60 protein-coding genes (2 of these 60 only partly in view) are annotated in these 55257 nt (G+C 68.9%); 38 read left to right on the top strand and 22 right to left on the bottom strand.

Annotated elements, in window-relative coordinates:
* Nucleotides 1-48, top strand: partial view of an amino acid adenylation domain-containing protein gene (locus BM150_RS19895; RefSeq protein WP_092928831.1) — the 3' end only. 1932 nt of this gene lie to the left of the window's left edge; 48 of the gene's 1980 nt are visible here — the last part of the coding sequence; the start codon falls outside the window, past its left edge; the stop codon is at nt 46-48.
* 110 nt (nt 49-158) lie between these two features.
* Here the strand turns inward: BM150_RS19895 and BM150_RS19890 are convergent, their stop codons facing one another.
* Nucleotides 159-1364, bottom strand: a complete 1206-nt coding sequence (locus BM150_RS19890) for a cytochrome P450 (RefSeq protein ID WP_092928829.1) — start codon at nt 1362-1364, stop codon at nt 159-161.
* Nucleotides 1365-1483: 119 nt separating this feature from the next.
* Here BM150_RS19890 and BM150_RS19885 point away from each other — a divergent pair, with 119 nt between their 5' ends.
* From BM150_RS19885 to BM150_RS19860, 6 genes are all read left to right on the top strand, one after another.
* Nucleotides 1484-2350 carry a thioesterase II family protein gene (locus tag BM150_RS19885; RefSeq protein ID WP_139219592.1) on the top strand — a complete coding sequence of 289 codons (867 nt, stop codon included), beginning with the start codon at nt 1484-1486 and terminating at the stop codon, nt 2348-2350.
* Nucleotides 2347-3099: an SDR family NAD(P)-dependent oxidoreductase gene (locus BM150_RS19880; protein ID WP_092928825.1), complete on the top strand. Its 753-nt coding sequence runs from the start codon at nt 2347-2349 to the stop codon at nt 3097-3099. Before BM150_RS19885 ends, BM150_RS19880 begins: the two co-directional genes overlap by 4 nt.
* Nucleotides 3100-3135: 36 nt before the next feature.
* Nucleotides 3136-4374: a pyridoxal phosphate-dependent aminotransferase gene (locus BM150_RS19875; RefSeq protein WP_092928823.1), complete on the top strand. Its 1239-nt coding sequence runs from the start codon at nt 3136-3138 to the stop codon at nt 4372-4374.
* The gene (locus tag BM150_RS19870; protein ID WP_217641772.1) at nt 4374-5120 is read left to right on the top strand and encodes a tryptophan 2,3-dioxygenase family protein; all 747 of its coding nucleotides are present in this window, start codon (nt 4374-4376) and stop codon (nt 5118-5120) included. The genes BM150_RS19875 and BM150_RS19870 overlap by 1 nt, the downstream gene beginning before the upstream one ends.
* A 161-nt stretch (nt 5121-5281) precedes the next feature.
* Entirely contained in the window at nt 5282-6112 is an 831-nt protein-coding gene (locus BM150_RS19865; protein WP_139219591.1) for a helix-turn-helix domain-containing protein, read from the top strand.
* Between the two features lie 54 nt (nt 6113-6166).
* Nucleotides 6167-6784, top strand: a complete 618-nt coding sequence (locus BM150_RS19860) for a class I SAM-dependent methyltransferase (protein ID WP_092928820.1) — start codon at nt 6167-6169, stop codon at nt 6782-6784.
* An 81-nt stretch (nt 6785-6865) separates the two neighbouring features.
* On the opposite strand, the gene BM150_RS19855 is transcribed toward BM150_RS19860, so the two are convergent.
* Nucleotides 6866-7210 carry an MmcQ/YjbR family DNA-binding protein gene (locus BM150_RS19855; protein ID WP_092928818.1) on the bottom strand — a complete coding sequence of 115 codons (345 nt, stop codon included), beginning with the start codon at nt 7208-7210 and terminating at the stop codon, nt 6866-6868.
* A gap of 60 nt (nt 7211-7270) precedes the next feature.
* Nucleotides 7271-8500, bottom strand: coding sequence for an MFS transporter (locus BM150_RS19850; protein ID WP_092928816.1), 1230 nt, complete (start codon nt 8498-8500; stop codon nt 7271-7273).
* 84 nt (nt 8501-8584) lie between these two features.
* Between BM150_RS19850 and BM150_RS19845 the strand changes: the two genes are divergently transcribed.
* The 4 genes from BM150_RS19845 (at nt 8585) to BM150_RS19830 (ending at nt 12390) form a co-directional block, all read left to right on the top strand.
* A complete protein-coding gene (locus tag BM150_RS19845; RefSeq protein WP_092928815.1) occupies nt 8585-9211 on the top strand; it encodes a TetR/AcrR family transcriptional regulator in 627 nt (208 codons plus the stop codon).
* A gap of 120 nt (nt 9212-9331) precedes the next feature.
* Nucleotides 9332-10054, top strand: a complete 723-nt coding sequence (locus BM150_RS19840) for a type III secretion system chaperone family protein (protein WP_245755626.1) — start codon at nt 9332-9334, stop codon at nt 10052-10054.
* A gap of 366 nt (nt 10055-10420) precedes the next feature.
* Entirely contained in the window at nt 10421-11194 is a 774-nt protein-coding gene (locus BM150_RS19835; RefSeq protein ID WP_092928811.1) for an SDR family NAD(P)-dependent oxidoreductase, read from the top strand.
* A gap of 314 nt (nt 11195-11508) precedes the next feature.
* Complete coding sequence (locus tag BM150_RS19830) at nt 11509-12390, top strand: SAM-dependent methyltransferase (protein ID WP_092928894.1); 882 nt, start codon at nt 11509-11511, stop codon at nt 12388-12390.
* A gap of 306 nt (nt 12391-12696) precedes the next feature.
* Here the strand turns inward: BM150_RS19830 and BM150_RS19825 are convergent, their stop codons facing one another.
* Nucleotides 12697-13194 (bottom strand): GNAT family N-acetyltransferase, encoded by a 498-nt coding sequence (locus tag BM150_RS19825; protein WP_245755625.1) that lies wholly within the window; start codon nt 13192-13194, stop codon nt 12697-12699.
* A gap of 155 nt (nt 13195-13349) precedes the next feature.
* On the opposite strand from BM150_RS19825, the gene pyrE reads away from it, so the two are divergent.
* The 3 genes from pyrE (at nt 13350) to BM150_RS19810 (ending at nt 15876) form a co-directional block, all read left to right on the top strand.
* Nucleotides 13350-13928, top strand: coding sequence for an orotate phosphoribosyltransferase (pyrE, locus tag BM150_RS19820; protein WP_092928890.1), 579 nt, complete (start codon nt 13350-13352; stop codon nt 13926-13928).
* Nucleotides 13929-14135: 207 nt separating this feature from the next.
* Nucleotides 14136-14735, top strand: a complete 600-nt coding sequence (locus BM150_RS19815; RefSeq protein ID WP_342752602.1) for a TrmH family RNA methyltransferase — start codon at nt 14136-14138, stop codon at nt 14733-14735.
* Nucleotides 14736-14934: 199 nt separating this feature from the next.
* Entirely contained in the window at nt 14935-15876 is a 942-nt protein-coding gene (locus BM150_RS19810; RefSeq protein ID WP_092928886.1) for a DUF368 domain-containing protein, read from the top strand.
* A gap of 199 nt (nt 15877-16075) precedes the next feature.
* Here the strand turns inward: BM150_RS19810 and BM150_RS19805 are convergent, their stop codons facing one another.
* From BM150_RS19805 to BM150_RS19795, 3 genes are all read right to left on the bottom strand, one after another.
* Nucleotides 16076-16303: a hypothetical protein gene (locus tag BM150_RS19805; RefSeq protein WP_092928809.1), complete on the bottom strand. Its 228-nt coding sequence runs from the start codon at nt 16301-16303 to the stop codon at nt 16076-16078.
* Between the two features lie 46 nt (nt 16304-16349).
* Nucleotides 16350-17528 carry an N-acetylglucosamine-6-phosphate deacetylase gene (gene nagA / locus BM150_RS19800; RefSeq protein WP_092928807.1) on the bottom strand — a complete coding sequence of 393 codons (1179 nt, stop codon included), beginning with the start codon at nt 17526-17528 and terminating at the stop codon, nt 16350-16352.
* Between the two features lie 455 nt (nt 17529-17983).
* Nucleotides 17984-18568 (bottom strand): SigE family RNA polymerase sigma factor, encoded by a 585-nt coding sequence (locus BM150_RS19795; RefSeq protein ID WP_092928806.1) that lies wholly within the window; start codon nt 18566-18568, stop codon nt 17984-17986.
* Nucleotides 18569-18664: 96 nt separating this feature from the next.
* Here BM150_RS19795 and BM150_RS19790 point away from each other — a divergent pair, with 96 nt between their 5' ends.
* The 3 genes from BM150_RS19790 (at nt 18665) to BM150_RS19780 (ending at nt 20833) form a co-directional block, all read left to right on the top strand.
* Nucleotides 18665-18946 (top strand): YciI family protein, encoded by a 282-nt coding sequence (locus tag BM150_RS19790; protein ID WP_092928805.1) that lies wholly within the window; start codon nt 18665-18667, stop codon nt 18944-18946.
* A gap of 113 nt (nt 18947-19059) precedes the next feature.
* Nucleotides 19060-19470 carry a DUF3151 family protein gene (locus tag BM150_RS19785; RefSeq protein WP_092928884.1) on the top strand — a complete coding sequence of 137 codons (411 nt, stop codon included), beginning with the start codon at nt 19060-19062 and terminating at the stop codon, nt 19468-19470.
* Nucleotides 19471-19693: 223 nt separating this feature from the next.
* Nucleotides 19694-20833 (top strand): FUSC family protein, encoded by a 1140-nt coding sequence (locus BM150_RS19780; protein WP_092928882.1) that lies wholly within the window; start codon nt 19694-19696, stop codon nt 20831-20833.
* 110 nt (nt 20834-20943) lie between these two features.
* Here BM150_RS19780 and BM150_RS19775 read toward each other — a convergent pair whose 3' ends face one another.
* Both BM150_RS19775 and BM150_RS19770 read right to left on the bottom strand, forming a co-directional pair.
* Nucleotides 20944-21600, bottom strand: a complete 657-nt coding sequence (locus BM150_RS19775; RefSeq protein WP_092928804.1) for an HNH endonuclease family protein — start codon at nt 21598-21600, stop codon at nt 20944-20946.
* Nucleotides 21601-21758: 158 nt separating this feature from the next.
* Nucleotides 21759-22463: a hypothetical protein gene (locus tag BM150_RS19770; RefSeq protein WP_175496927.1), complete on the bottom strand. Its 705-nt coding sequence runs from the start codon at nt 22461-22463 to the stop codon at nt 21759-21761.
* Between the two features lie 145 nt (nt 22464-22608).
* Here BM150_RS19770 and BM150_RS19765 point away from each other — a divergent pair, with 145 nt between their 5' ends.
* Nucleotides 22609-23895: an adenylosuccinate synthase gene (locus BM150_RS19765; RefSeq protein ID WP_092928803.1), complete on the top strand. Its 1287-nt coding sequence runs from the start codon at nt 22609-22611 to the stop codon at nt 23893-23895.
* A gap of 322 nt (nt 23896-24217) precedes the next feature.
* Here the strand turns inward: BM150_RS19765 and BM150_RS19760 are convergent, their stop codons facing one another.
* Nucleotides 24218-25306: a glycerophosphodiester phosphodiesterase gene (locus BM150_RS19760; RefSeq protein ID WP_092928878.1), complete on the bottom strand. Its 1089-nt coding sequence runs from the start codon at nt 25304-25306 to the stop codon at nt 24218-24220.
* A gap of 221 nt (nt 25307-25527) precedes the next feature.
* Between BM150_RS19760 and purD the strand changes: the two genes are divergently transcribed.
* On the top strand, nt 25528-26811 hold the full coding sequence (gene purD / locus BM150_RS19755) for a phosphoribosylamine--glycine ligase (protein ID WP_092928876.1): 1284 nt from the start codon (nt 25528-25530) through the stop codon (nt 26809-26811).
* 297 nt (nt 26812-27108) lie between these two features.
* Here the strand turns inward: purD and BM150_RS19750 are convergent, their stop codons facing one another.
* Complete coding sequence (locus BM150_RS19750) at nt 27109-27495, bottom strand: VOC family protein (RefSeq protein WP_092928802.1); 387 nt, start codon at nt 27493-27495, stop codon at nt 27109-27111.
* Entirely contained in the window at nt 27492-27785 is a 294-nt protein-coding gene (locus BM150_RS19745; RefSeq protein ID WP_092928801.1) for an ArsR/SmtB family transcription factor, read from the bottom strand. The genes BM150_RS19750 and BM150_RS19745 overlap by 4 nt, the downstream gene beginning before the upstream one ends.
* 232 nt (nt 27786-28017) lie before the next feature.
* On the opposite strand from BM150_RS19745, the gene BM150_RS19740 reads away from it, so the two are divergent.
* On the top strand, nt 28018-28221 hold the full coding sequence (locus tag BM150_RS19740; protein WP_092626714.1) for a hypothetical protein: 204 nt from the start codon (nt 28018-28020) through the stop codon (nt 28219-28221).
* Nucleotides 28222-28273: 52 nt separating this feature from the next.
* Here the strand turns inward: BM150_RS19740 and BM150_RS19735 are convergent, their stop codons facing one another.
* Nucleotides 28274-28918, bottom strand: coding sequence for an HAD-IA family hydrolase (locus BM150_RS19735; protein ID WP_092928800.1), 645 nt, complete (start codon nt 28916-28918; stop codon nt 28274-28276).
* Between the two features lie 25 nt (nt 28919-28943).
* Nucleotides 28944-29963 (bottom strand): threonine aldolase family protein, encoded by a 1020-nt coding sequence (locus tag BM150_RS19730; protein ID WP_092928799.1) that lies wholly within the window; start codon nt 29961-29963, stop codon nt 28944-28946.
* Between the two features lie 168 nt (nt 29964-30131).
* On the opposite strand from BM150_RS19730, the gene BM150_RS19725 reads away from it, so the two are divergent.
* The 5 genes from BM150_RS19725 to purB all read left to right on the top strand — a co-directional run bounded on the left by BM150_RS19725 (nt 30132) and on the right by purB (nt 34165).
* Nucleotides 30132-30650 carry a SigE family RNA polymerase sigma factor gene (locus BM150_RS19725; RefSeq protein ID WP_092928798.1) on the top strand — a complete coding sequence of 173 codons (519 nt, stop codon included), beginning with the start codon at nt 30132-30134 and terminating at the stop codon, nt 30648-30650.
* 13 nt (nt 30651-30663) lie between these two features.
* Nucleotides 30664-31344, top strand: coding sequence for a hypothetical protein (locus BM150_RS19720; protein WP_092928797.1), 681 nt, complete (start codon nt 30664-30666; stop codon nt 31342-31344).
* A 148-nt stretch (nt 31345-31492) separates the two neighbouring features.
* Entirely contained in the window at nt 31493-31816 is a 324-nt protein-coding gene (locus BM150_RS19715; protein ID WP_092928796.1) for a DMT family transporter, read from the top strand.
* A gap of 149 nt (nt 31817-31965) precedes the next feature.
* Nucleotides 31966-32553 (top strand): TetR/AcrR family transcriptional regulator, encoded by a 588-nt coding sequence (locus BM150_RS19710; protein ID WP_092928795.1) that lies wholly within the window; start codon nt 31966-31968, stop codon nt 32551-32553.
* Between the two features lie 178 nt (nt 32554-32731).
* Nucleotides 32732-34165 carry an adenylosuccinate lyase gene (gene purB, locus BM150_RS19705; RefSeq protein ID WP_092928794.1) on the top strand — a complete coding sequence of 478 codons (1434 nt, stop codon included), beginning with the start codon at nt 32732-32734 and terminating at the stop codon, nt 34163-34165.
* A 155-nt stretch (nt 34166-34320) separates the two neighbouring features.
* On the opposite strand, the gene BM150_RS19700 is transcribed toward purB, so the two are convergent.
* Nucleotides 34321-35004: a TenA family protein gene (locus BM150_RS19700; protein WP_217641770.1), complete on the bottom strand. Its 684-nt coding sequence runs from the start codon at nt 35002-35004 to the stop codon at nt 34321-34323.
* Nucleotides 35005-35146: 142 nt separating this feature from the next.
* Between BM150_RS19700 and BM150_RS19695 the strand changes: the two genes are divergently transcribed.
* Nucleotides 35147-36031, top strand: coding sequence for a phosphoribosylaminoimidazolesuccinocarboxamide synthase (locus tag BM150_RS19695; RefSeq protein WP_092928793.1), 885 nt, complete (start codon nt 35147-35149; stop codon nt 36029-36031).
* A 475-nt stretch (nt 36032-36506) separates the two neighbouring features.
* Entirely contained in the window at nt 36507-37250 is a 744-nt protein-coding gene (locus BM150_RS19690; RefSeq protein ID WP_092928792.1) for a polysaccharide deacetylase family protein, read from the top strand.
* Nucleotides 37251-37275: 25 nt separating this feature from the next.
* Here BM150_RS19690 and BM150_RS19685 read toward each other — a convergent pair whose 3' ends face one another.
* Together BM150_RS19685 and BM150_RS19680 are read right to left on the bottom strand one after the other, a co-directional pair.
* A complete protein-coding gene (locus BM150_RS19685) occupies nt 37276-37911 on the bottom strand; it encodes an MBL fold metallo-hydrolase (RefSeq protein ID WP_092928791.1) in 636 nt (211 codons plus the stop codon).
* Between the two features lie 94 nt (nt 37912-38005).
* Entirely contained in the window at nt 38006-38680 is a 675-nt protein-coding gene (locus BM150_RS19680; protein WP_165400729.1) for a TetR/AcrR family transcriptional regulator, read from the bottom strand.
* A gap of 95 nt (nt 38681-38775) precedes the next feature.
* Between BM150_RS19680 and BM150_RS19675 the strand changes: the two genes are divergently transcribed.
* From BM150_RS19675 to BM150_RS19650, 6 genes are all read left to right on the top strand, one after another.
* Nucleotides 38776-39366: an SCP2 sterol-binding domain-containing protein gene (locus tag BM150_RS19675; RefSeq protein WP_092928872.1), complete on the top strand. Its 591-nt coding sequence runs from the start codon at nt 38776-38778 to the stop codon at nt 39364-39366.
* Nucleotides 39367-39557: 191 nt separating this feature from the next.
* Nucleotides 39558-40766 carry an acyl-CoA dehydrogenase family protein gene (locus BM150_RS19670; protein WP_092928789.1) on the top strand — a complete coding sequence of 403 codons (1209 nt, stop codon included), beginning with the start codon at nt 39558-39560 and terminating at the stop codon, nt 40764-40766.
* Between the two features lie 313 nt (nt 40767-41079).
* The gene (locus BM150_RS19665; RefSeq protein ID WP_092928788.1) at nt 41080-41334 is read left to right on the top strand and encodes a hypothetical protein; all 255 of its coding nucleotides are present in this window, start codon (nt 41080-41082) and stop codon (nt 41332-41334) included.
* A gap of 220 nt (nt 41335-41554) precedes the next feature.
* Nucleotides 41555-41842 (top strand): Imm1 family immunity protein, encoded by a 288-nt coding sequence (locus BM150_RS19660; RefSeq protein ID WP_175496926.1) that lies wholly within the window; start codon nt 41555-41557, stop codon nt 41840-41842.
* Nucleotides 41843-42274: 432 nt separating this feature from the next.
* The gene (locus tag BM150_RS24240) at nt 42275-42790 is read left to right on the top strand and encodes a hypothetical protein (RefSeq protein ID WP_175496925.1); all 516 of its coding nucleotides are present in this window, start codon (nt 42275-42277) and stop codon (nt 42788-42790) included.
* Between the two features lie 106 nt (nt 42791-42896).
* On the top strand, nt 42897-43358 hold the full coding sequence (locus BM150_RS19650) for a pyridoxamine 5'-phosphate oxidase family protein (RefSeq protein WP_092928786.1): 462 nt from the start codon (nt 42897-42899) through the stop codon (nt 43356-43358).
* A gap of 391 nt (nt 43359-43749) precedes the next feature.
* Here the strand turns inward: BM150_RS19650 and BM150_RS19645 are convergent, their stop codons facing one another.
* From BM150_RS19645 to pdhA, 3 genes are read right to left on the bottom strand one after another with little or no spacing between them, the layout of a single operon-like run.
* Complete coding sequence (locus BM150_RS19645) at nt 43750-45273, bottom strand: dihydrolipoamide acetyltransferase family protein (RefSeq protein WP_092928785.1); 1524 nt, start codon at nt 45271-45273, stop codon at nt 43750-43752.
* 10 nt (nt 45274-45283) lie between these two features.
* Nucleotides 45284-46303 (bottom strand): alpha-ketoacid dehydrogenase subunit beta, encoded by a 1020-nt coding sequence (locus tag BM150_RS19640; RefSeq protein ID WP_092928784.1) that lies wholly within the window; start codon nt 46301-46303, stop codon nt 45284-45286.
* Nucleotides 46303-47559 (bottom strand): pyruvate dehydrogenase (acetyl-transferring) E1 component subunit alpha, encoded by a 1257-nt coding sequence (gene pdhA / locus BM150_RS19635; protein ID WP_175496924.1) that lies wholly within the window; start codon nt 47557-47559, stop codon nt 46303-46305. The genes BM150_RS19640 and pdhA overlap by 1 nt, the downstream gene beginning before the upstream one ends.
* Before the next feature lie 522 nt (nt 47560-48081).
* Between pdhA and BM150_RS19630 the strand changes: the two genes are divergently transcribed.
* From BM150_RS19630 to BM150_RS19610, 5 genes are all read left to right on the top strand, one after another.
* On the top strand, nt 48082-48783 hold the full coding sequence (locus BM150_RS19630; RefSeq protein WP_175496923.1) for a GOLPH3/VPS74 family protein: 702 nt from the start codon (nt 48082-48084) through the stop codon (nt 48781-48783).
* Between the two features lie 58 nt (nt 48784-48841).
* Nucleotides 48842-50266 (top strand): M20/M25/M40 family metallo-hydrolase, encoded by a 1425-nt coding sequence (locus BM150_RS19625; protein WP_092928781.1) that lies wholly within the window; start codon nt 48842-48844, stop codon nt 50264-50266.
* A 369-nt stretch (nt 50267-50635) separates the two neighbouring features.
* Nucleotides 50636-51442, top strand: coding sequence for a transporter substrate-binding domain-containing protein (locus tag BM150_RS19620; RefSeq protein WP_092928780.1), 807 nt, complete (start codon nt 50636-50638; stop codon nt 51440-51442).
* Between the two features lie 139 nt (nt 51443-51581).
* Entirely contained in the window at nt 51582-52367 is a 786-nt protein-coding gene (locus BM150_RS19615; protein WP_092928779.1) for an ABC transporter permease subunit, read from the top strand.
* A gap of 21 nt (nt 52368-52388) precedes the next feature.
* Nucleotides 52389-53174 carry an amino acid ABC transporter ATP-binding protein gene (locus tag BM150_RS19610; protein ID WP_092928778.1) on the top strand — a complete coding sequence of 262 codons (786 nt, stop codon included), beginning with the start codon at nt 52389-52391 and terminating at the stop codon, nt 53172-53174.
* 42 nt (nt 53175-53216) lie between these two features.
* Here the strand turns inward: BM150_RS19610 and BM150_RS19605 are convergent, their stop codons facing one another.
* Nucleotides 53217-53501: a hypothetical protein gene (locus tag BM150_RS19605; protein WP_092928777.1), complete on the bottom strand. Its 285-nt coding sequence runs from the start codon at nt 53499-53501 to the stop codon at nt 53217-53219.
* Nucleotides 53502-53893: 392 nt separating this feature from the next.
* Nucleotides 53894-55257, bottom strand: partial view of a phosphoenolpyruvate carboxykinase (GTP) gene (locus tag BM150_RS19600; RefSeq protein WP_092928776.1) — the 3' portion only. It continues 466 nt past the right edge of the window; the window shows 1364 of its 1830 coding nt (coding positions 467-1830); its start codon lies off the right edge, out of view — the gene reads right to left on this strand; the stop codon is at nt 53894-53896.

Raw genomic sequence — 55257 nt, 5'->3', positions numbered from 1 at the left:
GAAAGCCGGACGATGGCCGACCTGTGGAAGAGGCTGCCGGAGTCGTAGGCCGCCACGGCGCGTTCGCGCCATCGGCTCCGCGATTCTCGGGGGTGAATCCTGCCGTGCTGAATCCGTCCCCGGTCCAGCCCGTTCCCCGGTCCAGCCCGTTCCCCGGTTCAGCGCAGTACGAGCCGCAGCTCGGTGTATCCGAAGAGGAATGTGCTGTAGACCCTGGGCGGGGCCGCCAGCACCTCGATCGTGCTCACCCGGCGGATGATCGAATTCAGCACGGCGGTCAGTTCGAGCCTGCCGAGGAAGGCGCCCAGGCAGAAGTGCGGACCGTGCCCGAGGGACACGTGCGGGTTGTGGACGCGGCCGACGTCGAAGGAGCGGGGCTCGTCGAATACGGCCGGATCGTTGTTGGCCGAGATGTTCCACATGCTCACGATGTCGCCCGCGCGGATGCGTTGTCCGCCGACTAGCAGCTCGCGGGTGGCGGTCCGAGCGAAGTGCATGGCGGGCGTGACCCAGCGCAGCACTTCTTCGACCGCCGTTCCGACCGCGGCGGAGCCTGCCGTGAGTCGGTTCCACTGGTCTTCGTGACGTCCCAGGGCGTCGAGTGCTCCGATGGTCGACATTCGGGTGGACTCGTCCCCGCCGAGGATCAGGCTGTAGCAGTTGAGGGCGATGTCGTCGTCGGACAGCGGCTCGTCCTCCACTCGCACGTTCGCGAGCATGCTGATCACGTCCTCGCCGGGGCGTCGTCTGCGCTCCCGCGCCGTTTCGACGAAGTAGTCGAGGATCTCGTTGCGCGCTTCGAGGGGATCCATCGGATCGGCGTCGTCCGCGTCGGAGGACAGCGCGCGCTTGTTCCAGGCGAGCAGGTCCGGCCGGTCCGACGCGGGCAGCTCCAGCAGATCGCAGATCGTGTTGATCGGCAGCGCCTCGGCGACCTCGGCCGCGAAGTCCACCGGCCCCGTCCCCACGACGGCGGCCACCAAGTTGTCGGCGCGGGTCGTCACCTGTCGCTCGACCCGTCGGATCAGCCGGGGCGAGAACGCCTGCTGCAGCACGCGGCGCAGCGCACGGTGGCGTGGCCGGTCCATGACGGCCAGCATCCGGCCCCCCGCGGAGTCCCCGCCTCGCAGCAGCACGTCGAGCACGGTGCCGCGAGCCGAGCTGAGGCCCGCGGAATCCTTGTAGCAGGCCACGACATCGGCGTGCCTGGCCACCGACCAGAATCCGATGCCGTGCGGTGATTCGTGCCAGGCGACCGGCGCCTCCGCACGCATCCGCTCCCAGTAGGCGTAGGGGTCGTTGTCCACCAGGGACGCGGGGTCGGTCAGGTCCAGTGGCGACACCGATCGAGCTGTCAGCGTCATGTTCTCGGTCCTCGTCGAAGCTCTCGGGGCGCGTGAGAGGTCCCGCGCGGGTCTGACGGATGAGCTTGGCAGGACGGACGCGTCCGAGTAAGCGGGATGAATGAAACCAGAAGGATTCGGTGAGTCCGCCCCCCGCCGCGTGCCATCGTCTGGGCGCCATCGACGAACAGGAGGGCGGCATGGAACCGCGCGAGTGGGTGAGATCCCTGGAGCCTCGCGGTGTCTCCGCTCGGTCGGATCGAGCCCGGACCCTCGTGATCTGCTTCCCGCACTCCGGCGGCTGGGCCGAGAGCTTCTCGACGTGGCGCGAGCACATCCGCCGCCTCGACGGCGACGTGGATCCGCCCGGTGTCGAACTCCTGGCCGTCCAGTACCCGGGGCACGGCGACCGGATCGCGGAGGAGCCGGAAACGGATGTCCGGGTCATGGCCGAGGCGATCAGCGCGGAGCTCGCCGCCCTGGACCCGGTGCGGTCGCTGCTCTTCGGTCACAGCTTCGGCGCGATGGTGGCTTACGAGACGGCGCGACTGCTCGAACGAGCCGGAACGGCCCCGGCCGCGCTGGGGGTCAGCGGTGCGCGCGCGCCTTCCGCGGCGCCGGCGGTCTCGCACGATGTCGCCGCGCTGCCGGACGAGCGACTCTGGCGACGCGTGGTGGAGCTCGGCGGCGTCGACCCGTCGTTGGCCGAGGACCCCGAGCTGCGCGAGCTGCTGTTGTCCGCTCTCCGCGCGGACATCACCGCGCACGGGCGATACGTGTCCGCGCCCCCCGTGGGCCGGCTGGGAGTCGACATCCGTTGCTATCTCGGCTCCGAGGATCCGCTCGTACCCGGTGATGTGGGGCCGGAATGGGCGGCATGGACCACGGGGAGCCTCGCCACGAGGGTTCGCCGCGGCGGACACTTTCACCTCTTCGAGAACCCTCGCGATCTGTTGGCCGATCTGCTGCGGGAGCGGGTCGGAGCCGGTTCGGGGGCCGCGGCATGAACGCGAACGCCCCTTGGGCCGGCCAGCGCGTCGTCGTCACCGGCGGTGGTTCGGGCATCGGGGAGGCGACCGTGCTCAAAGCGGTCGAACTCGGGGCCGAAGTGCTGGCGGTGGGCCGCGACACCGACCGTCTGGAGCGGGTGGCCGAACGCGCGGCACCCCGCGTACGCACCCACTCCTGCGATGTCGCCGAGCGGGGCGCGGCAGCGACGATCGCGTCCGTCGCGCGTGAACGACTCGGCGGGATCGACGCCGTGGTCAACAACGCCGGGCACGCGCGATTCGCACCGCTGGAGCACGCCGGGCCGGACGAGTTCGAGCGGATGCTCGCGACCAATGTGGTCGCGGCGGCCGAGCTGATCAGGGCGGCTCTGCCCGAGCTGCGGGCCAATCGCGGCAGCGTCGTCAACGTTTCCTCGGTCGGCGGTGTGCTGGCCATGCCCGGGCGCGCTTACTACGGCGCGAGCAAGGCGGCCCTGAACTCGCTGACCCGCTCGTTGGCCACCGAACTGTCCCCCGAGGTTCGGGTCAACGCGGTGCTTCCCGGTCCCGTGGACACCAAGCTCTGGGAGGAAGCCGCTCCGGACGACGTCGGGGCGCTCCGCGAGCGGATCATCGCGGGTACTCCGATGGGACGTTTCGGTGAACCCGGCGAGGTGGCCACCTGGGTCTGTCACCTGCTCGACCCCTCGGGCGCCGCCTGGGTCACCGGATCCGTGATCGCCGTGGACGGTGGCAGAACGGCCTGAACCGACATCCCATCGAGCCCAGTAGGAGGCAAGAACATGCCCCAGGACACGCCGATCTTCCCGGTAGCGTCCGCGATCCCCGCCTCATGGTTGTACGAGTCCTTCCGGCAGGCCAACGAGCAGGAGCGGCGAGTTCCGTCGCTGATCAAGCTGAACGTCGGTGAGCCCGCGTTCGGCCCGCCGGAATCGGTCGGGCGGAGCTTGGCCGACGCGGCGCTCGACGGTCGGACCCGCTACATCGACGTGCAGGGGCTTCACGAGCTGCGCGAGAGCATCAGCGACAAGCTCGACACGGCCAACGACATCGACGCCCCGGTCGATCACCTCTTCGTGACACCGGGCTCGTGCGAGGGGCTGGCAGCCCTGATGCGGACTCTCGCGGAGCCGGGCGGCGAGATCCTGATCCCGGAGATCCACTGGCCGGTACACTTGCAGCAGGCGCTGCTGGCCGGTCTGCGCCCGGTCTTCTACGGGCTGGACGACTCGTTGGCACCGGACCCCGAGTCGATCCGCGACGTTTCCACCGCGAACACGCGAATCCTGCTGTTGAACTCGCCCGCCAATCCGACCGGTGCGCTGCTCGGGCGTGACGTGCTGGAACGGCTCTACGAGCTGGCCGCCGAGCGTGGATGGCAGATCGTCAGCGACGAAGCGTACGAGGACTTCGCGTTCGAGTCGGAACATCTGTCGACGGCCTCCCTCGAACGCGACGTGGAGCCCTCCCGGCGGCTGGTCAACAGCGTGTTCACCTTCTCCAAAGGGCTGGCGATGACCGGTTACCGCCTCGGTTACGTGGCCGTGGGCCGCCCTGAGGTGTGCTCCGCGATGCGGATGGTTCAGGAGTCGAGCATCATCGCTCCTTCCGCCCCGATCCAGTACGCCGGGCTGGAAGCGATGCGGGCGCGGGAATCGCTCGCCGAGAACCACAAGTACGTGCGAGCCAATCGGGACAGCGTGTTGCCCACCCTGGTGGAAGCCGGGCTGTTGCCCGCCCTGCCGGGGGGCGGTTGGTACGCGATGGTCGACGTGTCGGCCAGCGGCCTCTCCGGAGAGGAATTCACCGCCGAGCTCCTGCGGGACGAGCACGTCGCGGTCGTACCCGGCAGCGGGTTCTCCGCCCAACCGGAGTTCGGCGCGGACGGGACACTGCGCCCCGTGCTGCCGGGAGGCATCGCCAGCCGGTTGGTGCGGATCGCGTTCTGCGTCGATCACGGGCAGTTGGCGGCCGGTGTCGAACGCATCGTGTCGTTGGTCGAGCAGCGGAGGAAGGGCTGATGGACACCGAAGTCTCTTATCACGGTTATCTCCGTCTCGGAGAGCTGCTTTCGTTGCAGCATCCGCTCTCCGAGACGCACGACACCGAGCACACCGTACTGTCTGAGCACTTCTTCATCATCTGCCACCAGACCTGCGAGCTGTGGCTCAAGCAGATCCTGGCCGACCTGTCGGCCGTCGAGGAAGCGTTCTCGACGATGCGTCCGGCCGAGTTGGAGCGGGCGGTCGACCTGCTCTACCGCGTGGGTGATCTGCTGCGAATGCTGCACGAGCAGCTGGTCGCGCTGGAGCGGTTGCCCCTGGAGGACTTCGCCGACTTCCGACGCCACCTGGGGTCGGCGAGTGGAGCGCAGTCCTCCCAGTTCCGCGAACTCGACCGGATCATCGGGAACGCCTCCCGCAGCGGCACCCTTTATCCGGCGTTCGCGCGCGGAGTGGAACGGACCGGCGGCACCATGGCCAAGATCGTCGAGGCCGGAGTCGCCGCCGGCACCGAGCACCGCATCGTCGAAGCACTGCTGCACCTGGGTAACGGCTACCTGCGTTGGAAGGTCGGCCACGTGGGGCTGACCAGCAGAGTGCTGGGTGAGACCCCGGGAACGGGCGGTAGCTCGGGTGTGACTTATCTGCTGGACCGCGCGACGCTGCCTTTCACGGAACTGCGGTTGCTTCGCGGCGAGGTTCACAGGCGGGTCGCCACCGCGGAGGGGGCGGCAGCCGATGGGCGCGACTCGCGAACCGAGTGAAGCGCCCGGCGCGTTCCGGCCGCTGGCGGAGCCGTCGCTTCCCGTGGGACCGGAGCGCTCCACGGCAGGAGAACGGCGTGCTCGTGCCCCGGCGGTTCGCTCCGGGGCGTCGCGGGATCGTCCTGCTCCGAACGAGCATCGACGCTAAGGTTTCCGGCACGATGTTCACCTCGATCACGCCCGGCGGCCCGGTGGGCGAGTTCGTGGAGTCGATCTGGCTCCACGAGGGCGGGAACCCGGCTCGGCGCGCTGAGCTGCGGCTGCCGACCGGCGCTGTCGAGCTGATGTTCAACTTGCGGGAGGATTCCTTCCGGCTGCCCGGTGGGACCGCGTCGAGCGGGATCTCCCGGGGCGCGGTGGTGGCCGGGCCGTACCGCCGCGCGTACGTGTTGGACACGACCCAGCAGTCGCGAGTGCTCGGGGTGGTGTTCCGCCCCGGCGGCGCGCGGCCGTTGGTCGAAGCGCCGTTGCACGAACTGTGCGAGCGCCACGTGCCGTTGGAGGAGCTCTGGGGAGCGGACGCGGACCTGGTGCGCGAGCGGGTGCTCGCCGCGCCCGATGCCGGGGCACGGCTGCGTACGCTCGAATCCGTCCTGCGCGAGCGGTTGGCCCGCCGCGCCGAGGCAGCTCACTCCGCGGTGGCGCATCCCGCGGCCGTGGCCGCGACCGCCTGCCTTTCCGGCGCTCTCGGGAGTCGGCGCATCGGTCGGCTCGGTGAGCGCCTCGGGTGGACGCCACGGCGGGTGGAACAGGTGTTCCGTGCCGATGTGGGGCTTTCCCCGAAGGCCTACCAGCGGTTGTGGCGCTTCCGGGCGGCGCTGGAGGGCATCGACGAAGCCGGGCGGCTCGGCTGGCCCGCGTTCGCGACGGCGCACGGTTACTACGACCAGGCGCACCTCATCCGGGAGTTCCGCTCGCACTGCGGCCTCCCTCCCACCGAGTACCTCCGGCGACGAGGCGAGCGGCTCAACCACGTGCCGCTACCCGTCTGAGGCGTTTCGCATTCGTCCAAGACCCCGGCGTCGTCCGCGGGCACCGTGGCGGGTATGGATCGGCAACGCTTCATCGACGACAGCGCCCGCTGCCCGCGCGGGCGGCTCGCACAGGAGGGCTACGGTGGCGCTTCCGGCGCGCCACCCGGCCACGAGGAGGTTTTCGACCTGCTGCTCGCGCGGGTGGGACCGGTAACCGGCGAACGCGTGCTGGACGTGGGGTGCGGCGGGGGGCGCCTGCTGGAGCGGCTGCTCCAGCTGGGAGCGGCGGAGGTGGCCGGTGTCGATCACAGCACCGACGTCCTCGACTTCGCCCGTCGCCGCAATGACGACGCCTGCCGGGCGGGGACCGCACGATTGAGCCTCGCCGACGTCCGTGAGCTCCCCTTCTCCGACGGCGAGTTCTCGCTCGTGGTGACCACCAACGCGTTCTTCTTCTTCGAGACTCCCCACACCGTGCTCACCGAGATCCATCGTGTCCTCCGGCCCGGCGGTCGGCTGGTGGTGGCGACCGTGCCGGGACCGGAACCGCCCGACAACGTCTGGGGATCGGCCATGCACGTCTACACCGACGAGGAGCTCGCGGAGCTGCACCTCGGTGCTGCCTTCGCCGACGTCGAGGTCGGCGTCGAGGACGGAGTCCAACTAGCTTTCGCCGGTAAGCCCCGGTAAGCCCCGTAAGTCCAGGCAAGTCCCGGGGCTCTCGGGCGTCGTCCGCCGCCCGCCGTCCCGCTGGATTTCCCGGCTCCCGCGCTACTTCCCGTCGATTTCCGCGACGAGACGTGCGGGAGCCCGCAGCCGGAAGGACTCCTCGATCAGCTCCGCGGCTTCGGCGCGATCGACACCATCGAGCCGGACGAGCAGCATCGGTCGACCGTTGTAGTGGGAGGTAGTGAAGAACTTTTCGGGTTCGGCTTCGAGCAACGCTTCTTTCTCCTCGACCGAACCGACCCACACCACGAGCGCTTCCGGCTCGTCGCGAACCCAGCTGAACCCTCGTGGCTTCGTCCGCCACGACGGTTGCCCGCCGTAGGAGGGCTGTTCGTAAGCGCCCGGCAGACCGCGAGCGATTTCGCGGATCTCGTCGATGGTGACCATGACCGCAGCCTGCCCTATCGCGCCGTCCGTGTCTCGCGATCGTCCGTGACCGGCGCGTTGTCAACGGCTCCTGCCGCTGCCGAGCCAGGCCAGCACGGCGAAAGCTCCCGCCACGACGGCGAACACGATCGTGGCGTTGTCCAGTCCGAACAACGTGGTCAGGTAGCCGAGCAGGATGCTGGAGCCCCCCGCGGACAGGTAGGCGACCACGTAGATCATCGCCGAGGTGCCCGCGCGCTGCTCGGGCCTCGCCAGGGCACTGAGCATCCGGAAGCCGCCCATGAACATCAGTCCCCAGCCCGCACCCAGCACGACTGAGCCGCCGAACAGCAGCACGGCGCTTCCTAGGATCACCGCCGTCGCCACGGCGGCCAGGCCGAGCAGCAGTAGCGGAACGGCCAGCCGCACCGCGCGCGTGCCGTGCCATCCCGAAGCCAGCACCTGCGCTACGCTGCCGACCCCGGCCAGCACCGTGACTGTCAGCCCGCCGACGAAGTGGGAGTTGCTCCCGACCAGTCCGCTCGCCACCGACGGCCCCAGCGACATGAACATCCCGCCGATGGTCCACGCCGCCAGCATCGTGGTGGCCAGCAGCGCGAACGTCCTGCCCTGTCCCGCGGGCACGGTCGGCCGCTGCGGACGCGGTATCCGGCGCGGCTCACCACGTCGGCCGGTCACGGGCTCCGGCATCGCCACCACCCCGAGGAGTAGTAGCACCAGTGCGGCGATCAGCACGAGATAGCTCAGCTCGGTGGGAGCGGGAGCGAACTGCACCAGCGCCCCCGCCATCACCGACCCGACGGCCATTCCTCCCGACGCGGCGATCCCGTTCACCAGCGGTCCGCGTCCGCTGCCCGGCGGTTGGAAGTCCAGCAGCGTGGCGCTGACGGCGCTGGTCACAGAGCCGGTGGCCAGTCCCTGCAGTATCCGACCGGCGCACAGCCACCCGACGCCCGGTGCGAACGCCAGCACCAGCATCGAAACGATCTCCAGCACCAGCGATCCGAGCAGCACGGGGCGTCGTCCCAGGTGGTCCGACAACGAGCCGAACAGCAGCAGGGCTGCCAGGATCCCGACCATGTAGACGGCGAAGACGAGAGTCAGCACCGTGCTGGAGAAGCCCCATTCCCGCTGATAGACGGCGTACATCGGGGAAGGCGCGGTGGAGGCCATCAGAAACACCGCGAGAATCGCTCCCGCCAGCGCGAAAGAGGTGCCGGATCGTTGTCGGCGAACGCGTGCGTGCTTCGTGCCTGGTGGGGCTGTCGTGGCGCTTGGCTCGGGCGGCATGATTCTCCTCACCGGAACGAGTCATTCCGCGTGGGGCAACACGCCCTCGGAGCGGATCATTCCGCTCCGAGGTACGCTGTGGTCATGACCACAGCCCAGCACGCCGTGGACTACGACGAACGCGTGATCAGCGCGGCTCGCGAGGTGTTCGCGCAGCAGGGATTCGCCGCTCCGGTCTCCGAGATAGCCGAGCTCGCCGGGGTCGGAGTGGCCAGCATCTACCGGCGTTATCCGAACAAGCGACGCCTGGCCGAGCGAGTTCGGATCGCCGCCATGAGTCGTGTCATCGCAGAGGCGGAGTCCGCCGGGGAGGTCGAGCCCGACCCCTGGGCCGCGTTCGTGCGGTTCGTGCGGGGATGTCTGCGCGCGCACACCGGGATCGGCGTCGTGCTGCCGCCCTACGAGGAGTCCGAGGACGTCTCCGAGGAGCTCACCCGGCTGCGGCAACGCATGATCGAGCACATCGAGGAGCTGGTGGTCACGGCCCAGCGTGCGGGGCAGCTGCGCGGTGATCTGCGCTCGGCCGATGTGTTCCTGCTGTTCAAGCACCTCAATCCGCCGCTTGCCACCGAGGAGGACCGCCGTGCCGAGCTGCGGCAGCGCTACCTCGAACTGCTGCTTCCCGGGCTCCGGGAGCGGGCGGACCGGCTACCAGGGGAGGCGCCCGACTGGGACGAACTCTTCCAAATGTGCGTTCCCGGTGGACAGTGACACCCCGGATCTATCCGGCCGGTCCGGCCTCACGTCTTTTCGGGTGTTCTCCCGGCGCGTTACGCGATTCGGGGAGCAGGTGATCTTCGCACCGCTCCGTCGGCCGACTACCCTGCGCGTGTGGGCATACCTGCATGGGTCTGGTTCGCCGTGGCGGCGGTCGCGACAGCGGCGGGCGTCACGCTGCTGATCACCGACCACGCGCGGCGAACGGCGAAGAACCGGGAAAGAAGACGTTGGGCGGCGCTGCGTGGCTGGCAGTTCGCCGAGTTCGACCAAGTGCTGCCGACCAAGTGGCAGCGGGGTCTGCTGCCGCAGTACAACGGGGCGGTGGCCACCGACATCGTGGCCGGGTCCACCTTCACCGCCGACGGGAGGCGCCAGGTCTCGGTGCTCGACCTCGTGGTCGGCGGCAGGACGGTGGCGGTGCTGCTCGGGCTCCGCTGTCGCCGGTCGGCCGCCACCACGCTCGAGCTGTGGTTGCCGGAGGTGCCGGTTCCGCCGGAGTCCGAACTCGACCTGCTCGGCCCGGTCGGCTCGCGCTACGCGTTCGTGGGTGACGTCGCCACGGCTCGGCCGCTGGTCACCCCGGACGTGGTCGACGCCGTCGAGGAGTTCGGCGACGACGTGACCGTGGCCTGGGCGGAGAACGACTGGGTGCTCGCGGCGCTCGAACCCGCCGCGGCCGAACCGGAACAGCTGGAGAGCGCGCTGCGCGCGTTGGGCCGGTTCGCCGATCTGCTCGATCCGTTCGAAGTGGACCCCAACGGCGAGACACCCAGCGCGGAGCGTCCCGACGACGAGATAATCCCGAGCCCCACCACCGAGGACGACACCGCCTGAGCCGAGCCCCGCCGCGCCGCGGGGCGCCCCTCGGAATGGCGCGGTGCACCCGGGTGCGGGGCAACGTGGTCGGACCCCGGTGCGGGAGGCCGTGGTTGGGCACCGCCACGTGTCCCACCCGTACTGCTCGGCGATTTCGAGGAATCGACGCCGCCCGAGGAATCGACGCCGCGCTGGGGTGGCGATTTCGCGAGAAATTGACACCGCCGGTGGCTCCGCACGCCGTCGTGCGGGGCCGGGGTGGACGCACGCCGGAAGACTCGGGACTCCGCCTACCGAGCTCTCACCACCCGAGCCTTCCGTGGACCGACCGGAGAACTTCGGTGGTGGCGGGCATCGGGGAAACTCGCGGGTAGGGTCCGAAGCATGTCTACCGCTCTCGTAACCGGTGCCACCGCCGGTATCGGGCGGGCTTTCGCCCGCAGGCTCGCAGCAGAGGGCTACGATCTGGTGCTCGTCGCCCGTGATTCCGAACGGCTGGCTTCGCTGGCCGAGTACCTGGGGGATCGCTACGGTACCGTCACCGAGCGGTTGCCCGCGGATCTCACCCGGGACGAGGAACTCGCGGAGGTCGAACGTCGCCTCGGCGACGCGACCAGGCCGATCGACCTGCTGGTCAACAACGCGGGTTTCGGTACCTCCGGTGCTTTCTGGGACACCGACCCCGAGACGTTGCGGCAACAGGTGGATCTCAACGTCACGGCCGTGCTGCGGCTGACCCGCGCCGTTGTTCCGGTGATGCGCGACCTCGGTCGGGGCGACGTGATCAACCTGTCCAGCGTGGCCGGATTCTTCGCCATGTCCGGCTCCACCTACTCGGCGACGAAGGCCTATGTCACCACGTTCTCCGAGGGGCTTTCCGCCTCGCTGGCGGGCACCGGAGTACGAGTCATGGCGCTTTGCCCCGGCTTCACCCGCACCGAGTTCCACCAGCGCGCCCGGCTGGAGATGAGCTCGTTGCCGAAGGCGTTCTGGCTGGACGCCGACACGCTCGTGCACGAGGCGCTGCGCGATCTGCGCCGCGGCCGCACCGTGTCGATTCCGGGAGCTCAGTACAAGGCCGTGGTAGCCCTCGGCAAGCTGATACCGAACCGGTTGCAGCGGTTCGTCGTCAGCCACGCCGCGCCGGGGCGTACCTGACCCGAGTACCGATCCGACGATTTCGGCTCGGTGTGGTTCCGGCGTGGCCGCGCCGAGTCGTATTCCTCCGGGAAAAACGCCAAAAAATGAAAATTTATCACGTCGTGCTCGCTCGGACGGGGTAACACAACGGGTCGGAAGTGCTGCTACTTTCTTCGCGGTGACACCCTGTCCGGAAGACACCGGTGTTCGGTTTCGGATGAGCTTCCCGGGAGATGTCGTCGATCGCCGACAACGAACACGGTTTTTTCGGAAAGTGGCAGTCCTGTCAGCAGTCATTCGGAAACGAGTTCACCGAGAACCGGAGACACGACATGTCAAACCGAGCGGCATTGGGATCCTCCCTTCCAGCGACCGGCATCGAGAATGCCTACGAACGGTTCGCGCCGTTGGCCGAAAAGTACTGGGGTCCCGATCTGCACAACGGGTACTGGTTCGACGGTGCGGACGACAGTTCACTGGAGGAGGCCACCTCCAGGCTGGCGGGACTCGTGATCGACAAGCTGCGCGTGTCGTCCGGAGACCGGGTGCTGGACGTGGGGTGCGGTAACGGCCGTCCCACCGTAGCGGCGGGGATCCGTACCGGTGCCGATATCACCGGTATCGACGTCAACCGCCGTGCGCTGCGAGAGGCGGCCACCCACGCCAGCTCGAACGGTGTGTCGCACTACGTCTCCTTCGAGTACGCCGACGCGCTCAACCCACCGTTCCGCACCGAGAGTTTCGACGCGGTGATGTCCGTCGAGTCCTCGCCGCACTTCGAAACGGGCGAGCTGTTGTCCAGCATGGCCCGGTTGCTGCGCCCCGGCGGACTTCTGGTGCTGGAAACGCCCTACGCGCGAGTTCGAATGACCGAGCGGCTGCGCGTCCGCACCGCCGAGTACTACGAACTGATCCAGGCGGTGTCGCTGGACACGTTGCAACGACACTTCGAACTCGCCCATGCCGCGGGGCTGGCGCCGGTGGAGTTCCTCGACATCACCGAGAACACCGCCCCCACCTGGCCGACGGCACTACGTCGGTTGCGGGACGACTGGGGCGAGATCGAGCGTTCGCTCGGCTCCGAACTGCCGGAGCGTGCGATCGCCACGACAAGCGCGTGGCGCGAACTTCCCGAGCTGGGAATCATGATCCTCACGTTGCGTCGGGACGACGCGCTGTCCGCTGCCCCGGAGAGTGTGACACCGGGGGTGTGACACCGAGGCGTGTGGCGGGCCTTGCGCCCGGGCTCCCGAGTCGGTGATCCTGGTCCGCGGTTTCCGCGTCGCGAACCGCGCCGCCGAGCGGGACGAGCACGACGGGCGACGCCGTTCGGATGGGAGTTCGCCGGTCGCTCTCCTCCGGTGATCCGGTCGTGCGCGATTCGTGGTTTCCGTTCGGCCGGAAACCACGAATCGCGCCCCGGGATCGTCGTCGCTACCCGATGTCTCCGCCCTCGGAGCGAGAGCCAGCGGGAGGTTCCGTCAAGCGAGTAGCTCGACAACCCGACCGGAAGACTCCGGTCAGGCGTCGCTGGTGGCGAACTCCTCCTCGGGAGCCACGGATTTGATCCAGTCCAGGCTGGGGGCGGCGAACAGGGTCATCGTGGTCAGTTCGGTGAATCCCATCGAACGGGCGAGCAGCTTGGATTCCCGGTTGGACGTGGAGATGTCACCCACCACACGGGTGGCGCCCGCTCGGTAGAGCGCCCGGATGGTCGCGTCGGCCAGTTTGGTGGCCAGCGCCTTGCCCCGGAAATCCCTTCGCAGTCCTATCCATTCGACGTGCCCCCAGTACTTCTGGTCGAAGAACGGCATCGAGGCCAACACGAATCCCACTTTCCGCGAGCCCACCTCCGCGACGTGGCAGGCTTCCGGTTGTTGGTCGAGATGTTTGGCTATGGCTCCCAGCGACCACACGCTGTAGGGAAATACCGAAACGTCGAAAATCTCGTTGCCGAGTTCAAGTATTTCCGGGACGTCGCTGTTCTCGATCGGGCGTACTTCGGCGATTGATGTCATGGCGGAAATAGTAACCGTTGGTTCCTTTTCGGGACGCATCCCTATTTGTTCACACGATCAGGTGAGATTTTTCGTTCTGGCTAAAATTGACTTCGGTTTCGGGTAATATCTCCGAAACTCGTGCCAGGGCGAAAATGATCACCAGCCGGAGCGGTATGCTGCTGGTCGTGGAGGAACCAACCGCGCACACTACTGTTGACCAGCGACGTCGAGACCACCTCGCCCAACTCGTCCGGGACCTCACGGTCGTGCACGAACCGGTCACGCTGTCCTCGGGACGTCGGGCCGACTACTACGTGGACCTGCGCAGGGCCACGTTGCACCACGAGGCGGCGCCGCTGATCGGAACGCTGCTGCGGCAGCTCACCTCGGACTGGGACTACACGGCCGTTGGCGGGCTCACGCTGGGCGCTGATCCGGTGGCCACCGCGGTACTGCACTCCTCCGGCGCCCCGCTGGACGCGTTCGTGGTGCGCAAGAACGCCAAACAACACGGCATGCAGCGTCGGATCGAGGGGCCGAACGTCTCCGGACGTCGAGTGCTGGCCGTGGAGGACACCTCGACCACCGGTGACAGCGTGCTCACGGCGGTCGAGGCCCTGCGAGAGGCCGATGCCGAGGTGCTCGGAGTGGCCACCGTGGTCGACCGCGACACCGGAGCCCGCGAGGCCATCGAGGCCGCGGGGCTGCCGTACCGCTCGTTGCTGGGGGTCACGGATCTGGGGCTGGACTGACGGAGCGACGAAGCACTATCAGCAGGAGTCTTGGTGATTCCCAACGACAGCTCCGGGGGGCACCGGAGCGCGTCCGATGACCAGCATCCGGCCGACGGCTCCCGGGACGCCGACCGGCAGCGGGACGGGTCGGGAGCTTCCGAGCACGGAACGTCCGAGCAGGGGCAGTCCGAGGCCGGGCCGACCGAGTGGGGTGCCCAGGTCGGGGTGGGCCCGTGGGAAGGGGAATGGCCCGCGGACGAACACTACGATCCCGAACTCCTGGAGCAGGGTGATCGTCGCAACGTGGTCGACCACTACCGCTACTGGAGTCGGCGGGCCATCGTGGCCGATCTGGACCGTAGGCGGCACGGCTTCCACGTCGCCATCGAGAACTTCCAGCACGACCACAACATCGGAACGGTCGTACGCACCGCCAACGCCTTCGCTGCGCGGGAGGTGCACATCGTCGGCCGCAGACGCTGGAACCGGCGCGGCGCCATGGTCACCGACCGCTACCAGCACGTGCGCCATCATCCTGGGCTGGACGAGCTGCGTGCCTACGCCGAGGAGCACTCGCTGCGGGTGGTCGCCGTGGACAACACGCCCGGAGCCACCCCGATAGAGCGGGTCGAACTGCCGGCCGACTGCGTGCTGCTGTTCGGGCAGGAGGGGACCGGCCTCGGTGACGATTCCCGCCGCATAGCCGATCTGGTGGTCTCCATAGCGCAGTTCGGCTCCACGAGGTCGATCAACGCCGGGGTGGCCTCCGGGATCGTCATGCACACCTGGATCAGGCAGCACGCCCGGCTGGAGAACGCCTGGTGACCTAGCCACTCCGGGGCGCCGGGGCCGCTCTTACGATCTCCGGCGAGCTCTCGATCACTGGCGGGTGGCACCATGAGGGCGATCGGTAGTGTCGTACTCACGTGAACCGGCGATTCCCCTCCGCCGGAGCGTTCGGCACAGGCGGTCCCGGTGGTGCCGCCGATTGGTTTCTCCAGTGTCCGACAATGAAAAGCAGGTCATGGTCAACTCATTGCGTGCGTATCTAGCGAACCTGGTCCGCGGTGCTCTGATCGGTACCGCCGAGATCGTTCCCGGTGTAAGCGGTGGAACGATCGCCCTGGTCACCGGGATATACGAAGCACTGATCGGTTCCGCGGGGCATCTGCTCAGCGCGTTGCGGCTGGCCGTGGCCGACGTGCCGCGCGGCGCCGGTTTCACCCGCGCGGGCGCCGAGTTCCGCAAGGTGCGCTGGGACGTGGTGCTTCCCGCGCTCATCGGGTTGGTGTGCGCCGCGTTGATCGCCGCGAAACTGCTGGAACCGGTGATCGAGGAGCACCCGATCTCCTCCCGCGCGGTGTTCTTCGGACTCGTGCTGGCCTCGCTGTGGGTTCCCATATCCATGATCGGCCGGGCCTGGCGGGGTGCCGACGTCATCACGGCCGTGCTGGCCGCGCTGCTCGCGTTCGGGCTCACCAGCCTGCCCCCGACCGCTGTCTCACCCAACCCGCTGATCGTGGCGCTGGCAGCGGCGGTGGCGGTCTGCGCCCTGGTGCTGCCCGGGGTTTCCGGATCCTTCTTCCTGCTTTCCTTCGGGCTCTACGAGACGACGCTCTCCGCACTCAACGAGCGGGACATCGGCTACATCGCGACCTTCGCGGTGGGAGCGATCATCGGTCTCTCGCTGTTCGTCAAACTGTTGCAGTGGCTGCTGGAGCACCGCAGGCGGATCACGCTGGTCGTGATGACCGGGATCATGGCCGGTTGCCTGCGCGCCCTGTGGCCCTGGCAGACCGAGGAGCACCGCGAGCTGCTCGCCCCCTCGGGCAACGTGGGTGTGACGGTGCTGTTCTTCCTGCTGGGGGTGGCCCTGGTGGCGACGGTCCTGGTGATCGAGCACCTCGCGCTGCGGACCAGGCCGAACGACGACGAACCCACCGAGCAGATCTCCAGGGTCGGCTGACTGAGGGTTTCGGCGGCTCGGTTGGCGTAGGGGCTCGGGTGGCGGAACCTCGCGCACGGCTCTCGCCGCGGGTGCGAAGTGGCGCGGCGATTTCGCGAGAAATCGACGAGGGGTGCTCGCCAGTCGCCGCCGCGGCGTCCTCGGTGGCAGGAGTTCGGTCGTGCCGCCAAGCTCCGTTGCCGAGCTCCCCGTGCCGATCTCATTGCAGTGAGATCACGCCCGCGACGCCGCCGACGAGGATTCCCAGCAGCAGCGCGTAGAGCAGTACACGCAGCACCGGCAGCCGCCGCGGTTTCGGCTGCCGCGGCGGTCGCTGGTTCGGTGCGGGTGCGGGTTCCGCGTTCCCGTTGCCGGTCGCCTGGGCGCGCAACGCGGCGGAGAGCACCCGTTCCGGATCCGGGTCGCCACCCGTCGAGGACGTACTCATGCCCTTCAGCGTAGGTATCCGTGCGGTTTCCGTGTGGGAGTGGTGCTCATCCGACCAACCTGGCGGTGTTGTCCGGTGCCGCCGGGACCACCGCCCCCTCCTTGAGCACGTGCTCGGGCCGCAACCGCTCGTCCAGTACTACGAGGTCGGCGGCCAGTCCGGTGCGGATCGAACCCAGGCGATCGGACAGGCCCAGCAGCTCGGCCGGTTTGGTGGAACAGGCAGCCACCGCCTCCGGCAGGCTCAGTCCGCAGCGTTCGACGAGGTTGCGCAGTGCGGTGTCCATCGTCAACGTGCTGCCCGCCAGTGAGCCGTCCGCCAGCCTGGGCTCACCGTTGGTGACGGTCAGCGGCAGGCTGCCCAGTTCGTAGTGCCCGTCCCCCGCCTCCGTGGCACTGATCGCGTCGGTGACCGCGACCGTGCGCGAGGGGCCCGCGTGCTGTGCGACCAGCCGCGCCACCGTCGGGTGCAGGTGCACCATGTCGCAGATCATCTCCACGGTGATCCGCTCGTCGTTCAGCAGGGCGCCCACCGGCCCCGGCTCGCGGTGGTGCAGCGGCCGCATCCCGTTGAACAGATGGGTCGCCACGGTGGCTCCGGCGTCGATCGCCGGGCGCACCTGCTCGGCCACCGCGTCAGTGTGACCGACGGCGGCTATCACGCCGGCCTCGGCGAGCTGTTTGACCGCTTCGACGGCACCGTCGAGCTCCGGTGCCAGCGTGACCATCCGGACCTCACCCTCGCCGGCTTCGAGCAGTTCGGCGACGCTTTCCGGATCGGGGGCGCGCAGCATGTCGGTGTCGTGGGCGCCGCACCGCACCGCCGAGAGGAACGGCCCCTCCAGATGGATTCCGGCCAACAGTCCCTCGCGCACAGGTCCGAGCAGCGAGCTGATCTGTTCCCGGAGTTGCGGTACGGAGGCCGTGACCAGGCTGGCCAGCATCGTCGTCGTGCCGTGCGCGCGGTGCGCGGCCACGGCGGTGCTGATCTGCCGCCTGTCCCGGCTGGTCAGTGATCCGCCGCCTCCGCCGTGGCAGTGGATGTCGACGAATCCGGGCACGATCCAGTGGCCGCTGAGCTCCGGCCGCAGTCCGCCGGGGGCGGGGCCTTCACCGATCTCGGCGATCCGTCCTCCCTCGACGCGGATCCAGCCGTCCCACGGCGCTCCCTCATCGGTGACGATCCGCCCGCCGATCAGCGACGGCTCGGTTGCTTCGTTGCTCACAGTCTCGGCGTTCCTTCCAGGAGCGGCCGCGGTCGGTGCCGCTGGAGTCGCCCCGTGTTGCCGGGCGAATGTTTCGGGTTGCTAATCCGATCCTGCGACATCGACCCCACTTTGGTCTACACCACCTGTCGGAGACGTGGTGTGTGCCGCCCTTTCGGGGCAACCGGCGAAATGAATCGATTCATCCGGTGGGCGTGCGGACACGAAACGTGATGTTCCGGCGGTGTCCGCACCGCCTATGGAAGGGCGCACCGCGAAGGGCCGCGTAACCGAGAGCGCGCTTATCGGATGAGCAGTGCCGAGATCACGTACGTGGCCCGGATTCCCGTGGAGGCCCGCGCGATGACGACCCCGACGTTGTGCGGAACGCCACCCGAGGCCGGGGCACCCGCGGCGAGAGCCGGCGGGGGTCCGCCGCTCGCGCCGCCGAGCGAGCCGGGCTGTGGAACTTCCGGTCAGGCGTTGCCGAGCTGCTTCTGCAGCGCTTCGAGTGCCCGGCTGGCCGTGGATTTCACCGTTCCCTTGGACACACCTGTCGCCTCGGCGATCTCGCCCTCCGACATGTTTCCGTAGTAGCGCAGTACCAGCACCTCACGCTGCCGCCGGGGCAGATGTCCCAGCGCGGCCACGATCGCCTGGTGCTCGCTGGAGAGCATCGCCAGTGACTCGGCGGAACGCGCGTCGGGCTGGTGCGGCGGCTGGTACTCGCGTGCGGTCTTGCGCCGTCGCAGCACCGATCGGCTGCCGTTCACCACTGCCGTGCGCAGGTATCCCACGGCGGCTTTGGAATCCCGCAGCTGCGACCAGTTGCGATACAGCCCGGTGAACGCCTCCTGCACCACGTCCTCGGCGGTCGCCGGGTCGTCGACGAGCAGTATGGCGAGCCGCACCATCCGCATCTGCTGGTTGCGGTAGAGGTCCTCCAGTGTCATTGGTGCCTGGGGCTGATCGTCCTGTTCGTCCGATCCGTCCAGAGCACGTAGGTGGCCGAGCGTGCGCTCGACCGAGCGTTCCACTCCGCTGGTTCCGTCCCCGATCACGATTCAGCAAGGTACCGGCTCAGCCCCCGGTTCGTCTGCTTACCCGGTAATCTCCGCAAGAAACTTGTGACCAACACATCGTCAGAAAGGGTGGAAATGGCCACTTTCGTCGTGCACATCCGATACGGCGAGGACCGTGAACTGCTCGAACGGGTCCGCCCGGAGCACCGGGACTACTCCAAGAGCCTCTCGGACCGAGGGGTGCTGCTGGCCGGTGGACCGTTCGTCGACGGTGACGGCGCGATGCTGGTCTACGAGACCACCGACCGTGCCGAACTCGACCGCATCCTGGCCGAGGACCCCTACACCAGGGAAGGTGTGCTGCGCGAGACCACGGTTCGGGAGTGGAAGGCGGTCACCGGGAGCTGGCTCGGCTGAGCCGAGCCTCGGCCGAACCCCGGCGGCTGGTCTCCACCGGTCGTGCCGAGTTCGGCGCACCGGCGCCCGCGACCGGCGACCTCACCCGGTCCGGCTGGCAGGATGAGGTCATGATGACGCGAGGAAACCTGCTGGAACCACCGGAGACGCTGCTGCCCGAGGCCAGCGATGCGCAGGCGGAGCTGGACCGGGGTGACGACCCCGCCGACGTCGCGGCCCGACACCCCACCTTCAGCGCCGCGTGGGCCCGGCTCGCCGAGCTCGCCCTGGAGTCCGACAGCCCGGTGGCCGCCTACGCGTACGCGCGCACCGGCTACCACCGCGGCCTGGACGCGCTGCGGAAGGCGGGCTGGAAGGGCTTCGGCCCCGTCCCGTGGCACCACCGTCCGAACCAGGGTGTGCTGCGCTCCGTGGCGATGTTGGCGAAGGCGGCCCGGGACATCGGCGAGGACGAGGAGTACCAGCGTTGCAGCCAACTGCTCGCCGACAGTGATCCGGCATCCCTGGAGGCCAACGGCATCTGACCCGAGCGGGCCGGGCCGCGGGGGCGGTCCGGCCGCCGGTCACGCCGGTGCTCGCCGGGGAGCGGTTCCGTCCTGCCGTAGCCGCTCACCAGCCGGGCCGGACGTTTGGGTCGCCCACTCGTGTGCCCGCGACCGACCCCCGAACGGGTTCCGCCGGGGGCTCTTGCCGGGAACGTGTCCGGGCTGACCGAATCACGCGCCGTGATTGTCGCAGAATGACAGCGTGCAGCGATTTCGCCAGGAACTCCTCCGACGAACGCAGCGTCTGCTGCGGACCGGCATCCCGATCGTGCAGTGCGCGATCTCGGCCGGGCTCGCCTGGTTGATCGCTCGGCACGTGGTCGGCCATCCCGAGCCCTTCTTCGCGCCGATAGCGGGTGTGATCGCACTCGGTATCTCGTTGGGACAGCGGCTGCGCCGCGCCGCCGAACTGGTCGTGGGGGTCAGTGTCGGTGTGGGGATCGGCGACGTACTGATCTCCGTCATCGGGACGGGGGCGTGGCAGATCGCGCTGGTGGTGGCGCTTGCCATGAGCACGGCCGTGCTGCTGGACGCGGGCGGCGTGATCGTCATGCAGGCGGCTTCGTCCTCGGTACTCGTCGCCACCCTGCTGCCGCCCGCCACGATGGGTGGGCTCAACCGCATGGTCGACGCCGCGATCGGCGGTGTGGTCGGTCTGATCGTGGCCGCGCTGCTGCCGCAGAACCCGCTCGCCGTGGCCCACCGCTACGGCAGGACGGTGCTCGGCTCGTTGGCCGACGCGCTGCGCGGCATCTCCGCCGCCATGGCGGGCGAGGACAGTGCCGCCGCCTCCGACGTGCTCGTCGCCGCACGCAAGAGCCATCGCTCGGTCGAGGAACTGCGTTCCGCCCTGACCACCGGTGACGAGATAGCCAGGTACGCTCCGATCCGCTGGCGCAACCGCGGGGAGCTGGAGCACTACCAGACCGCCGCCACTCCCGTCGATCGCGCGTTGCGGAACACCCGGGTGCTCGCCCGCCGTGCGCTGGCCGCGCTGCGCGACGAGGAGCCCGTCCCCGATCCGGTACCGGGCATGTTGGAGGAACTGGCCGGGGTGGTGGTGCTGCTGCGGGACGAGCTGGCCGACGGCTCGGAACCGCTGCGCACCAGGGAAGCGGCCCGTTCGGTCGCGCGCCGCACCACGGTTCGACTGGTGTCCGAAACGGACTTCTCCATGCAGGTGGTGGTGCTGCAGATCCGTTCCATCACGGTGGACCTGCTGCAGGCCACGGGACTGAGCCGTTCCGAGGCGCTGAACAGCCTGCCCTCGCTGCACCCGGATTCCGGGGAGGATTCCGCCGAAGCCCCCTCCGACCAGTCTCGGAGTGACCCCCCGGAGTGACCCGCGCCCGCGCCACGGCAGTTCCCCGCCACCAGAGGTCTCCATCCCGGAGCGGGCCCCCGGGGGAGGTTCCGATCGAGCATCTCGACAGCCCGACCGGAAGGCTTCGATCAGCAGCTGTCCAGCACACCGCGCAGCGTGGTCCGCTCGGCTCCGGTGACGGTCAGGTCCCAGTTGTGCTTGGTGCCGATCCAGGCCCTCACGTACTCGCAGTGGAAACTCTCGTCCGGTGGTAGCCACTCGTCCGGGGTGTCGTCACCCTTGGACTGGTTGACGTTGTCGGTGACGGCGAGCAGCTGCGGGCCGGACAGGTCGTTGGCGAACCGCTCGCGTTTCCGCTGTGTCCAGTCGGAGGCCCCGGAGCGCCAGGCCGCGGCCAGCGGAACCATGTGATCTATGTCCAGATCGGAGGGATCGCTCCAGCTGCCGTCGTCGTAGGGGCTGTCCCAGGTCCCCGAGGTGGGATAGCAGTCCGAGCCGGTTCGCACGTTCTCACCGTCGCGAATGAGCACCCGTTCCCGGACGTTGCAGTTCTCGCCCTCGGCCTCGTCCCAGTGCGGGAACTCGTCGCGGTCGTACCCGTCCATCGAACCCTCCCGGGCCGTCCGGAGGTCGGCGAGCATTTCCTCCGCTCGCGCGGTGTCCGGTGCGCCCGGTGGTCCGGCGCTCGATTCGGTTTCCTCCGTCGGGGTGAGGGTGGCGCATCCCAACGCGACGAGGACGGGTAACACGGCCGTCGCCGTACGTAGCGCTCTTCCGGCGGGCATGACTGGCCTCCAGGACGAATCCGGCCGGGGGGCGGCCGTGGTGGGGTGTGGGGACTCGCGAGGTGCGGAATGTACCTGATCTCGGCATACGGGTGGTGAGCCGGACAACGCAATCCCCTGTCCGATGATTGTCTTCGGGCGGGGTGCTTCCGGGGGATTCACGGGCGGGCGAGCAGCAGGTCCCGGGTGTGCCGATACCAGGCACAGCGGTGCAACGGCCGGGGATGCGCCACCCCGTCCCGGTGGACGGTGGTCTCCTCGAAACTGGCCTGCATCGCGCGGCCACGTGCCGATTCGCTTCGCCGCCACAGCAGTTTCCGACTGGTCACCACGGTCACCAGGCCGGTCGTGACCGGTGCGGGCTGGGTGGTGAGCGGGTCGTCGGTGGGCTCGCTCAGCGGCGGCGCGTCCGGATCGGGGAAGACCTCGACCGAGCGTGCCGAACCGTGCAGCATGCGCTGGTCGTCGCAGTACACCTGACCGGTCATCGGTGCGATCGCGCCGCGCCCCAGCAGCACACCGCCGGAGTCGTCCCTGATCAGCGGAGTGGCTCTCGCCGGTGCCGCCAGCGCCGTGTCGAACTCCCCGACCGGGAGGGACCACACCGAGCTCGCGGGCGAACGGGTGACCGGGACGTAGCCCACGGACAGCTCCGCTAGTAGATTCTTACGCAGCAGCCGCAGCACCACGGCGGCCAGATCCGCATCCGTACCGTGCACAACCACGCGGCCCTCGGCCTCGAGCAGTATCGGGTCCACGTCGGTGCGTGACGGCTGGGGCGGTAGGTCGAACCACCGCACGTCGGCACGAGCCGGGCGTGCTTCACGTTCGATGTTTCCGCAGGATAGTGCGGTGGTAGTCACGTTACGCTCCTGGTTTACCCTGATCGATCGGCATTCGCAGGTGCCGGGCCTTCCTCGGTGTGGCGGCGCACCCGTGGCCACCGACAGCGATGACCCGCCGTTACCAGTTGCACAGACCGCCTCCAGTGACAGGTTGGAGTTTCACATGCCGGCAATCGTGTTGATCGGCGCCCAGTGGGGTGACGAGGGAAAGGGTAAGGCGACCGACCTGCTCGGTGAGCAGGCGCAGTGGGTTGTCCGCTACCAGGGTGGCAACAACGCGGGTCACACGGTGGTTTTGCCGGACGGGCAGGACTTCGCGCTGAAGTTGATCCCCTCGGGGATCCTCAGCCCTGAGGTGCACAACGTCATCGGCAACGGTGTGGTGGTCAGCCCGGAGGCCCTGCTGGAGGAGCTGGACGGGCTGGAGTCCCGTGGCGTGGACACCTCCAAGCTCTCGCTGTCGGCCGACGCGCACCTGGTGATGCCCTACCACGTGGCGATGGACCGGGTCACCGAGCGTTACCTCGGCAAGAAGCGTATCGGGACCACCGGTCGGGGCATCGGTCCCTGCTACCAGGACAAGGTCGCCCGGGTCGGGGTTCGGGCGCAGGACGTGCTGGACGAGAAGATCCTCCGCCAGAAGGTCGAGGCCGCCCTGGAGTACAAGAACCAGGTGCTGGTCAAGGTCTACAACAGGCGTGCGATGGACCCCGAGGAGGTCGTCGACACGGTGCTGGCGCAGGCCGAACGGTTCGCGGGCCGGGTGGCGGAGACGAAGCTGATGCTGGACCAGGCACTCAGTCGGAACGAGACGGTGCTGCTGGAGGGCTCGCAGGGCACGTTGCTCGATGTGGACCACGGCACCTACCCGTTCGTCACCTCCTCCAACCCCACGGCCGGTGGGGCCTGTGCCGGAGCGGGGATCGGCCCGAGCCGGATCGACTCGGTGATCGGCATCATCAAGGCCTACACCACCCGTGTCGGGGCGGGTCCGTTCCCCACCGAGCTCACCGACGAGGCGGGCGAGAACCTGCGCAAGGTCGGCGGTGAGGTCGGGGTGAACACCGGCAGGGACCGCCGCACCGGCTGGTTCGACGCGGTGATCGCGCGTTACGCGACCAGGGTCAACGGCATCACCGACTACTTCCTGACCAAGCTGGACGTGCTGTCCGGGCTCGAGACGGTGCCGGTCTGCGTGGCCTACGACGTGGACGGGATGCGCACCTCCGAGATGCCGATGACCCAGACCGGTGTGCACCACGCCGTGCCGGTCTACGAGGAGATGCCCGGCTGGCGCGAGGACATCAGCGGGGCGCGCACCTTCGAGGACCTGCCTGCCAACGCCCGTGCCTACATCGAGCGGCTGGAGGAGCTCGCCCAGGCGCGGATCTCGGCGATCGGGGTCGGTCCCGGGCGGGATCAGACCATCGTGCGCCACCAGATGGCGTAGATACTTTCCTACTTCCCCGTTCGCGTGGCGGTGCTGGTGGCGGAACCTCGCGCACGGCTCTCGCTCCGGGAGGCCCGACATCGGGTAGCGACCTACACGACCTCGGGCCTTCCTCGCGAGAACCGCACGCGAGAACCCGCGGCGGTGCCGACTGCGAGGGTGGTCGGAGTTCGGCCTGCGGGCGTGGTGGGAGCTCGGCTGTTCGTCGATGCCGGTGGCTCCGCGATTTCGTGGGAAATCGACGGAACCGGGGCCACACCGCCGTGCGGGGCGTCAATTTCTCGCGAAATCGACGCCCCCGGAAGTTCCGCCGAGCGAGCAACTACTCCGAGTGAGTCTTCCACTCTTCTCTCGCGAGAAGGGCGAGATCGGGTTGGTCCGCGAACACGGCATCCACACCGGCGGCGAACAACTCCCGGAGGAAGCCGAACACGTCGCCGTGGGCGCCGTCCACCTCGGAGCTTCGGAACTCCGCGGGCAGGAAGGTGTTCTCGGCCCGCACGGTGTAGGTGACCACCCGCAGACCGGCCTCGTGGGCGTGCGTCACCAGGCTCGTCGGTTCGGTGAGACGACCGTTCTCGTCTCTGGGCAGGATCATGGTCGTGACCGGCGCCACCCAGTCGGCGTACTCGGACATCTCGCGCAGTCCGGCAGGGGTCACCATGTCGGCGTACTCGCGCGGGTCACCGCTCTCGACGAAGTCCCGCGGCGCGCCGCTGCTCCACACCAGCTGCACCAGATCGACGCGCAACCGCCGGTCCAGCCAGCGCAGGTTGCCTACCTCGAAGGACTGCACCGCCACCTTCGCGTGCGGGTGGTTGAGCCCGTTGCGGTCGAGGGCCCGCACCACGTCGGGCTCCATGCCCAGCCCCACGGAGTCGAAGTAGCTCGGGTGCTTGATCTCCGGTGCGATCCCGATCCGCCTGCCCAGCTCGCGGGACAGTTCCCGCTCGAGGTCGATGATCTCCTGGAAAGTGGGGATCTCGAACCGGCCGTCGAAGACGGTGTTGTGCTGCCTGAGCTCGGGGAGGCGTTCGGTCGCCCGCAGCGTCTTGAGCTCGGCCAGGGTGAAGTCCTCGGTGAACCAGCCGGTCACCCGCTCCCCGTCGATGACCTTGGTCGTCCTGCGGTCCGCGAACTCGGGGCGCTCGGCCACGTCGGTGGTGCCGCTGATCTCGTTCTCGTGCCTGGCGACGAGGACCCCGTCCCTGGTGGGCACGAGATCGGGCTCGATGTAGTCGGCGCCCATCCGCGCCGCCAGCTCGTAGGAGGCGAGGGTGTGTTCCGGGCGATGGCCCGGTGCTCCCCGGTGACCGAAGACCCGGATGGTCTCGTCCCCCTTCGGGTGTCGTTTCGCGTCCGAATGCCTCGGGGCGGTGGTGTCCGCTTCGGCGACCGAGGACACGCCCATGACGGGCAGCGCCGCGAAGGCGAGCGTACAAAGTACCGCGATCTCGCGTATCCGGTTCCGTGACACGTGAACCTCTCTCGCTCGTGAGTCCGTTCGGGGTGATCGTCGATCACGATCGCGCACCTCGCGGCGAACTCGGGGTGAACGGTCGACGTCGTGTCGGCCACTTCTCGGCGGGGGGCGGGACGTGGAGGATCCGGCAAAGCTTTACGCTGCGGGGCGTGCGCATCCTCGTGATTGGTGCAGGCGGCAGGGAACACGCGATCCTGCGGGCGCTCTCCCGCGACCCGGAGGTGACGGCCCTGGCGTGTGCTCCCGGTAACGCGGGCACCGCGACGATCGCCGAGTCGTACTCGGTTGATGTCGCCGCCCCTGATGAGATCGCCGAACTCGCGGTGAAGTGGCGGGCCGACCTGGTGGTGTTCGGTCCCGAGACCCCGCTGGTCGTGGGCGCGGCCGACGCGGTTCGAGCGGCGGGCGTCCCCTGCTTCGGGCCGTCCAGGGCCGCGGCGCGTATCGAGGGCTCGAAGGCCTTCGCCAAGGACGTGATGCTCTCGGCCGGTGTGCCGACCGCCCACAGCGAGACCGTGGACAACCCGGCGAAGCTGGATGCCGCGCTGGTCAACTTCGGCCCCACCTGGGTGGTCAAGGACGACGGGCTGGCAGGCGGCAAGGGAGTGCTCGTCACCGGTGACTTCGACGCCGCCCGGGCCCATGCCCTGAAGCTGTTGGAGGACGGCCACCCGGTGCTGCTGGAGTCGTTCCTGGACGGTCCGGAGGCGTCGTTGCTGTGCCTGGTCGACGGCACCACGGTGCGTCCGTTGCTGCCCGCACAGGACTTCAAGCGGGTCGGTGACGGCGACGCGGGCCCCAACACCGGCGGGATGGGGGCCTACGCCCCGCTGCCCTGGGCTCCGGAGGGAATGGTCGACGAGGTCGTCGACACCGTCGTGCGTCCCACGGTGGAGGAGCTGGCGCGGCGCGGCACCCCCTACTCCGGCCTGCTCTACGCCGGGCTGGCGCTGACCTCGAACGGTCCGCAGGTCATCGAGTTCAACTGCCGCTTCGGTGATCCCGAGACGCAGGCGATCCTGGCCATGCTCCGCACCCCGCTGTCGACACTGCTCGCCGCCGTCGCCAACGGTGAACTGGCCGAGGCGCCCGAGCCCGAGTGGGAGCCCGGCGCGGCGGTGACCGTGATCCTGGCGGCCGAGGGCTATCCCGGCAGGCCGCGTGTCGACGACGTGATCGGCGGCAGCGACGGCCCCGGTGTGCTGCACTCCGGCACCCGCAGGAGAGAAGAGGACGGTGCCGTGCTCGCCGCCGGAGGGCGGGTGCTGTCGGTGGTCGCCACCGGCGAGGACCTGGAGTCCGCGCGTGCGGAGGTCTACCGGCGCGTGGACGGTGTGCACCTGCCCGGAGCGCACTACCGCACCGACATCGCGGCGCGTGCCGCGCGCGGCGAAGTCACCGTCCCCGAGAACGGTGACCTCACCCGGAATTAGGGTTCTTGGCAGAACTGACATGGGTGGTCGGTTAGCCGGCACGTGAGTCGGCGCCTTGCCGCGTTGGGCCGGCTCTTGAGTAGCTACCTACGCGGCGAGCGGCCCGGTCTCGCGATGCATCCGACTCACGCACCGGGGACACATGCGCTGCGACACTCACGGTCGCTTCCCCATGGCGGTCGGTCTCCGGGGCGGAGATTTCGCGAGAAATCGACGCCGCCCCGAAGAGCACCGGGCAGCTGCTTGGTCGGCGGTGCCGACGCGCGGGGTTGGTTTCGGCCCTGTCGGGCCGAGGTGTCAGTGGTGTTGGGCGATCTGGATGAGGTTGCCGCAGGTGTCGTCCAGCACCGCCGTGGTTACCGGCCCCATGTCCACCGGTTCCTGGGTGAAGTGCACCCCCAGTCGGCTGAGCCGGTCGAACTCGGCCCGCACGTCGTCCACGGCGAAGGAGGTCGTCGGGATGCCGTCGTCCAGCAGTGCCGCCTTGTACGGCTTGACGGCGGGGTGGGCGTCGGGTTCGAGCACCAGCTCGGTGCCCTCCGGTTCCTCCGGCGATACCACGGTCAGCCAGCGGTGCTCGCCGAGCGGGACCTCGGTCTTCCGCACGAAACCCAGCACGTCGGTGTAGAAGCGCAGGGCCTTCTCCTGGTCGTCGACGAAGACGCTGGCCAGGTGGATCTTCATTGGGTGTCCTCCGCTGCGTCGGTCCTGAGCCACCGGGTCGCGATGCGCTCGAGGGGTGCGGTGTTCAGGTCGTGGAACTTGTAGCGGCCCTGGCGCCGTGTTCGCACCAGTTCCGCGGCTTCCAGCACGGCGAGGTGCTGGCTGATCGCCTGGCGGGACATCCCCAGGCCGTGCTTGGTAGCGAGCCGCGCGCGGATCTCGAACAGGGATTGACCGTTCCGATCCGCCAGCTCGTCGAGGATGTGTCGACGTGTGGGGTCGGCCAGCGCCTTGAAGACATCTTCGGGCACACCCCACAATAAGCAAGTGACGGCTTGCCTGACAACTCGATTGGGGATATTCGGCGTCGCGGGAGGCTCCGCCTGGCGAGCTCCCCGGCAACCGAACCGAGTCCCCCGGAATCCGTTCACGGCAGGCGGAGTTGTGGGAAGCTGGAGGTGTTGGCTCCGGACCCGCGGTGGCCGTTACACGATCGGCTGCCGCTCATCCGGGGGCCGTGCACTCGTGGTGAGGTGAGCAGTGATGTGGTGGAAGGTAGTTCTCGGGCTGCTGGCGCTGTGGCTGGTGCTCTCGGTGGCCGGAGCCGTGATCGGTTTCGTGGTGAAGGGGCTGTTCTGGCTCGCCGTGATCGGTGGCGCGTTGTTCCTGATCACAGCCGCCGTCGGCTGGGCCAAGCGGGACAGTCGCCAGGTCGGCGGCAGGGACCGCGGCCGACAGCTCCGCTGAGATCACCGCTTCCCGCCGGACGGTCGGCGGCGGTGTCCGGCGCGCTCTCGGTTCAGTCACCGCTCGTGGCGGGCAGTACCCCGTGCGAGCGGAGTTCCTCCCGTGCGTGCTCGGGCCCCTGCCAACGCCGAGCGTGCAGCCCCGCCGCACGGGCCGCCGCCACGTTGGGTTCGCGGTCGTCGAAGAACAGGCACTGCTCGGGTGAGGCGTCGAGCCGTTCCAGCAGGACGCGCCAGATCTCCTCGTCCGGCTTGGCCATCCCCAGATCGGCGGAGAACACCACGTGGCGGAAGTGCTCCGCCCACCGCGTGCGTTCGGCTTCCCGCGCGAACGAACCCGGCGCGTTGGACAGCAGCGCGAGTGGAACTCCGGAGGCGGTCAGCTCCCGCAACAGCAGCAGCGTTCCCGGATCGGTCTCGGACCAGCCCGCCACATCGATCCGGGTCAGTTCTCGGGACAGCCGCTCGTCCACGTTCGTACCCAGCCGTGCGGCGACCGCGCTCCAGTACTCGTGGTCGTCGCAGCCGCGGTCGTACGCCTCGCGCTCGGCGAAGTAGGCCGCGCTCACGCTGTCCAGCGCGGCACCGTCCATCCCCAACTCGGCAGTGATCCGCGGCAGTGCCCGGGTGGGTTCGCTGATCACCTCACCGTAGTCGAAAACGACCCAGTACGGCCGCTCGTCGCCGGTTCCGCTCATTCCCACCGATTTCCCCTCCAGCTGGTCAGTCCGCTTTCCCGATCCGGCGCAACACCTCGTCGACGTCGCCGGAGTCGACGTCGCGGTGCGTCACGAAACGCACCCGACCGGCCATCGGTACCGCGAGCACACCGGCCTTCCGCAGCCGTTCCAGGCTGTGACCTACGTCGGGGACCGTGGCCAGCACCATGTTCGTCCGCGGTGAGTTGACGTGCCAGCCCAGCTCGGTCAGCCCTTCCGCGAGACGGGCGGCGTTGTCGTGGTCGGTGCGTAGCCGCTCGGTGTTATCCAGCGCCACCAGGCCCGCGGCGGCGATCACGCCGCCCTGCCGTACCCCGCCGCCGAGCATCTTGCGCATCCGGCGGGCCTCGGTGACGAATTCGGCGGTGCCGGCCACAGCCGAACCGACCGGAGCGCCGAGCCCCTTGCTCAGACATAGCTGCACCGTGTCCACCCCGACCGTCAGCGCGGCGGGCTTCACTCCCAGCGCGACGGCGGCGTTGAACAGCCGCGCCCCGTCCAGATGAATCGCCAGGCCGTTGTCGCGCGCCGCTGCCACCAGCTGCGCGTGTTCATCCGGCGGAGTCACGGATCCGCCCGACTCGTTGTGGGTGTTCTCCAGGCACAGCAGGCTGTCGCGCAGCGAGTCGTACGCCGCGCCGCCCCCGGACACGGAGCGCACCGATCCCGCGCTGGGTCTGCCCGGTCCCGCGTCCCAGTCCAGTGGCTCGGGCATCCCGCCCGCCAGCCATGCCGCCGAGCCCAGCTCGTGGGTCAGCACGTGCGCTCCGCGCGGCGCCAGGAACCGGTCGCCGCGCCGCAGGTGCAGCGAGAGCGCGATCAGGTTCCCCATGGTGCCGCTGGGAACCCACAGGGCGTCCTCGGTTCCCAGCACCTCCGCGACGCGGCGTTCCAGTTTTCGCATGGTGGGATCCCGGTCCAGCACGTCGTCGCCGACTTCCGCGGCGGCCATCGCCGCGGTCATCCGCTCGTCGGGACGAGTCACCGTGTCGGAACGTAGATCGATCGGGGCTGTTTGGGTCACGAAAGGATCACACCATATTCGGCCCGGTGAGCGGTATCGGGTACGCGGACCTGCGGGATCGCCGATTTCCGCCGGGGGTGTGATGATCGTGCGTTACCGGCGTGCAACCTTGAACGGTGGACGTTCCGTCCTGATACGTGTCGGCACGCAACGAGCGGAGGCTTCCGCGTGGAGCAACGCGAGGAGCAGGAGTTCGCGGAGTACTTCGCGGCTCGGCGAGAGGCGGTGCGTCGGATGGCGTACATGATGTGCGGGGACTGGCACCGAGCGGACGACCTGACGCAGAACGCGTTCATAGCGGTGCACCGCAGGTGGCGCAAGATCCGCGACAAGGAGGCGCTGGACGCCTACGTCCGCCGCACCCTCACCCGTGCGGTGATCGACGACTCGCGTCGCCCCTGGCGTCGGGAGCGGGCCGTGGAGGAACTGCCCGAGCACTCGGCGGACCGTGTGGACATGGACGACTCGGTCGTCACCCGTCGGACGCTGCTCGCGGGGTTGCGGCTGGTGCCGCCGAAACAGCGGGCGGTGCTGGTGCTGCGTTATCTGGAGGGACTCGATGTCGCCGGTGTCGCCGAGGTCATGAAGTGCAGCGAGGGCAACGTGAAGAGCCAGACGGCCCGGGGGTTGGAGGCGCTGCGTGCCGCCCTCGGTGATTCGCTCGGTGATCTGCGGTCGATGTCGTGAGGAGGTGTAGGCAGTGCGAGAGCACGAACTCGCGGAACTGTTCCGCGACGCGGCCGATTCCGCCCCCGAAGCGACCTTCGACGCGGGGGACATCGCCAAGGCGTCGCGGCGTGTGACGGCGCGGCGCAGAGTCGGCGCCGCTGGGGGCTCGCTGCTGGTGCTGGCCGTGGTGGCGGGCGGCGTCGGTTTCGGGACGGGCTGGATCGATCCGCAGTCGTCCAACCGGGCCGACTCCGCTTCGTCCGGTGCCTCGGAGCGAGCGAGTGAGCCCGCCCCCCGGGTGGACACCGGGCAGCAGCCCTCGGTGCTCTCCGTGCCGGGCGATCGTTCCGCGGGCTGCGGTCCACCGGACCCAGAGCTGGCGGACGCCCTTTCCGAGCAGTTACCCGCCGTCGGCGACGCCAGCGCGCCCGTGGCGGCCCGGCAGTGTCCCGCCGGCGCGCGTACCGCGTCGTTCCAGCTGCGCACCGAGCAGAGCAACGGCAACGTGACCGTGATCCTGGGCTCGGCGTCCTCGGCTCCCTCCGGAGGGGAGGCCGAACCGCGACGTCGGGGGGACAACGAGGTGCAGGTGGTCGTGCGCACCGGCAGCGGACGCGAGCTGATCCTGCGCAGCAGTTCCGACTCCAGTGGTCCGCCGCCCTACGAGGGCGAGCTGACCGGGATGGCCCAACGGCTCGCGGGCGAGCTCTGACCCGAGTCGGTCCCGGCTCCGTCGAGTCCCGGTTCCGTCGACTCGTGGTGGCGTCGCGCACCAGAGTGGTACGGCCGTACCACTCCAGGGGTAGTCTTCCCGGCGTGAGCGTGGTTCGTATCGCCGATCGCGGGAGGGCGTGCTCGTAATGGCTTGGCTGGTGTTGCTGTTCTCCGGAGTGCTCGAAGCCGGTTGGGCGATCTCGCTCAAGCTCTCGGAGGGCTTCAGCAGGCTGGTTCCCAGCCTGGCCTTCCTGGTGCTCGCCACCGGCAGTTTCGCGGGGCTGGCGTGGGCGATGCGCCTGCTGCCGGTCGGTCCCGCCTACGCGGTGTGGACGGGCGTCGGCGCGGCGCTGACAGCCGTGATCGGCATGATCTGGCTCGGCGACGCCGTCTCGGTGATCAAGATCGTGTCGATCGTGCTGATAATCGCCGGGGTGCTCGGCCTCAACCTGGCGGGCGTGGGGCACTGACTCCGTCGGAACGATTCACCGCGCGGGTGGCTGTCGGCCCGGGGCTTCGAGGCGGTGCGGACACTGCCGGTCCCGGGCGGGGACGGACACCGCGAGAGCCTCGCCTCACGTCCCCCAGTCGAGTGGGCAGGGTGGCTAGGATCGACGCGATGACGGCGGCGAGTACTCCGAAAGGCGAACGGCGGCGGCAGCTGCTCGTGGTCGCGGCGGCGGAACTGCTCTCCGAGGGCGGCTTCGCCGCGATCCGGCACCGCGCGGTGGCCGAGCGCGCCCGGCTGCCGCTCGCCGCCACCACCTACTACTTCGACTCGCTGGAAGAGCTGATCACCGCGGCGGTGCGGCACGAGGCCGAGGAGGAGCTCGCGGCGGGCAGGCGCAGGCTGGAGGAGCTGTCCGAACGATCGCTCGGCACCGAGGAGGTCGTCGAGCTGGTGCTGGACCTGCTGCTGGGCACGGACTCACGCGACGGTGGTACCGAGTCCGTGCTGCTGCGGTACGAGCGGCTGGTGGGGTCGCCGAGACGGCCCTACCTCGCCGAGTCGATGCGCGATCTGCACTCGCGGCTGCACGAGCTGCTCGCCGAGATCTTCCGCCGCTCCGAGGCGGACATCGGCCACGAGCGGATGTTGGAACTCATCGCGCTGGTCGACGGAGCGGTGGTCAACGCCCTCATCGAGAGCGACCCCGATCCCAGGGGAGCCGCCCGTCGGATGCTGCGCGCCCAGCTGCTCCGATAACCCTTCCCACCACGGCCCTTCGCGCGGCGATTTCGCGAGAAATCGACGCCAACCCCGGTCACAGCGCCGTGCCCTGCCACTTCCTCCCGAAGGGCGCGGCGATTTCGCGAGAAATTGACGCCCGACCGTCGGGGCCGCCCGGCGTGTTCATCCGTTGGTGGAAGTATCCTCACCACTCGTGACGGACAAGCCCAGCATTCCCGACCCGCTCGCCTCCCGCTACGCCTCGCCCGAGCTGGTCCGGCTCTGGTCGCCGGAGCACAAGATCGTGCTGGAGCGCAAGCTCTGGCTGGCCGTGCTGCGGGCGCAGGCCGAACTCGGCGTCGAGGTGCCGGACGGCGTGGTCGAGGACTACGAGCGGGTACTGGAACGGGTGGATCTCGACTCCATCGCGGAGCGGGAGCGCGTCACCCGGCACGACGTCAAGGCCCGCATCGAGGAGTTCAACGCGCTCGCCGGGCACGAGCAGATCCACAAGGGCATGACCTCGCGCGATCTGACCGAGAACGTCGAGCAGCTCCAGATCCGCCGCAGCCTGGAACACGTGCGTGACCGCACCGTGGCCGTGCTCGCCCGGCTCGGGCAGCTCGCCACCGAGAACGGCGAGCTGGTCATGGCGGGGCGTTCGCACAACGTGGCGGCCCAGGCCACCACCCTCGGCAAGCGGTTCGCCACGGCGGCCGACGAGATGATCGTGGCCTTCCGGCGGCTGGAGGACCTGTTGGCGCGGTACCCGCTGCGCGGCATCAAGGGACCAGTCGGAACGTCCCAGGACGCGCTGGACCTGCTCGACGGGGACCAGGAGAAGCTCGCCCGGCTGGAACGCAGGGTCGCCGGGCACCTCGGCTTCGGCAAGGTGCTGGGCAGCGTCGGTCAGGTCTACCCGCGCTCGCTGGACTTCGATGTGCTCACCACTCTGTCCCAGTTGGCGGCCGCGCCCTCCAGCCTGGCCAAGACGATCCGGTTGATGGCGGGCCAGGAGCTGGTCACGGAGGGCTTCAAGCCGGGGCAGGTCGGTTCCAGCGCGATGCCGCACAAGATGAACACCCGTTCTTGCGAGCGCGTCAACGGACTCGCCGTGGTGCTGCGGGGGTACGTCTCGATGTCGGGCGAGCTGGCCGGGGACCAGTGGAACGAGGGGGACGTCTCCTGCTCGGTGGTGCGGCGCGTGGCGTTGCCGGACGCGTTCTTCGCGTTCGACGGGCTGCTGGAGACGCTGCTGACCGTGCTCGACGAGTTCGGCGCCTTCCCGGCCGTGATCGCACGTGAGTTGGACCGCTACCTGCCGTTCCTGGCCACCACCAAGGTGCTCATGGCCGCTGTTCGCGAGGGGGTGGGCAGGGAGACCGCCCACGAGGCCATCAAGGAGAACGCCGTCGCCGTCGCGCTGGACATGCGGGAGCGGGGGCTGGAACGCAACGACCTGCTCGACAGGTTGGCGGCCGACGAGCGGCTGCCGCTGGACCGCGAGCGGCTCGGGCAGCTGCTCTCCGATCCGCTGGAGTTCACCGGCGCGGCCGCGGACCAGGTGCGCGAGGTGACCGAGGAGATCGGCGAGATCACCGGCCGCCATCCGGAGGCCGCGGCCTACGCCCCCGCCCCGATCCTCTGAGAGGTGTCGTGTCCTCACGAGGTCTGCCGGGCGGCGATTTCCCACGAAATTGACGCGCCGGTGGCGTGGCGTGGGCGCGTCAAATTCTCGCGAAATCGCCGCGCACCACTGCTGAGGAACCGCGCTCGGCGGTGCCTACTGCCAGTGCGCGTCGTCTACTGCCAGTGCGCGTCGAAGAAGTCCCGTTCGTACCGGGTGGCGAGCTGGAACAGCCGCAGGCAGCGCGCCCGCTCGCGCTCGTCCAGCTCGCCGGCCACCCGGTCCAGTTCGGAGCGCAGCCAGTTCACCCAGTCGGCGAACTCGGCGCCGTTGTGCAGCGTGATCCACTCGGCCTGCACGAAGTCCTCCGGCAGTCGCTCCGGCCCTGGTGAGGCCCACTCCAGGTAGGACCACTCGGCCACGGTCAGCACTGTCAGGACGTCGGCGTAGCTGCCTCGCTCCGTCGTGTCCCTCAGCAGCTCCCGGAACGCCACCGTGGCCTCGTCCAGCTCGGGCGCCTCGCGCTCGTGCCGGGGGACCTCCAGCTCGTCGAACGAGCGCCGGAAGTAGTCGTTCTCGATGCCGGTGACCACGGCTACGCTGCCCGCGATGCGCAGTCGTGAGGTGTGGCGGTCGGCCCTGGCGAGTCCGGCTCCCAACAGCGCGAGGAGCAGGTCGACGAACTGGTAGTCCTGCACCAGGTAGCCGCGCATCCGCTCCCGGGGGACCTTCCCCTCGAACAGGGCCTCGGTGAAGGGGTGGGCGACCACCGCGCCGAAGTCCGGCTCGCTGCGCTCGCGCATCCACTCGGTGAATTCCCCGGGGAACTCCCCGCCGTTTCCGGGCGCCGTCGATTCCAAGCTCGGCCTCCTGATCGGCACTCCCCCGCGACACCGGCACGCGGTCGTCGCGGGAAACGCGGTGACTCGGTTCCACTCGTACTCTGCCGCAACCGTGGCCCGTCGGCCCGCCGATCGCGCGGGTGAGGCAGAATCCCGAACCGTGGTCGCGCTTTCCGAATACCGCCCGGTGGCAGCGGGCAAGGTCCGTGAGCTCTACGAGGTCGACGACGAGCATCTGCTGATGGTCGCCTCCGACCGTGTTTCCGCCTACGATCACGTGTTGGAGACGCCGATCCCGGACAAGGGTCGGGTACTGACCGCCATGAGCGTGTTCTGGTTCGAACTGCTCGGCGATCTGATCGATTCCCACCTCGTCGCCGCCGACGACCCGCGCATCCCGGACGAGGTGCGCGGCAGGGCGCTGCTGGTGCGCAAGCTGGAGATGCTGCCCGTCGAGTGCGTGGCACGCGGCTACCTGAGCGGATCCGGCCTGGCCGAGTATCGCGAGACCGGCAGGGTCTGCGGGGTGCCGCTGCCCGACGGCCTCACCGAGGCGTCACGACTGCCGGAACCGATCTTCACACCGGCCACCAAGGCGGAGCTGGGCGAGCACGACGAGAACGTGAGCCTGGACGCGGTGGCCGCCACCGTCGGCCGCGAGCGTGCCGGGCAGCTGCGCGACACCACGCTGCGGATCTACGAGCGCGCGGCCGAGCACGCACGGACGCGCGGGGTGATCCTGGCCGACACCAAGTTCGAGTTCGGCCTCGCCGCCGACGGCACGCTGGTGCTCGGCGACGAGGTGCTGACCCCGGACTCCTCGCGGTACTGGCCCGCCGACGAGTACGCGCCCGGCAGGTCGCAGCCCTCCTTCGACAAGCAGTACGTGCGGGACTGGCTGACCTCGCCGGAATCCGGTTGGGACCGCGCCTCCGACGTGCCGCCGCCCCCGCTGCCCGCGGAAGTGATCGCGGCGACCAGGGCGCGCTACGTCGAGGCGTACGAGCGGATCACCGGACGTGATCTCACCGCCTGGCCTTCGTAAGGTCCCGGCAGCTCGGGCTGCGTGGCGGTGCGGTTGGCGGAACCTCCGGCACGGCTCTCGCTCCGGGAGCCCCGACATCGGGTAGCGACCTACGCCACGTCGGGCCGTCCTCGCGAGAGCCGCACGGGAGAATCGCGGCGGTGCCGATTGCGAGGGTGGTCGGAGTCCGACCTGCGAGGATGATCGGGATTCGATCTGCGTCCGTGGGAGTTCGGCACCGGGAGCGCCGCTTGCGCGGCGATTTCGCGAGAAATCTACGCACGCGGGGCCGCGTCGCCACACCGGCTCGACAATTTCGCGAGAAATCGACGCCGCATCGGTGCTGCCGAACCGCTCCGAACGGCAGCGACAGCACCGGACACCGTCCGGGCGTGTTGGCTCGGTGAATCCCGGTGGGCGGGTTTCTCCGGGAGGTCACGTCGGTTTCATCCGCCGGTCACCGGTACGACAGCCCGGTCTGGCGCCATGAAGCACCGTGAGCGCGCGACTCGTGGTCTCGTTGTACGGCATCGGCGGCGAGCCGGATCTCGCCCGCTGTGCCCGCTTCGCCGCGCGGCTGGACCGGCTGCGTGTCGGGTTGTCGGTGCTGGTCCCCGCCTCGCTGCTGGCCGACTCGGCCGTGACCGACTGGTTGCGGGAGCGCGTCGTATCGGGCGATGCCCTGGTGCTGCACGGTCTCGAACCACCCCGTTCGAACCGGATTCGCGGGCTCCACGACGACCGTCGCCGCCCCCGCCACGAAGCCGGGCTGCGGTTGACCGCGGTGAGCGCGGTTCTCGACGCGGCCGGGCTCGGCTCCGAGACGTTCGCCCCGCTGGGCGGCCGGGCGTCGACGGGCACCCTGGCGGCGCTGCGTGCGGCGGGCTTCGGTGCGTGCGTCGAGCCGGAGGTGCTGCGGGACCTGCGTACCGGGCGGGTACGCCGCAGCAGGGTAAGGACCCCGGCGGGCTTCCGTAGCGAGTCGGCTCGCCGCAGGGGGCTGCGTTCGATGGCCGAACGGGAGGTGCGTGACTGGCCGGGACTGGCCAGGCTCGCGATCTCCGCCGAGGACCTGGGGCATCCCACCCGTCGCACGGCGGTTCACGAGGCCATCGACCTGGCGCTGCTGCACGGAGCCGTCCCGGCGACCTACCCCGAGTTGGTCGCACCTCCGCCCGCACCGCCGCGTTCGGCCCCGACCGGACGCGGCGCTCCGAACCCGGACCCGCTGACCAGTTGATCAGCGGGACCGGGGTGCGGTGCGCTCAAACGCCGGTCGGTTCACCCCGGTTGAGCACCGTCACGGTGGTTCCCTCCGGGCCGAGTCGTTCGAACATGCCGTAGTGCATCTGCGGCATGGACAGCACCGCCTCGTGGATCGGCACCGCCACGCGGGGGTTCATCGCCCGCAGGAAGTCCACCGCCTCCGAGAGCTTCAGCCAGGGCGCCCCGGTGGGCAGTCCGAGCACGTCGACCCGCTGCTCCGGAACGTGGAAGGAGTCGCCGGGATGGTAGAAGGCACCGTGCTCCACCAGGTAGCCGATGTTGGCGATGCGCGGGATGTCCGGGTGGATCACCGCGTGCTGGCCGCCGACGACGTTGATCGCCACCCCGGCGAGCTCGAACGCGTCATCCGGGTGGGCCGTCTCGGACTCGATCCCCTCTTCGGAGAGCTTGGCCGCGGACTCGGTGTCGGCGACCAGCCGCGCGTTCGGGTTGTTGCGCAGCACGTCCGGCAGCCGTTCCAGATCCAGGTGGTCGGGATGCTGGTGGGTGAGCAGCACCGCGTCCAGGTCGCGCAGCGCCTCGAAGTCGTGGGAGAACGTGCCCGGGTCGATCAGCAGCCTCGCCGCCGAGGTCTCGACGAGGACGCAGGCGTGCCCGTAGTGGGTCAAGCGCAAGATTGCCTCCGTGGGTTCGTGTCGGTTGTCGGTCTCGCGATGCTCGAGTCGTCGCGTGCCTGCTGTGTCGGTGCGCCGCGCGTCCGCGGCGTTGTCAGGAGGGTTTCCAGCGGCGTCCCTGGACCATGTCGCCGAAACCCATCCACACCAGGTTCATCAGGCGCATCGAGAGCGCGTCGGCGGTGTACTCCGGGTGATCTATCCACCAGTCGAGCATCGATTCACCCGCTCCCACCAGGGCTGCGGCGAACGGCTGCATCTGTTCGAGTTGCACCGGTTGTTCGCTGCTGCCTCCCGCGCGGGCCAGCAGTTCCGCCACCAGGTTCAGCGCCCGGTCGCGCCATTCGGAGAGCTCGGAGGTGAAGGGCTGCCCCTGCACACTCGCCTGACGGTGCAGGACGGTCCAGCTGGCGCGATTCTCGTTGACGTACTCGAAGAACGCGTGCAACCCGCGCCAGAGCTGTTCGTCCGGTTTCAGATCCGCGTCCACCGCCTGGCTGATCGATTCGATCAGTCGGTTCGCCTCCCGCCTGATGCAGGCCACGAAGAGTTCGTCCTTGGCGCCCAGGTAGGCGTAGATCATGGGTTTCGAGATCCCGGCCACGTCGGAGATCTCGTCCATCGCCGCCTCGTGGTAGCCGTACTTGGCGAACACCGTCACGGCGGCGTCGAGGATCTGGCGCTCGCGCACCTGCCGGGGCAGGCGTCTGGAGCGGGGCTTTGCGGGGGTGCCGGACTGGTCCGTCCGGTCGTGTCTCGCGTCCTGCACTCTTGGCACGGTAGAACAGTATCGATCAGGGGGTTGTATTGCCGGTCTATCTACTCGGGAGTAGTCTTACTCGTGAGTAGGTAATGGAGGGCAACATGTCGGAATCCGACCCCATCGCCGCGCTGGCGGCCACCGATCCGAAGCAGGTCAGCAGGGAGGAGTTCGTCAGCCTGCTGGCGGCAGCCTCCGAACTGGCCGCGGCCGACACCGAAGTCGATCTCAGCTCGCTGGAGCCGCAGCAGTTCGCGAGGCTGATCTCCCGCGCCTCCGACGAGCAGCTGCGGGACGTCATGGACCGCCCGGAGCTGGCCGAGCGGATCCTCGACGAACTGTTCCGCCGCATGGGCGAGCACTACCGCTCCGACAAGGCCAAGAGCACCGAGGCCGTGGTGCGTTGGCGCATCAACCTCGACGGTTCCACCTCGCAGGGCTCGCCCGACTCGGATGCCGACGAGACCGGAGTGCTGCGCTACGAGTGCGTGCTGTCCGGCGGTACCTGCACCGTGAGCAAAACACCGGAGCACGAGCCCAGGGCCACCGTGATGCTCGGCCCGGTGGAGCTGCTCAAACTCGCCTCGAGCAACGCCTCGGCACCCATGCTGTTCATGACGGGCAAGCTCAAGGTGGCCGGTGACGTCGGCTTCGCCGCCGGTTTGACCAAGCTCTTCCAGATCCCGAAGGCCTGACGAGCGAGTCCGAGCCCGACGCCCTCGGCGACCCCGACATTTCCGGTACCCCGAACGTCCCGAAGATCCGGTCGTGGCCGTCCCGCAGCCACACGCGTCCACCGGAGGAAGCCCGGGCACCGCCGTGTCGGAACAGGGGCCACCGTCCGACTCGGCCACGAACCACCAGCAACGACATCCGAGGAAAACTCATGAGCTTCTCACTGGAACTCACCGAAGAGCACCAGGAACTGCGCGACTGGTTACACGGCTTCGCCCAGAAGGAGATCCGTCCCGCCGCCGCCGAGTGGGACGAGCGGGAGGAAACTCCCTGGCCGATCATCTCCGAGGCCGCCAAGGTCGGCCTCTACGGCTTCGAGACGCTGGCGACGTTCTGGGCGGACGAAACCGGTCTGTCGCTGCCGATAGCCAACGAGGAACTGTTCTGGGGCGACGGCGGCATCGGGATGGCGATCTTCGGTACCACGCTCGCGGTGGCGGGCATCTTCTCCGCCGGCACGCCGGACCAGCTCGCCGAGTGGGTTCCGCAGTGCTACGGCGATGTCGACGAGCCCCAGGTGGCCGCGTTCTGCTCCTCCGAACCCGAGGCGGGTTCGGACGTCGCCGCGATGCGCACCCGCGCCGTCTACGACGAGGCCACCGACGAGTGGGTGCTCAACGGGCAGAAGGCGTGGGCGACCAACGGCGGGATCGCCAACGTGCACGTGGTGCAGGCCGTGGTGGACCCCGAACTCGGGCCGCGCGGTCAGGCCGCCTTCGTGGTCCCGCCCGGTACGCCCGGGCTGTCCGCGCCGAGCAAGATCCGCAAGCACGGGCTCCGTGCCTCGCACACCGCCGACGTGTTCCTGGACGACGTGCGGGTGCCGGGCCGCTGCCTGCTGGGTGGCAAGGAGAAGCTAGACGAGCGGCTGGCGCGGGCCAGGGAGGGCGGCAAGTCCAGCTCGCAGGCGATGCGCACCTTCGAGCTCTCGCGCCCCACAGTCGGATCGCAGGCCATCGGCATCGCCCGGGCCGCCTATGAGCACGCCCTGGAGTACGCGACCCAGCGGGAGACCTTCGGCCGCCCGATCATCGACAACCAGGGGATCGCGTTCACCCTCGCCGACATGCGTACCGAGATCGACGCTGCCCGGATGCTGGTCTGGCGTGCCGCCTGGATGGGCCGCAACGAGATCCCCTTCACCGCCGGTGAGGGCTCGATGTCCAAGCTCAAGGCCGGTCGGGTCGCGACCTGGACCACCGAGCGGGCCATCCAGATCCTCGGCGGCAGCGGCTACACCCGCGAGTACCCGGTGGAGCGGATGCACCGCGACGCCAAGATCTACGACATCTTCGAGGGCACCGAGCAGATCCAGCAACTGGTGGTGGCCAGGGCGATCTCGGGGCGGCACATTCCCTGAGACCGAAGGCGACGTGTCACTGTGCCGTCGCAGAACCTAAGAAGTCCGATAAGCCCGTTCCGAGCCCTCGCCCGGGACGGGTACGGACGCGCGTCGGTACGAGCGAGGCACGAGATCCCTGGCGAGCGGGTCGTCGCGGATGCGCCGCGACGCCAGTCGGGCCCCTGGTCGCGATGCCGGTTGATCGCGAGCTCGGGACTCCTTCTCCTTTGTCGTGGGCGTAGGGCGGATCGAAGATCGTCGAAGAATTTGTCGGGGGTGAACACCATCCTTTTCGCACAGTAAGTGATCACTGTTGCGACAAGGAGTGACCGTGAGTGCCCTGGAGGAACTTCGTGTCCGGCTGGCCGGAGTCGCTGACGACGTCTACCCCGATCAGATGGCCGTCACCGTCGAACAGCTCGACATCATCGCCGCTGACCTGGCCGATGCTCTGCGCGGCAGCGGCAACACCGACGCCCACACCGTCCTCGCCCGGATCAACCAGGCTGGCGAGCACGTCCGCGCCTGTCTCCGGTTGAGCGCCCGGGCGGCCGGAGATCTCCGCGACTACGCCGACCGATTGTGATCCGGCATGTCGTTGTTGCAGGATCTCGCCGCCCGCCTGGCCGCTGCCCATGCGGCTCTACCGGCAGAGCACCTGCACCGCGCCCGCCGAGTGCTGGCCGAGGCGGCCGAACGGGTCGCCACACTGAGTCGTACCAGTCAGGACCACAGCCTCACCCACGCCTATACCGGGCTGGCCGAGGCCGGTCGGGAAGCCGAAGCCGCCGCTGAGTGCCTCACCCGTGCCCACCTACGTCGAACTCGTCCCCGACAAACGATGCGCCCTGCACATCGGTCTCGGCCAGGACGGGTACAGCTCGGTGAGCTACCTCGAAAAACCAGCCCGCGCCGTCGCCGGCAAGGGCGCCCTGCCCACCCCCGACGACGCCGGATTCGACTACGGCGGCACATGGCCCCACGCCCCACTCGACTCGGCCGTCCCCGTCGCCGAGGCGCACCAGGTCGCCCGTGAATTCCTCACGACCGGCCGACGTCCGACCAACCTCACCTGGCAGGACCCCCGGTACTGATCAGCACCGGGACCGTCCCGGCATCCGGGCGATTCCCCGTTACGTATCCTGCGTCACTCCACGGCGGGGGTGCCCGTGCCGTGGAGTGACGGGATGACCCTGTGAGCAAGCTCGCAAGCCGTGCGTGGCCTTCGCCACGGTTCGGAATTGTCGCCGGTTTCCGCTTTGTTTCTCTGGAATGCTGGCAGGTTGCGGTCGGGTGAAGTCGGCGCACACCTCACCTGAAGAGGTGAGATTGTTCGGCTTCGCCTGCGAGGACCGTTCACCCCTGTGTTTTATCGGCGCGGACGGCCCTCGGGCCGGCCGCGTGCCACGAATCCCCGGCGGGATTCGTGGTGCCGACGCTCGGGTACACCACGCCGGGATCTCCGTCGTACGCGAGAGACCGGCAGTATCCCGGCTCGCTTCGAGAGTGATTGGGAGGGCGAAGCGGTGAGCAAGGCGACATCCGACCCTGGAACTCCGATCTTCGGGGAGCTCCACAGCGAGCTCGAGCTACCGGAGATCGACGTGCACGACTTCGAGTCGCACGAGTTCGACTTTCCGGAGGGGCCATCGGCCACCCAGCCACCGGAAGCCGAGCCGGCCACCGAGCAGGCTCAGGCCGCCGCGGCGAGCGGAGACCAGGGCTCCGAGCAGCAGAACGCGACCGGACAGGTCGAGCAGTCCGAGAGCGGCTCCGGTTCCCGCCGATCCGGTACGCAGCGGGCCGCCCAGCAGAAGTCCGCCTCGGCCACGTCGAACGGGGCCTCGCAGGCCCACGGGCAGCAGTCCGAGGGCACTTCCGCTCAGTCGACCAAGACGTCCGAGACCGACGACAGCGCCGACTCCGGGACGCAGGGTTCCGGTCAGCACACTTCCGGGCAGAACACCAGCGCGGCCGCGCAGGCCGTCGCCGGTGCCGGGGCCGCCGCACAGCGCGGTGGCCGCAGGCGCAAGGAGGAGTGAGCGATTCCGGGCGCCGGGAATCTCGCGGAACGAGCCGGTACGCCCCCGGAATCGCCGATTCCCGCGGTGACGCCGTGTTGTCGGGGGTTCGTGCGATGTTGGTCGCGTGACCGATTGGCAACAGTTCGAAACCGAGGCACCGGAGCTCGCGACAGCCGTAAGGCGGTGCTTCGAGGCGCACCTGCACCACGTCCTGGCGACACTGCGCAGGGACGGATCACCTCGGGTCAGCGGCACCGAGGTCCAGTTCCACGACGGCAACCTCGTCATGGGATCGATGCCACGCGCGCTGAAGGCGCTCGACCTGCGGCGTGACCCGCGCGCCGCGCTGCACGCCCATCCCGGCGAGATGACCGAGGGGGATGTGAAGGTATCCGGGCGTGCCGTCGAGATTCCCGAGGGCGAGGACCTGCGTGCCTATGCCGCCGAGATCCAGCACGAGCCCGGCACCTTCCACATGTTCCGCTGGGAGTTGCACGAGATCACCCACACCAGCGTGGCCGAGGATCAGCTGCTGATCCGCACCTGGCGGCCCGGAGCAGGGATCACCGACCACCACCGCTCCTGAGTCGCTGATTTCGCGGCTCGGTTCGCGTGGCGGTGCGGGTGGCGGAACCTCCCGCACGGCTCTCGCTGCGGGTGCCCCGACATCGGGTAGCGACCTACACGACGTCGGGGCCGTCCTCGCGAGAGCCGCACCGGAGAACCCGCGGCGGTGCCGACTGCGAGAGTGGTCGGAGTGCGGCTTACGGGAGTGGTGGGAGTGCGGCTGTTCGTCGGCACTGCTGGCCCGTCGATTTCGCGAGAAATCGACGGAGCTGGGGTCACACCCCCGTGCGGGGGGGCGTCAATTTCTCGCGAAATCGACGCCCCGGTGGAGGCCGACTCACGTGCCGGTAGCCGACCCGGCACGTGAGTCCCGCCGCGCAACCGGTTACGGAAACCGGGCTGCCCGAGTTCTACCCGAACGTCAGGGCCATCCCCGGATCGGACAGTATCGATCCGACGTCGGCGAGGAACCGCGAGCCCTGCTGGCCGTCCACCACCCGGTGGTCGAAGCTCAGCGCCAGCTGGCAGACCTGACGCGGCACCACCTGGCCGTCGACCACCCAGGGCATCTCGCGGATGGCGCCGAACGCCAGGATCGCCGACTCGCCCGGGTTGAGGATCGGCGTCCCGGTGTCCACCCCGAACACGCCCACGTTCGTGATCGTGATCGTGCCGTTGGTCATCGCCTCCGGCGAGGTCCTGCCCTCACGGGCGGTGCTGGTCAGCTCCTCCAGCGCCACGGCCAGTTCCCGCAGTGACATCCCGTCCGCGTCGCGGACCTTGGGCACGACCAGGCCGCGGTCGGTGGCCGCGGCCACACCCAGGTGCACGTAGTCCTTGTAGACGATCTCGCCCGCCTCACCGTCCCAGGCGGCGTTGACGTCCGGTGTCCGCTTCGCGGCCAGGCACATCGCCTTGGACGCGATCGCCAGCGGTGTGACCTTGACGTCCCGGAAGTCGGGGTGCTTCTTGAGCCGCTCCCGGAACTCCATCATCGGAGTGACGTCGATCGTCAGGAACTCGGTCACGTGCGGGGCGGTGAACGCGCTGTCCACCATGGCCTGCGCCGTCGCCTTCCGGACCCCCTTGATCGGAACCCGGTGCTCCCGCTCGGCGCTGTCCCGAGCCGCCAGGGATCCGGCAGCGGGGCCCTCGGAGGCCGCGGCCGTGACGCCGCCCGCCGCCGCGCGTTCCACGTCCTGCCTGGTGATCACGCCACCCGAGCCGGAGCCGTGCAGCGAACGCAGCTCCACGCCGAGGTCCTTGGCCAGTTTGCGCACCGGCGGTTTCGCGAGCGGCACTCCGCCGCCCGCTGCGACGCCGGTGCCGCCCGCGGCCGACTCGGCCTGCCGGGAAGCGGACGGCGTGCTCGTGGCGGGGGCGGAGCCGTTCACCGCGGTGCCGTTGGTGCCCGCGCCGTCGGTGCCCGCGCCGGTCGGCACCGGAGTGCCGTTGGAGGCGGGCCGTTGCCCGGCCGAGCCGTTGGATCCACCGCTGTCGGAGCCGCCGCGCTGCCCGGCGGTGGCGTCCTTCTTGCGGGGGCGGCGTTTCGCGCTGGTCGAGCGCGGGCCGTACCCCACCAGGGTGGCGATCCGGCCGTCGGCACCTTCCTCGCCGATCTTGCCGCCCTGCTCGGACCGCTCGCCCCGCTCCGCGGGCTTGTCCGGTTCCGACTCGTCGCTCTCCGCACCGGCCGGCTCGATCGTGAGGATCGGGGTTCCGACCTCCACGGTCTGGCCGGGTTCGGCGAGCAGCTCGCTGATAGTCCCCGCGTAGGGGCACGGCAGCTCGACCGATGCCTTCGCGGTCTCGATCTCCACGATGATCTGGTTCAGCTCGACCGCGTCACCGGGCCCGATCCGCCAGTTCAGAATCTCCGCCTCGGTCAGCCCTTCACCGACGTCCGGAAGCGGGAAGTTCTTGAGTTGTGCCATGCCTGCTCCCTCAGTAGGCCAGTGAACGGTCGACGGCATCGAGTACCCGGTCGAGGTCGGGCAGGTAGCCCTCCTCCAGCTTGCTCGGTGGGTACGGCGTGTCGAATCCGTTCACCCGCAGCACGGGGGCCTCCAGCGAGTAGAAGCACTCCTGCTGTATCCGGGTGGCCACCTCGGAGGTGACCGAGGACTCCGGCGGCGACTCGCTGACCACGACCAGCCGTCCGGTGCGCCGGACCGACTCGGCCACCGGGCCCAGGTCCAGCGGTGAGAGCGAACGCAGGTCCACGACCTCGACGTCGTTGCCGTCCTCCTCGGCCGCGGTCGCGGCGTCCATGCAGGTCTTGACCATCGGCCCGTAGGTGGCGACGGTGACGTCGGATCCGGTGCGCAGCACGGCGGAGCTGACCAGCGGCAGGTGCTCGGCCGTCGGGTCGAGCTCGGCCTTCTCCCAGTACCGCCGCTTCGGCTCGAAGAACAGCACCGGGTCGTCGGAGTCGATGGCCTGCTGCAGCATCCAGTAGGCGTCCACCGGGTTGGAGCAGGAGACCACCTTCAGGCCCGCCACGTGGGCGAACAGCGACTCCGGTGACTCGGAGTGGTGCTCCACCGCCCCGATACCGCCGCCGAAGGGAACCCGGATGACCAGCGGAACCTTCACCTTGCCCTGGCTGCGGTAGTGCATCTTGGACAGCTGCGAGACGATCTGGTCGAAGCCGGGGAAGATGAACCCGTCGAACTGGATCTCGCAGACCGGGCGGAACCCGCGCATCGCCAGGCCGATGGCCGTGCCGATGATTCCGGACTCGGCCAGCGGCGTGTCGAGCACCCGGTGTTCGCCGAAGTCCTTCTGCAGTCCGTCGGTGACGCGGAAAACACCGCCGAGCTTGCCGACGTCCTCGCCCATGACCAGGACCTTCGGGTCGCGCTCCATGGCGTTGCGCAGCGCGTTGTTCAGCCCCTTGGCGATCGTGATCGTCTGGGTCGGTGTGGTGCTGGAACCGGTCGATTCCATCGTGGGCGCGGCCATCAGCGAACACTCCCCTCGGTGTCGTGGCCGGAGTCGGCGAAGCCTGCGAGGTAGTTCAGGTAGTCCTCCCGCTGTGCCGCCACCACGGGGCTCTCCTCCGCGTAGACGGCGGAGAACATCCGTTCGGGCGGCGGTTCCGGCATGTTCACGCAGAACTCGCGGAACCTGGCAGCCAGCTCGTCGGCCTCGGAATCCACCCTGTCGAAGAACTCCTGGTCGGCGAGCTCCTCCCGGAGCAGGTGCGCCCGCAACCGTTCGATCGGGTCCTTGAGCTTCCACGCCTCCAGCTCGTCGTCCAGCCGGTAGCGCGTGGCGTCGTCCGAGGTGGTGTGCGCGTCCATGCGGTAGGTGAACGCCTCGATGAGCAGCGGTCCGTTGCCCTGCCTGGCCTCGTTCATGGCCCACTGGGAGACGGCGAGGGTGGCGAGCACGTCGTTGCCGTCGACCCGGATGCCGGGGAAGCCGTATCCCTTGGCGCGTTCGTAGAGCGGTACCCGGCTCTGCCGTTCGGTCGGCTCGGAGATCGCCCACTGGTTGTTCTGGCAGAAGAAGACCACCGGCGCGTCGTAGACCGAGGCCCAGACCATGCCCTCGTGCACGTCACCCTGGCTGGTGGCGCCGTCGCCGAAGAAGACCATGGTGGCCTCGTTCGAGGCGGGGTCATCCCCCGAGTTGCCGACCTTGCCCTCGAACTTCTGCCCCATCGCGTAGCCGGTGGCGTTCACGCACTGGTTGCCGATGACGATGGTGTACAGGCTCATGCCGGTTTCGTTCGGGTCCCAGCTGCCGTGGTCCGTGCCGCGGAAGATGCCCAGCAGCTCGGTGGGGTCGATGCCCCGGCACCAGGCGACTCCGTGCTCGCGGTAGCTCGGGAAGGCCATGTCCTGCGGTCGCATGGCGCGGCCCGCGCCTATCTGCGCGGCTTCCTGACCCAGCAGCGGAACCCAGATTCCGAGCTGGCCCTGGCGTTGCAGCGCGTTGCCCTCGCGGTCGGCACGCCGCACCAGCACCATGTCGCGGTACATGCCGCGTAGCTGCTCGTCGGTGATGTCGATGTCGAAGTCCGGGTGCGATACCCGCTGACCCTCCGGCGTCAGGAGCTGAACCAGATCAGCTCCGCCTTCGCTGGTCGCACGCAAACCGGCGATCACCTGCTCCCTCGTTGGTGTTGCTGAGGTTGCGGCAGGCACCGCGGTGTCCGCGAGTCGATCGCGATCGTCGGGTCGGCTCGGTCGCGTCCAGTGTTCGGGGGACATGTGGATCTCCTAGTCTCACCCCGGTCGTTACCGCTTGTGGCGGTTGTGACCGGTTACCCCTGACGGCGCCGTCGACCAGGTGGGTCTCGGGTCATCCGATCGGGGTCGTTGGATCGCTCCTCGCCATCCTGGCATGACAACGGCCACTTCCGTGAGCCCTGCCACAGAGATCGATGCCGCCTGCAAACCTTGTCCGGCGCACCGTAGCTCGCGGTTGGATCAGGCGAATTCGCAGGTCATCATAGGGGTGGATCTCCGATGGATGGTGTTGTGACAGTTGTATAACCGATTTTTTCCCGGCCGATTCCGATACTGGTCAGCGTCGTCGCGGGCCGGGCTGAATCGATGGTGAGTACGTTCGGTGCGGGAGCGGTCACTCTTGGGTTCCGGGGGTGGCGCCCTGCTCGATCGGCTTACACCGGGGAACGCTCTCGGGGGCGGATGCCTCCGGTCGGGGGATCGAGGGCCCGGATTCGTGCGAAACGGGCCCCGGCGCGTTTCGTGTGATCTAGCATCGCCGCCGTGGAAGCGCATCTGTCGTTGTCGCTGCCGGACCAGATCGTGCTGTTGCTGCACGGGCCGGACGGCAAGCAACACCACGGGGTCAATCACCAAGTCCTCACTCCCGCGGCCGAGATCGCCGAGCTCGTGATGCACGGTCGTGCCGAGCTGAGCCGCTCCGCCCTCGGGAGTGTCAAGATCGGTCTGCTCGACTCGACCCCGGTGGGCTTCGAGCCGTTGGAACGCCCGCTGTCGGTGCTGGCGGGCCGAATCGCGGGGAAGGGCAAACCGATCCCGTTTCAGACCTGGCTGGCGGATCGTCGCGGTGCGTTCCGGGAACAGCGCTGGGCGCTGCGGCAGCGGGGTTATCTGGAGTACGAACCGGAAAAGCTGCTCGGCTTCATCCCGCGCGATCGCTACCGGCCGCACGGGTCCGTCCAGCAAGAGTTGATCGGTGAGCTGGGACAACTCGCTCGTGGCGAGCGCTCACCGGACGACCGGCTGGCCCTGTTGGTCGCGATCGTTTATCCCTCCGGCCTGCATCGCAGGCTGCTCGGCTTCGACCGGTCGCAGGGGCGCAGGCTCAAGCACATCGCCAAGGGCCAGCACCTGGAAGGGGCGGTTTCGGCCGCCGTGGCCGCGACCGGTGCCGCTATCGCGGGCACGGTCGGCGGCGGGGGTGGCGACGGTGGCGGTGGTGGTGACGGCGGCGGAGGCGGCTGAGCCTCACAACCTCGGTCTTCACCAGGCCGGGTGAGCTTTCCCGAGGAGTGGGAATACGATCGCGGGTGTGGACCGCACAGCAGTGAACACCTTCGTACAGCGGCAATGGGAGTCCTCGGTACTTCCCAGCCTCTCCGAGCTGGTCGGCATCCCGGCCGTCTCCCCGGCCTTCGACGCCGACTGGGAGGCCAACGGCCATCTGGACGCGGTCGTCGAGCACGTGCGCGGCTGGATCGACGCCCGCGGGATCACGGGTGCCGGGATCGAGGTGGTCCGGCTGCCCGGGCGGAGCCCGCTGCTGCTGGTCGACGTGCCCGCGACCGACGGCGCCTCCGAGGAGACCGCGCTGCTCTACGGCCACCTGGACAAGCAGCCGCCGGTCGGGGGCTGGTCCGAGGGGCTGGGGCCCTGGACGCCGGTGGTGCGCGACGGCAGGTTGTACGGCCGCGGTGCCGTGGACGACGGCTACTCCGGCTACGCCGCGATCACCGCCATCGAGGCGCTGCGTTCGCACGGCGGTGCGCACCCGCGCTGCGTGCTGCTGCTGGAGACCGGCGAGGAGTCCGGCAGCCCCGATCTGCCCGCCTACCTGGAGCACCTCGGCGAGCGGCTGGGCCGCGTCGGCCTGGTGGTGTGCCTGGACTCCGGCGGCGGGGACTACGACCGGCTGTGGCTGACCACCTCACTGCGGGGGATGGTGCAGCTCAACGTCACGGTTCGGGTGCTGGACGCGGGGCAGCACTCCGGTGCGGCCAGCGGGCTGGTGCCCGACTCGTTCCGGATCGCCCGGCGGCTGCTGGACCGGTTGGAGGACTCCGCCACCGGTGAGATCCGGCTACCGGAGCTGAACGTGCGCATCCCGGAGAACCGGGTGGCCGAGGCCCGGGCGGGTGTCGAGGCCGCGCCGGGGCTGGTGCGCGAGTCCGTCGAGCTGCCCGAGGGCATGCGGATGATCAGCGACGACGAGGCCGAGCTGGCGCTGAACAACTGGTGGCGGCCCACCCTCTCGGTGATCGGTGCCGACGGGTTGCCGCACCCCTCGGAAGCGGGCAACGTGCTGCGCCCCTACACCACGTTGGATCTCAGCTTCCGGCTGCCGCCCACCGCCGATCCGCAGCGGGCGCTGGACGCGGTGCGGACCGCGCTGGAGAGCGACGTCCCCTACGGTGCGAGCGTCGAGTTCGGACACGCCGAGGCCGGGCAGGGGTTCAACGCGCCCGAGACCGCCGAGTGGTTGAACGACGCCCTGGACGCGGCTGGCACCGAGGTGTTCGGCAACGACTGGCGGACCATGGGTCTGGGCGGTTCGATCCCGTTCATGGGACTGCTGCACGACAACTATCCCGACGCCCAGTTCGTGGTGACCGGGGCGCTGGGGCCGGGCAGCAACGCGCACGTCCCGGACGAGTCGCTGCACCTGGACTACGCCGCCAAGGTCACCAGCGCCGTCGCCTACGTGCTGGACGCGCACGCCCGGCGCTGATCGTTCGCCGAGGATTTCGCCCGTCGGGCCGTTGCCGCGTCGCCCCCGGCGGGTCGGTGATCGGCTGCTCGACCGGTTCGACGGGAAATTCTTCCGGTCACTCTTGGTGATGCTCGCCGACCCGCGATGCTTCACCCGATCAGCGTAACGGTATCGTGTGTTCCGCTTACGCGGCCGTTGCGCTCGATCTCGTCCGGTTTCCGGCTCGGTTGGGGCCACGGTGGGTGTGCGTTGCGTGATCGATCGCTGCGCAGCTACCCCGCTTCCGGGTGAGGTTGACGTGATCGAAACACGGGAAGTTGTTTGTAACGGCCCCGGAGGATGGCAGGATCCCAGCATCCGGATTCCCCGTCGAGGAGGAGTGACACTGTGGCGCTTCGAACAACGTTGCGGGCCGCGGCCCTGTTACCCGCGTTCGCCCTGGTCGCGGCAGTAGCGGGCTGCGGCGGTGGTGGTGGCGGCGAGGCCAAGGGCGTCCCGCTGGTGAACGAGGGACAGCTGACCACCTGCACCAACCTGCCCTACGAACCGTTCGAATCGCGCAAGGACGGTGAGGTCGTCGGTTTCGACATCGACCTGATCGATCTGGTCGCCAAGGACCTCGGCGTCGAACAGCAGGTCACCAACATACCGTTCACCACCCTCCAGTCCGGCCAGGCCCTCAACGTCGGCAACTGCGACGTGGCCGCCGCCGCGATCACGATCACCGACGTCCGGAAGAAGAACTTCGACTTCTCCGATCCCTACTTCGACGCCACGCAGGCGCTGCTCGCCCCCAAGGGCTCCGGTCTCGACAGCTTCGAGAAGCTGCGGGGCAAGACGCTGGGGTACCAGAAGGGCACCACCGGCGCGAAGTACGCCAAGGAGCGCGCTGAGCAGCACGGCGTCACGCTCAAGCAGTTCGCCGATCTCGGGCTGCTGCTGCAGAACATGCGGATCGGGAAGGTCGACGCGGCCATCAACGACGACTTCGCGCTGATCGACTTCGCGGACCAGAACCAGAAGTTCGAGGTCACCAAGAAGCTCGAAACCGACGAGAGCTACGGCTTCGGCGTCAAGACCGGCAACAGCGAGCTGCAGAGCAAGATCAACGAGGTGCTGGCCGAGGCCAAGCAGGACGGCACCTACGACCGGCTGTACGAGAAGTGGTTCGGCCACGCGCCGTCCGAGAAGTGACTAGTACCGACGGGTGAACCGAGCCCACCGGTCCTCCCGATGATCTCGCACGTGGCGGGACGGGCGCCGACCGCGTCCGTCCCGTTCCGACTGCCCTGGAGCCTCGATGGCAGTGCAAACCCGCCCCGCTACCAGCGGGATGAGTAAACGCCAACGCGCCAAGATCGGGCGCGGTGTGCAGTACACGGTGCTGCTCGCGGTCGTCATCGTGGCCGCGCTGCTCGCCGACTGGGGGCGTCTCCAGGAGCAGCTCTTCAACCTCGAAGTCGCCCGGGCGCTGTTCCCCACCGTGTTGACAACCGCGCTGCTCAACACCGTCCTCTACACCGCGCTGGGTTTCGCGTTCGGCCTGGGGCTGGCGCTGGTGCTCGCGCTGATGCGGATGTCCTCGGTGGCGCCCTACCGCTGGATCTCCGGCGCCTACATCGAGTTCTTCCGCGGCCTGCCCGCGCTGCTGGTGTTCCTCTCGGTCGGGATCGGCATCCCGACCGCGTTCAACGACGTCAGCTTCAGCCGCAACGTCACCGTCATGCTCGCGCTGGGGATCGTCGGTTCGGCCTACATGGCCGAGACCATCCGCGCGGGGATCAAGGCGGTGCCCAACGGCCAGCTGGAAGCGGCCCGCTCGCTGGGGATGTCGCACGGCAGGGCGACGGTCACCGTCGTCATCCCGCAGGCGTTCCGCATCATCCTGCCGCCGCTGACCAACGAGCTGATCCTGCTGACCAAGGACTCCTCCCTGGTGTTCGTGCTCGCCACCACGCTCGCCCAGCAGGAACTCACCCAGTTCGGCCGTGCCGCGATGACCACCTACCCGGGCATGACCCCGATCCTGGTGGTCGGGCTGTGCTATCTGGTGATCACCATCCCGCTGTCGGTGCTGCAGCAGCGGTTGGAACGCAGGTTCGGACCCGACGGTCGGTAACGGCAGCCGAGGGAGTTTCACATGAGCGACGTAAAGATCGAGATCTCCGAACTGCGCAAGTCCTTCGGCGAGCTGGAGGTCCTCAGCGGGGTGGACCAGCGGATCGAGGCGGGCGAGGTGGTCTGCGTCATCGGGCCCTCCGGGTCCGGCAAGTCCACCTTGCTGCGCTGCGTGAACCTGCTCGAGCAACCCACCTCGGGCAGGATCGTGGTCGACGGGGTCGAGCTCACCGACCCGGACGCCGACATCGACGCGGCGCGCACCCGCATCGGCATGGTCTTCCAGCAGTTCAACCTGTTCTCGCACCTGTCGGTGCTGCGCAACCTCACCGTCGCGCAGCGCAAGGTGCTCGGCCGCGATCGGGCCAAGGCCGAGGAGACCGCCCGCGAGAACCTGCGCAGGGTCGGGCTGGCCGACAAGGAGAACGCCACCCCCGCCCAGCTGTCCGGCGGCCAGCAGCAGCGGGTCGGCATCGCGCGCTCGCTGTCGATGGACCCGGACGTGATGCTGTTCGACGAACCGACCTCGGCGCTGGACCCGGAGCTGGTCGGCGACGTGCTGGACGTGATGCGCGGGCTGGCGAACGAGGGCATGACCATGCTGGTGGTCACCCACGAGATGCAGTTCGCCCGCGAGGTCGCCGACCGGGTGCTGTTCATGGACGGCGGCGCCATCGTCGAGCAGGGCAGACCCGCCGACGTGATCGGAAACCCGCAGCGGGAACGCACCCGCAACTTCCTGGCGCGGGTGCTCAACCCGACGCACGCGGCCTCGGCCGTCGAACCGGGGGAGTCCCAGGACGGATAGCACGGCCCGGGGCGGACAGCACGGTGTGCTCGGCTTTCTCGGTCAGTCGCCGTCGGGGTTCTCGGCCCGCTTCCTGCGCAGTGACAGCATCGTGCGATACGCGCCCGGTCCGTGCGTGACGCCGCCGCGCGCGACCGTGCCGTACGAGTCCTCGGAGCGTTCCCCGTCGGTGGTGGTCGGGTGGTTCGGTGGTGGGGGTCCGACGTGGCCGCGGTAACGGGCGAACCCGGCGCTCCGACGCCTGCCCGCGTTGTCGGCTCCCCGCAGGAAAAGCCACACGGCCAGCAGCGCGACCAGGACCAGCGCGATCATCGCCAGATCTACCATGACACACCTCCCGGGGTGTGCAGGCTTTCCGGTTTTTCCTCGGACGTGTCCGAGTGTGCACCGGTTCGTCCGGTTCCGGCCAATCAATTCCTACGCAAGTGACCCTGAGTGTTCCTACGCAGTGCGAACGGATCGAGGGATCGCGCGCCGGAGTTTGTGCCGCTCGTGGCCGCTTCGGTGCGTTCCGTTCGACCGTGAGTTCGCGAAAATATCCACGATTGAACACGATCGAGGGTTTTCGATGCATTTACCGGCGCGTGTCGAATCACGCTTTCGGGGGTGTTTTTCGAATGAATTCGATTCGCGCAATGCGCTGAGTAACCCAAGGGGTGTCGACATTCCGGAGAACGGAATCTCGACACCCCTCGGATTCGCGAGACGTCGTCGGAGCGTCACTCACCGATGCGCTGCTTGAGCGCCTCCAGCTCGTCGCGCATCGAGGTGGGCAGATCGTCGCCGATCGTGTCGAACCACTCCTCGATCAGCGGCAGCTCCTCGCGCCACTCCGGCAGGCTCACCTCGAGGGACTGGTCGATCTCCTCACGAGTGGCGTCGAGCCCGCTGAGGTCGAGCTGGTCCGCGGTGGGAACCCGGCCGATGGCGGTCTCGTCGGCGGCGACGTTGCCCTCCAGCCGGTCCACGATCCACTTCAGCACCCGGCAGTTCTCGCCGAACCCGGGCCAGACGATCTTCTTGCCCGAGGGGTCCCTGCGGAACCAGTTGACGTAGTAGATGCTGGGCATCTTGGAGGCGTCGGCCTCCTTGCCCATGTTCACCCAGTGCTGGAAGTAGTCGCCGACGTTGTAGCCGATGAACGGCAGCATCGCCATCGGGTCGCGGCGCACCTCGCCGACCTTGCCCGCCGCGGCGGCCGTCTTCTCCGAGGACAGCGTGGCCCCCATGAAGACCCCGTGCTGCCAGTCGAAAGCCTCGTTGACCAGCGGGATCGTGGTCTTGCGCCTGCCGCCGAACAGGATCGCCGAGATCGGCACGCCCTGCGGGTCGTCCCACTCGGGAGCCAGGATCGGGCACTGCGACATCGGCGTGCAGTAGCGGGAGTTCGGGTGGGCGGCCTTCTCGTCCGAGTCGGGCGTCCAGTCCTGCCGCTTCCAGTCGGTCAGGTGCTGCGGCTGCCCCTCCATCTCCTCCCACCACACGTCGTCGTCGTCGGTCAGCGCGACGTTGGTGAAGATGGAGTTGCCCCGCTCGATGGTGCGCATCGCGTTCGGGTTGGTCTTCCAGTTGGTGCCCGGCGCGACACCGAAGAAGCCCGCCTCCGGGTTGACCGCGTAGAGCCTGCCGTCCTCGCCGAACCGCATCCAGGCGATGTCGTCGCCGAGGGTCTCCACGCGCCAGCCCGGGATGGTCGGCTCCAGCATCGCCAGGTTGGTCTTGCCGCACGCCGAGGGGAAGGCCGCTGCCACGTAGTAGACCTTGTTCTCGGGCGAGATCAGCTTCAGGATCAGCATGTGCTCGGCGAGCCAGCCCTCGTCACGCGCCATCGCGGAGGCGATGCGCAGCGAGTAGCACTTCTTGCCCAGCAGCGCGTTGCCCCCGTAGCCGGAGCCGAAGCTCCAGATCAGCCGCTCCTCGGGGAAGTGCGTGATGTACTTGATCTCGTTGCACGGCCAGGCGGAGTCCTCCTGGCCGGGTTCGAGCGGCGCACCCACCGAGTGCAGTGCGGGCACGAACTCCACGTCCTCGCTCTCGGAGAACCGCTCCAGCACGCGGTCACCCATGCGGGTCATGATGTGCA

Origin of the sequence: Actinopolyspora alba (assembly GCF_900112765.1) — a bacterium.
In the GTDB taxonomy this organism is placed as follows: Bacteria; Actinomycetota; Actinomycetes; order Mycobacteriales; family Pseudonocardiaceae; genus Actinopolyspora; species Actinopolyspora alba.
Note: the sequence above shows the minus strand (reverse complement) of the source record. Positions and strands in the feature narration are given on the sequence as shown.

Coding starts and splice junctions, on each gene's coding strand:
- BM150_RS19890 (WP_092928829.1), bottom strand. CDS start 1,364: ATGACGCTGACAGCTCGATCGGTGTCGCCACTGGACCTGACCGACCCC.
- BM150_RS19880 (WP_092928825.1), top strand. CDS start 2,347: ATGAACGCGAACGCCCCTTGGGCCGGCCAGCGCGTCGTCGTCACCGGC.
- BM150_RS19875 (WP_092928823.1), top strand. CDS start 3,136: ATGCCCCAGGACACGCCGATCTTCCCGGTAGCGTCCGCGATCCCCGCC.
- BM150_RS19870 (WP_217641772.1), top strand. CDS start 4,374: ATGGACACCGAAGTCTCTTATCACGGTTATCTCCGTCTCGGAGAGCTG.
- BM150_RS19865 (WP_139219591.1), top strand. CDS start 5,282: ATGTTCACCTCGATCACGCCCGGCGGCCCGGTGGGCGAGTTCGTGGAG.
- BM150_RS19860 (WP_092928820.1), top strand. CDS start 6,167: ATGGATCGGCAACGCTTCATCGACGACAGCGCCCGCTGCCCGCGCGGG.
- BM150_RS19855 (WP_092928818.1), bottom strand. CDS start 7,210: ATGGTCACCATCGACGAGATCCGCGAAATCGCTCGCGGTCTGCCGGGC.
- BM150_RS19850 (WP_092928816.1), bottom strand. CDS start 8,500: ATGCCGCCCGAGCCAAGCGCCACGACAGCCCCACCAGGCACGAAGCAC.
- BM150_RS19845 (WP_092928815.1), top strand. CDS start 8,585: ATGACCACAGCCCAGCACGCCGTGGACTACGACGAACGCGTGATCAGC.
- BM150_RS19835 (WP_092928811.1), top strand. CDS start 10,421: ATGTCTACCGCTCTCGTAACCGGTGCCACCGCCGGTATCGGGCGGGCT.
- BM150_RS19830 (WP_092928894.1), top strand. CDS start 11,509: ATGTCAAACCGAGCGGCATTGGGATCCTCCCTTCCAGCGACCGGCATC.
- BM150_RS19825 (WP_245755625.1), bottom strand. CDS start 13,194: ATGACATCAATCGCCGAAGTACGCCCGATCGAGAACAGCGACGTCCCG.
- pyrE (WP_092928890.1), top strand. CDS start 13,350: ATGCTGCTGGTCGTGGAGGAACCAACCGCGCACACTACTGTTGACCAG.
- BM150_RS19810 (WP_092928886.1), top strand. CDS start 14,935: ATGGTCAACTCATTGCGTGCGTATCTAGCGAACCTGGTCCGCGGTGCT.
- BM150_RS19805 (WP_092928809.1), bottom strand. CDS start 16,303: ATGAGTACGTCCTCGACGGGTGGCGACCCGGATCCGGAACGGGTGCTC.
- BM150_RS19790 (WP_092928805.1), top strand. CDS start 18,665: ATGGCCACTTTCGTCGTGCACATCCGATACGGCGAGGACCGTGAACTG.
- BM150_RS19785 (WP_092928884.1), top strand. CDS start 19,060: ATGACGCGAGGAAACCTGCTGGAACCACCGGAGACGCTGCTGCCCGAG.
- BM150_RS19775 (WP_092928804.1), bottom strand. CDS start 21,600: ATGCCCGCCGGAAGAGCGCTACGTACGGCGACGGCCGTGTTACCCGTC.
- BM150_RS19765 (WP_092928803.1), top strand. CDS start 22,609: ATGCCGGCAATCGTGTTGATCGGCGCCCAGTGGGGTGACGAGGGAAAG.
- BM150_RS19760 (WP_092928878.1), bottom strand. CDS start 25,306: ATGGGCGTGTCCTCGGTCGCCGAAGCGGACACCACCGCCCCGAGGCAT.
- BM150_RS19750 (WP_092928802.1), bottom strand. CDS start 27,495: ATGAAGATCCACCTGGCCAGCGTCTTCGTCGACGACCAGGAGAAGGCC.
- BM150_RS19740 (WP_092626714.1), top strand. CDS start 28,018: ATGTGGTGGAAGGTAGTTCTCGGGCTGCTGGCGCTGTGGCTGGTGCTC.
- BM150_RS19735 (WP_092928800.1), bottom strand. CDS start 28,918: ATGAGCGGAACCGGCGACGAGCGGCCGTACTGGGTCGTTTTCGACTAC.
- BM150_RS19715 (WP_092928796.1), top strand. CDS start 31,493: ATGGCTTGGCTGGTGTTGCTGTTCTCCGGAGTGCTCGAAGCCGGTTGG.
- BM150_RS19710 (WP_092928795.1), top strand. CDS start 31,966: ATGACGGCGGCGAGTACTCCGAAAGGCGAACGGCGGCGGCAGCTGCTC.
- BM150_RS19675 (WP_092928872.1), top strand. CDS start 38,776: ATGTCGGAATCCGACCCCATCGCCGCGCTGGCGGCCACCGATCCGAAG.
- BM150_RS19670 (WP_092928789.1), top strand. CDS start 39,558: ATGAGCTTCTCACTGGAACTCACCGAAGAGCACCAGGAACTGCGCGAC.
- BM150_RS19645 (WP_092928785.1), bottom strand. CDS start 45,273: ATGGCACAACTCAAGAACTTCCCGCTTCCGGACGTCGGTGAAGGGCTG.
- BM150_RS19640 (WP_092928784.1), bottom strand. CDS start 46,303: ATGGCCGCGCCCACGATGGAATCGACCGGTTCCAGCACCACACCGACC.
- pdhA (WP_175496924.1), bottom strand. CDS start 47,559: ATGTCCCCCGAACACTGGACGCGACCGAGCCGACCCGACGATCGCGAT.
- BM150_RS19615 (WP_092928779.1), top strand. CDS start 51,582: ATGAGTAAACGCCAACGCGCCAAGATCGGGCGCGGTGTGCAGTACACG.
- BM150_RS19610 (WP_092928778.1), top strand. CDS start 52,389: ATGAGCGACGTAAAGATCGAGATCTCCGAACTGCGCAAGTCCTTCGGC.
- BM150_RS19605 (WP_092928777.1), bottom strand. CDS start 53,501: ATGGTAGATCTGGCGATGATCGCGCTGGTCCTGGTCGCGCTGCTGGCC.